Source organism: Sphingobacterium sp. UBA865 (genome assembly GCF_002295765.1).
Classification (GTDB): Bacteria; Bacteroidota; Bacteroidia; order Sphingobacteriales; family Sphingobacteriaceae; genus Sphingobacterium; species Sphingobacterium multivorum.
Genome location: NZ_DBGB01000042.1, coordinates 115344 through 173014, shown reverse-complemented (window position 1 = coordinate 173014; position 57671 = coordinate 115344). Strand labels below are relative to the sequence as shown.

36 protein-coding genes (2 of these 36 cut by a window edge) are annotated in these 57671 nt (G+C 42.2%); 23 read left to right on the top strand and 13 right to left on the bottom strand.

Annotated elements, in window-relative coordinates:
* Window positions 1–375 carry the 5' portion of a TetR/AcrR family transcriptional regulator gene (locus B2O97_RS23785; protein WP_070569491.1) on the bottom strand. Its footprint begins 219 nt before the window's first position, so 375 of the gene's 594 nt are visible here — the first part of the coding sequence; it begins with the start codon at window positions 373–375; its stop codon lies off the left edge, out of view.
* A gap of 84 nt (window positions 376–459) precedes the next feature.
* Window positions 460–1086, bottom strand: a complete 627-nt coding sequence (locus B2O97_RS23780; RefSeq protein WP_204990747.1) for a helix-turn-helix transcriptional regulator — start codon at window positions 1084–1086, stop codon at window positions 460–462.
* A 189-nt stretch (window positions 1087–1275) separates the two neighbouring features.
* On the opposite strand from B2O97_RS23780, the gene B2O97_RS23775 reads away from it, so the two are divergent.
* The 5 genes from B2O97_RS23775 (at window position 1276) to B2O97_RS23755 (ending at window position 5916) form a co-directional block, all read left to right on the top strand.
* Entirely contained in the window at window positions 1276–1902 is a 627-nt protein-coding gene (locus B2O97_RS23775; RefSeq protein ID WP_070569497.1) for a superoxide dismutase, read from the top strand.
* A 1-nt stretch (window position 1903) separates the two neighbouring features.
* A complete protein-coding gene (locus B2O97_RS23770) occupies window positions 1904–2386 on the top strand; it encodes a DUF2480 family protein (RefSeq protein WP_286768278.1) in 483 nt (160 codons plus the stop codon).
* A 15-nt stretch (window positions 2387–2401) separates the two neighbouring features.
* Complete coding sequence (locus B2O97_RS23765; protein WP_070569503.1) at window positions 2402–2956, top strand: NADPH-dependent FMN reductase; 555 nt, start codon at window positions 2402–2404, stop codon at window positions 2954–2956.
* A 365-nt stretch (window positions 2957–3321) separates the two neighbouring features.
* Entirely contained in the window at window positions 3322–5277 is a 1956-nt protein-coding gene (locus tag B2O97_RS23760) for a sensor histidine kinase (protein WP_172462337.1), read from the top strand.
* Window positions 5278–5289: 12 nt separating this feature from the next.
* Entirely contained in the window at window positions 5290–5916 is a 627-nt protein-coding gene (locus tag B2O97_RS23755; protein ID WP_070569509.1) for a LuxR C-terminal-related transcriptional regulator, read from the top strand.
* A 9-nt stretch (window positions 5917–5925) separates the two neighbouring features.
* Here B2O97_RS23755 and cydB read toward each other — a convergent pair whose 3' ends face one another.
* Window positions 5926–7002, bottom strand: coding sequence for a cytochrome d ubiquinol oxidase subunit II (gene cydB, locus B2O97_RS23750; RefSeq protein WP_070569513.1), 1077 nt, complete (start codon window positions 7000–7002; stop codon window positions 5926–5928).
* 6 nt (window positions 7003–7008) lie between these two features.
* Window positions 7009–8346 (bottom strand): cytochrome ubiquinol oxidase subunit I, encoded by a 1338-nt coding sequence (locus B2O97_RS23745; RefSeq protein WP_286768277.1) that lies wholly within the window; start codon window positions 8344–8346, stop codon window positions 7009–7011.
* Window positions 8347–8572: 226 nt separating this feature from the next.
* Here B2O97_RS23745 and B2O97_RS23740 point away from each other — a divergent pair, with 226 nt between their 5' ends.
* From B2O97_RS23740 to B2O97_RS23725, 4 genes are all read left to right on the top strand, one after another.
* A complete protein-coding gene (locus B2O97_RS23740) occupies window positions 8573–9559 on the top strand; it encodes a hypothetical protein (RefSeq protein WP_070569519.1) in 987 nt (328 codons plus the stop codon).
* Between the two features lie 439 nt (window positions 9560–9998).
* On the top strand, window positions 9999–13094 hold the full coding sequence (locus tag B2O97_RS23735) for a SusC/RagA family TonB-linked outer membrane protein (protein ID WP_112374157.1): 3096 nt from the start codon (window positions 9999–10001) through the stop codon (window positions 13092–13094).
* Between the two features lie 32 nt (window positions 13095–13126).
* Entirely contained in the window at window positions 13127–14737 is a 1611-nt protein-coding gene (locus B2O97_RS23730) for a RagB/SusD family nutrient uptake outer membrane protein (protein ID WP_112374158.1), read from the top strand.
* Between the two features lie 73 nt (window positions 14738–14810).
* Entirely contained in the window at window positions 14811–16145 is a 1335-nt protein-coding gene (locus B2O97_RS23725) for a sulfatase-like hydrolase/transferase (RefSeq protein ID WP_236560160.1), read from the top strand.
* A gap of 100 nt (window positions 16146–16245) precedes the next feature.
* On the opposite strand, the gene bglX is transcribed toward B2O97_RS23725, so the two are convergent.
* The 5 genes from bglX to B2O97_RS23700 form a co-directional block, all read right to left on the bottom strand.
* Window positions 16246–18522 (bottom strand): beta-glucosidase BglX, encoded by a 2277-nt coding sequence (bglX, locus tag B2O97_RS23720; RefSeq protein ID WP_286768276.1) that lies wholly within the window; start codon window positions 18520–18522, stop codon window positions 16246–16248.
* Window positions 18523–18686: 164 nt separating this feature from the next.
* Window positions 18687–20072, bottom strand: coding sequence for a glucoamylase family protein (locus tag B2O97_RS23715; RefSeq protein ID WP_115047987.1), 1386 nt, complete (start codon window positions 20070–20072; stop codon window positions 18687–18689).
* Between the two features lie 76 nt (window positions 20073–20148).
* Window positions 20149–21579 (bottom strand): RagB/SusD family nutrient uptake outer membrane protein, encoded by a 1431-nt coding sequence (locus B2O97_RS23710; RefSeq protein WP_115047989.1) that lies wholly within the window; start codon window positions 21577–21579, stop codon window positions 20149–20151.
* 20 nt (window positions 21580–21599) lie between these two features.
* A complete protein-coding gene (locus tag B2O97_RS23705; protein ID WP_115047991.1) occupies window positions 21600–24701 on the bottom strand; it encodes a SusC/RagA family TonB-linked outer membrane protein in 3102 nt (1033 codons plus the stop codon).
* Window positions 24702–24966: 265 nt separating this feature from the next.
* Window positions 24967–27804 carry a helix-turn-helix and ligand-binding sensor domain-containing protein gene (locus B2O97_RS23700; RefSeq protein WP_286768275.1) on the bottom strand — a complete coding sequence of 946 codons (2838 nt, stop codon included), beginning with the start codon at window positions 27802–27804 and terminating at the stop codon, window positions 24967–24969.
* 365 nt (window positions 27805–28169) lie between these two features.
* Between B2O97_RS23700 and B2O97_RS23695 the strand changes: the two genes are divergently transcribed.
* The 8 genes from B2O97_RS23695 (at window position 28170) to B2O97_RS23660 (ending at window position 47622) form a co-directional block, all read left to right on the top strand.
* Window positions 28170–31259 carry a SusC/RagA family TonB-linked outer membrane protein gene (locus tag B2O97_RS23695; protein ID WP_286768274.1) on the top strand — a complete coding sequence of 1030 codons (3090 nt, stop codon included), beginning with the start codon at window positions 28170–28172 and terminating at the stop codon, window positions 31257–31259.
* A 28-nt stretch (window positions 31260–31287) separates the two neighbouring features.
* Window positions 31288–32856 (top strand): RagB/SusD family nutrient uptake outer membrane protein, encoded by a 1569-nt coding sequence (locus B2O97_RS23690; RefSeq protein ID WP_147282019.1) that lies wholly within the window; start codon window positions 31288–31290, stop codon window positions 32854–32856.
* A gap of 24 nt (window positions 32857–32880) precedes the next feature.
* Window positions 32881–34326, top strand: a complete 1446-nt coding sequence (locus B2O97_RS23685) for an alpha-L-fucosidase (RefSeq protein ID WP_115049501.1) — start codon at window positions 32881–32883, stop codon at window positions 34324–34326.
* Between the two features lie 37 nt (window positions 34327–34363).
* Entirely contained in the window at window positions 34364–36835 is a 2472-nt protein-coding gene (locus B2O97_RS23680; protein ID WP_115047997.1) for a glycoside hydrolase family 2 TIM barrel-domain containing protein, read from the top strand.
* A 6-nt stretch (window positions 36836–36841) separates the two neighbouring features.
* Window positions 36842–39412, top strand: a complete 2571-nt coding sequence (locus B2O97_RS23675; protein ID WP_286768273.1) for a glycoside hydrolase family 95 protein — start codon at window positions 36842–36844, stop codon at window positions 39410–39412.
* Between the two features lie 17 nt (window positions 39413–39429).
* Window positions 39430–40617: an alginate lyase family protein gene (locus B2O97_RS23670; protein ID WP_115047999.1), complete on the top strand. Its 1188-nt coding sequence runs from the start codon at window positions 39430–39432 to the stop codon at window positions 40615–40617.
* Window positions 40618–40675: 58 nt separating this feature from the next.
* Entirely contained in the window at window positions 40676–43375 is a 2700-nt protein-coding gene (locus B2O97_RS25160; protein WP_312439931.1) for a glycoside hydrolase family 88 protein, read from the top strand.
* 62 nt (window positions 43376–43437) lie between these two features.
* Entirely contained in the window at window positions 43438–47622 is a 4185-nt protein-coding gene (locus B2O97_RS23660; RefSeq protein WP_286768272.1) for a hybrid sensor histidine kinase/response regulator transcription factor, read from the top strand.
* Window positions 47623–47871: 249 nt separating this feature from the next.
* Here the strand turns inward: B2O97_RS23660 and B2O97_RS23655 are convergent, their stop codons facing one another.
* Window positions 47872–49065 carry an MFS transporter gene (locus B2O97_RS23655; RefSeq protein ID WP_115048005.1) on the bottom strand — a complete coding sequence of 398 codons (1194 nt, stop codon included), beginning with the start codon at window positions 49063–49065 and terminating at the stop codon, window positions 47872–47874.
* A 225-nt stretch (window positions 49066–49290) separates the two neighbouring features.
* Between B2O97_RS23655 and B2O97_RS23650 the strand changes: the two genes are divergently transcribed.
* The 3 genes from B2O97_RS23650 to B2O97_RS23640 are packed head-to-tail and all read left to right on the top strand — an operon-like array spanning window position 49291 to window position 51944.
* A complete protein-coding gene (locus B2O97_RS23650) occupies window positions 49291–49728 on the top strand; it encodes a sodium:solute symporter family transporter (protein ID WP_070569570.1) in 438 nt (145 codons plus the stop codon).
* A gap of 40 nt (window positions 49729–49768) precedes the next feature.
* On the top strand, window positions 49769–50980 hold the full coding sequence (locus B2O97_RS23645; protein ID WP_070569572.1) for a M20 metallopeptidase family protein: 1212 nt from the start codon (window positions 49769–49771) through the stop codon (window positions 50978–50980).
* Window positions 50973–51944, top strand: coding sequence for a Gfo/Idh/MocA family protein (locus B2O97_RS23640; RefSeq protein WP_236560163.1), 972 nt, complete (start codon window positions 50973–50975; stop codon window positions 51942–51944). The genes B2O97_RS23645 and B2O97_RS23640 overlap by 8 nt, the downstream gene beginning before the upstream one ends.
* A gap of 18 nt (window positions 51945–51962) precedes the next feature.
* On the opposite strand, the gene B2O97_RS23635 is transcribed toward B2O97_RS23640, so the two are convergent.
* The 3 genes from B2O97_RS23635 to B2O97_RS23625 are packed head-to-tail and all read right to left on the bottom strand — an operon-like array spanning window position 51963 to window position 54106.
* Window positions 51963–52640: a YiiX family permuted papain-like enzyme gene (locus B2O97_RS23635; protein WP_070569578.1), complete on the bottom strand. Its 678-nt coding sequence runs from the start codon at window positions 52638–52640 to the stop codon at window positions 51963–51965.
* A 15-nt stretch (window positions 52641–52655) separates the two neighbouring features.
* A complete protein-coding gene (locus B2O97_RS23630; RefSeq protein ID WP_286768271.1) occupies window positions 52656–53561 on the bottom strand; it encodes a hypothetical protein in 906 nt (301 codons plus the stop codon).
* Window positions 53562–53614: 53 nt separating this feature from the next.
* A complete protein-coding gene (locus tag B2O97_RS23625) occupies window positions 53615–54106 on the bottom strand; it encodes a hypothetical protein (RefSeq protein ID WP_112374175.1) in 492 nt (163 codons plus the stop codon).
* A gap of 689 nt (window positions 54107–54795) precedes the next feature.
* On the opposite strand from B2O97_RS23625, the gene B2O97_RS23620 reads away from it, so the two are divergent.
* The 3 genes in view from B2O97_RS23620 to nadE are tightly spaced (at most 4 nt apart) and all read left to right on the top strand, a layout consistent with a single transcriptional unit that may run on beyond the window.
* Window positions 54796–55608: a ribose-phosphate pyrophosphokinase gene (locus tag B2O97_RS23620; protein ID WP_115048038.1), complete on the top strand. Its 813-nt coding sequence runs from the start codon at window positions 54796–54798 to the stop codon at window positions 55606–55608.
* 4 nt (window positions 55609–55612) lie between these two features.
* Window positions 55613–57109, top strand: a complete 1497-nt coding sequence (locus B2O97_RS23615) for a nicotinate phosphoribosyltransferase (protein WP_286768270.1) — start codon at window positions 55613–55615, stop codon at window positions 57107–57109.
* A protein-coding gene (nadE, locus tag B2O97_RS23610; protein WP_070569592.1) for an NAD(+) synthase crosses the window boundary here: on the top strand, window positions 57099–57671 show its 5' portion. 210 nt of this gene lie beyond the right edge of the window; the window shows 573 of its 783 coding nt (coding positions 1–573); its start codon is at window positions 57099–57101; the stop codon falls past the right edge of the window. Before B2O97_RS23615 ends, nadE begins: the two co-directional genes overlap by 11 nt.

Below are 57671 nucleotides of genomic sequence, written 5' to 3'. Positions count from 1 at the left end.
GCGTTTGACTTTAGGTGTTAGAAAAGACAGCGAGTCATCGGCCTCTACAGCCGCGTTCATCATAGGACAGCCTCCTGAAGCTGCGATATTTTTGAAATTTTCCTTGTAGAAATCTAGAAAAGACAAGAGTTTTTTTAACGCTGTTTTTTGCTGTATAATCTGCTGATTAACGGCTTCGGCGATTTTTTTGCTCTGATAGGTATACACATGAGTAGCCAGGTCATCTTTGTCCTTGAAATTACCATAGATACTTCCTTTTGTTAATCCTGTCGCTGTCGTGATGTCCGAGAGCGAAGTCGCAAAATAGCCTTTCTTATTAAAAATGGGCGCAGTTTTTTCAATGATATATTGCCGTGTCTGTTCTGCTTTTGACATGTTATTCCTGTTCTTTTAATGCAAATATAAAAAATACTTTTTGGTATATTAGTAATTTGTGCAGGAATGTCTTAGAAATTGGTTTTACTTCGCCTTTGAAATGCGATAGGTACAGCGAGGCGCGTTTTCGATGATGTATTCTGTTCTACAGATGCGAAAGGCCGGACCGATGAGTTGCTGGAAATTATTCAGTTCTGACCGGCAAAATCCCTGACATTCGGTCGCTGCGGCACATATGGGGCAGTGATTTTCAATGAGAAGATAATCGTCGGCTTCTTTCCTCCATTCAGCCATATAGCCTTCCTCTGTTCTTTTTGCGGCTATAATTTCAAGTTTTTTTTCGATGGATTCAATACCTGATAGCGCTTCAGTATATTTCTGATATACCTTAGACTCCCGGTCACTAATCAGTAGATCCAACGCATTCTCGCCAAGCACCTGTTTAATCGACTGCAACAATTGTACTGTAATGTCGGCATGACTATCTGGGAATCTTGCCATACCCTGTGGCGACAGACTGTAATAAGTCGAGGGGCGGCCTATACCTTCGCTACGGGCATTGGATACGATCAGGTTTTGATTCGCGAGGTTCAATAAATGTTTACGGGCGCCTTCTTTTGTTATCGCCAACGCTGTTGCAATCACAGCTGCTGTGGCTTCTCGGCGCATTTTTAATAACATCAATATTCGATCAGCTGGACTTTTCTGCATTTGACAATAAAAAAGTTGTTTTATGTACTACCAACAAAGATAGCATTTTTATTTTTTGTTCTAAAAAGTGTTTCAGATACAGGTTTAGTCTTTTCGAATTTAGTTTTATGACTTTAATAAAACAACTGTTTAGTTGTTTTATTAAAATTGATTCTCTAGTTTTGACTTATCATAAAAAACAATAAAACTATGCACAAATTTCAATTACCCCAGTTATCATATGCCTATGCGGCGCTTGAACCTTATTTTGATCGCGAGACCATGACGATTCATCATCAAAAGCATCATCAAGCTTATGTCGACAACCTAAATAAGGCATTGGAAGGATCGGAAAGCGAAGCTGACACGCTATTGGATATACTCACAAACATAAGTACATATAGCCCAGCAGTCCGCAATAATGGCGGCGGTCACTTTAACCATACGTTATTTTGGGAAATCTTATCGCCCAATCCAAAAACGGTACCTACAGGGAAGTTAGCAGATGAGATAAATGCAGCCTTTGGTTCTTTAGAAGAGCTCAAAGCCAATATCAAAAATGCGGGGCTTGGGCAGTTCGGTTCGGGTTGGTCCTGGCTTTATGTTAAGCATTCCGGTGCCTTAGCTGTCGTCGCAACCGCCAATCAGGATAATCCCCTGATGGATACACAATCGATCGGCAGGGGTTTTCCTATTTTGGGTGTCGATGTTTGGGAGCATGCCTATTATTTGAAATATCAGAATAAAAGGGCCGATTATTTAGATGCATTTTGGTCGCTTTTGGATTGGTCTGTTGTTGAACAAAAATACGATGCCGTGATTGCAGGCTTGGTTTGATATGTTTATAAATAAAGTTGAAAACACTGGTATATTGGCTTTAGATCTGATTGATTTTAAGTCCAATCTCGCCATCCAAAGTTTTGACATCAAAACATTGTTGTATCGGGAAGCAATCGTGAAAGAAAAGGAATTCCGAGAAGCGTTGACCGCGGTGGACTGGTCTGCTTTCCGAAATCAGGCGGTTGCTATCAACTGTTCTGTCGACGCAATTATCCCGCCTTGGGTCTATATGACCCTGGCGGAAAAACTTCATCCTGTTGCAGCGTATTACGATTTTAAGACGGTAGAGGCTTTGGAAATAGATTTGTGGATACAGGCTTTGCAAGCAATGGATCTATCGCATTTTCAGCAGCAAAAGGTTGTCATACGGGCCCGTCCGAATATCCCGGCGTCACTTTATATGTTGGCGACGGAACGTTTGATTCCTATTGTGCAGACCTTGATGTATGGTGAGGTTGGTATGCCAAAAGTTATTTTTTAAAAAAGGGAAAGTATAATGAAAGCATTAATATTCAATGGCGCCTTGGAAAGAAGGCAAGAATCTACTTCGGGAAAATTGTCACACTATTTTTCCGACCAACTAAACCAACGAGGTGTTGAAAATACGATTTTTAACCTGGCTGATAGCGGAATACCCTTATTTGATTTGAGCCTCAATCGGGTACCCAATGCCGTCAAGATTATGAATAACCAGTTTCTGGAAGCGGATGTACATTTTTGGTTGTCTCCACTTTATCATGGTAGTGTTCCCGGTGTCATGAAAAATTGTTTGGATTGGCTTGAGGTCAGTGCTAAAAATAAACCGGCTTACCTGACGGATAAACATATCGGACTGGTTTGTTGGGCCGATGGTGTACACGCACTACAGGGCATTAATGCAATGGATGCTATCGCGAAGTCGCTCCGCGCCTGGACATTGCCTTTTAGTGTGCCTATGATGAAATCTATGCTTTTTGAGCCGGATAATCCACATGTGGTATCTTCGGCTTACCAATGTAAGCTTGACTTGCTGATCGATATTGCTACCAAAAAGAGCAGCGAATATCATTGATAAAAAGCCTCTCGATCGCTCGAGAGGCTTTTTTATCAACGGAAGATGTTTTAGCCTATATTTAAATAGACTGGCCAAATCCTGTATGGAAAATTAATTTCAAAAAAGTAGAAGAATATCTTTAGCAATTCATCGCGGAGATATATCTTTGTTTTTTGGATCCGCTAATTGCCTTTGCGGTTTTCCGACCTACGTTTTCTACTGTCGACTTTGACGAAGCCGGATCGACCGCAAATTTAGACGTAGGGAGAAGTCTTGAACCACCATCAGACTTTCTTGTTGCATATTATGAAACCATTGGCTGAAAAGGCCCCATTTAGTTTAATTGTTTAAATGATTAAGAAATTGGATTAATAATGTTTCAGTTGAAAGAGTTAACGAAGATAATTGCCTTTTTTATAGTATACTTTACTGTGCATCTTGTAACTGCACAGAGTTTTCTGCCATTGGATGAGAATAAATATCGATCTGATGCGGAAAGGTTATTGCTGTCGAGTTCGGATGACAGTGTGAAGGCGATGCAGTATTTTTATTTGGCAGATTACTATCGATTTAGGGATACGACCAAATTTTGGGATCATATGCGGGCGGGGGAGCGTTTCGCCAAACCATTCCGGAGTTTACAGGCGATGGGGGCACTCTACAAAAGCTTTTATTATGGACAATTTCTGGATAGTAAAAATGCCGGAATTGAAGCCCAACGATGTGTAGACCTCCTTGGAAATGCGCAAAAACCTTTTCAGCAGGGCCTTTTGGCCAAAGCTTGGTATAATCTGGGCTTGATTCGATTTCCTAAAAAAGGATTTGCTGATTTTCTGGATATCCTAAACGGGAAGTGCCTGCCTTATGCCAAAGCACATGACCCCATCATGGAAGGTAGTATAAATACGATGATCGGCATGACCTTTATGTCGTCCAATCAGCTTGCAAAAGCTGATGAATATCATCAATTGGCCATCAAGCAACTCGAGCAGCAACCGCCGAGTACAGCACTTGTGGTGGCTTATCTCAATACAGTCAGCAATTATTGCTATCAGGTGAAATCTAAAGAAGCAAGAGTGCTACTGGATAAAGTCAAACAGCTCTTGAAAGATTATCCAAATTCTTCGCAATTACCCAATTACTATTACAATGAGGCGCTTTATTTTACCACAAAGCAACAGACTGATGAAGCCCTTCGTCTGCTGGATATCGGGTTGGATTGGTCGGTGAAAATGAACAATTGGAAATTATTCCAGATGATGCGGTTCAGAAAGTTTAATGTGTATCTCCTGCAGAAAAAGTATGCTGATGCTAAACTACAGTTGGAGGAAATCGTAAAAAATGGATTATTAACGCGAGATCTTTACAACAGTAAAATTGTGTACAGTCAACTGGCGGCTGTAAATGAGCTGATGGGTAATTATCAGGATGCGCTGAAAATGTCCAATAAGGCAAATCAGCTATCCGACAGTATTCAGAAGGTCCAATTGTTGGAGAAAATGAATGAGATGGAAGCAAAATATAAAACCGTAGAAAAAGAAAAAGAGATTCTGAATCTGCGCGCAGAAAAGGAACGCAACCAATTTCGGATTTTCCTCGTTTTGGGTATTGCCGTTTTGCTTTTCTTTATTGTGCTATTTGTTACTTTTTCCTATCGAAAACAAAGGAAGCTTAATACACAGATACAGCTCAATCACGAAATCGCATTGGACAAAATGGAAAAGGAAAAGCAGTTGCAAATTTCGGAATCGATGCTAAAAGGAGAGGAGCAGGAGCGTCAGCGTATTGCCCAAGATCTGCACGATAGCATAGGTGGCATGTTGACAGGTTTAAAATTTAAGATTGCCGGCGATGTGGCAAAGAGTACGCTCTTGACAGATGAAGTGCCGCAGAAGTTGAACGATATTTTAGGTGAAGTAAGACGGATATCCCATAACCTGATGCCCGAATCGCTGCGTCAGTTTGGATTGATAGCAGCATTGGAGCAATTGTGTATGGCGATGAAAAATAGTAACGTTTCGATCCAGTTTGAGAACTACGAGCCTGAATTGAATGTGGACTTTCAAAAGGGGTTGGCCCTGTATCGAATTGTTCAAGAAGCTATTTCAAATGCACTAAAGTATGCAAATGCAGATTCAATTATCGTTCAGGTAAGTAAATCTGAGGAAGTACTCCATATCCTCGTTGAGGATAATGGCAAAGGCTTTGATTCTGCTGTGTTAAATTATGGATTGGGTTTAAATAATATGGTCAACAGGGTGAAATGGATCAATGGATCAATTGATATTCAGAGTAAGCTTGGATCTGGAACGCAGATCGAAATTGGTGTAACGGTTTAAATAAGCGGAGTCATGAAGATAATTGCAGTGTTAGACGATCATCCCTTATTGTTGGAAGGTGTCGCTTCTTTTCTCAATAATCAGGATGGGTATCTCGTATACCCCTTTTTGGAAGAGATTGCGTTAATTGAATTTTTAAAGATCACGGGGGCCGATCTCATCCTGATGGATATGCAGCTGTTAAAGACAAATGGGGTGGATGTCTGTACACAGGTGAGGAAACTGTTTCCGATGATTCCCATTGTTGCATTGAGCAATTTAGCCGATGGAAACCTTATTTTTCAGTTTATGCAGGCTGGTGGAAATGGCTATATCTTAAAGGATGTTACCAACGAAGAATTCCTGCGCTGCGTAGAGCTCGGGCTCGATGGGAAAGAGGCCGTTTGTGATCGGGCAAAAGAACTTTATCGTGGTGCAATTTCGACGATCAGCGGTCTACCTCGGCTTACACAGCGTGAAAAAGAGATTTTGACGTTGATCTCCAAGGGACTTACGACCAACCAAATTGCTGAACAGTTGTTTTTAAGTCCAGTTACGGTTGAAACGCATCGACGCAATCTCCTGACTAAATTCAAAGTTAAAAATATGATTGAGCTCGTACAGCTGGCAATGAAACATAAGTTGTTGGGACTCGAATAGAGACCGCTCTTAATGTTCGCCGTAACCCACGTCATCCAGCTTACCTTTGAAGACCCTAAATTGGATGATAAAATAGGCAATCACCAGAATTGCGGCAAACATAAACCAGCCTAAACCTACGGAAAGACCATATTCATGCGCCGCCGCATTTTGAATCGTCAAGGAGGGGTTTACGTCATTCGTTGAAGGCAATACTATCGGGAACATGGAAGCAACGGTCGTCGCAAAGCTCCCTAGGATGAACAGCGATGAAAATAGGAAGCCAATACCATCTTTTTTAAAGGTTTTGATCCAAAATTGTCCAAGTAATCCAACGGCAGCTATCACAGGGAATATCCATAGCCAATAATGATTTTGAAGATTGTTAAGGGAGATGGGTTTCACATAATGCCATACATAGGCCGATAGTATGACGAGAATAAGCAAGACAAAGTTGAGCTTAAAAACAATGTTCTTTAGTCTCGTGTTCAATGTACTGGATGTTTTCAGAATGACCCAGCCTGCGCCGTGGATGGTTAATGTAACGACGGCAACTAAACCTAATATGATAGTGAACCAGTCTATGATGCCTTGATGTTGGGCTAATGGGTCAAATGTCGGGTTCCAAAGTGCCAAGAAGAAATAGTGCGGCTCTTGGGTAGATACACCATTCTCTACCATACCCAGGTTTACTCCGCGAACGACATTGCCCAGCGCGGCGCCAAAGAAAAGTGCCAGCAACAGGCTTGCGAGGCCGAAAGCCTTATCCCATAAAGCTTCCCAAAGACGATGATGAACCTGACCTCTGAGTTCAAGACTTATTGCTCTAAAAATAAGTAACCAAAGTACAAGCATTAGGGGAAGGTAGAAACCACTGAAGGAGGAGGCGTAGAGTGTGGGGAAAGCAAAAAATAGGACACCACCAGAGGCGATGAGCCAGACTTCATTGGCATCCCAAAACGGCCCAATTGAGTTGGTAACAGCTTTTTTCTCCTGTTCGGTCTTAGCAAAGAATAAATGGATAATTCCCGCTCCAAAATCGTACCCATCGAGTACGATATAAATTCCCAGCATAAAAGTTAATACGATAAACCAGAATATTTCCATAGCTAATTAGGTTAATGCAACTGTCGTTTCAGGACCTTTTCTAATGATCTTCAAGACTAACATCAGAAATAACAAGCCCAAAAAAATGTACAAACCGACGAAGCCGAGAAAGGTAAATAATGTATTTCCGGAAGATACGGTAGGGGATACACCGTCTACCATTCGCATGAGATTATAAACAAGCCAAGGTTGCCGTCCCAGTTCAGCTGTATACCAACCTGCAGTATTCGCGATGTATGGAAAAGGAATCATAAACATGATGATCCACAATAACCATTTCGTTTGATACAATTTGTTCCGCCAAAGCAGTAGCGCTCCCAGGACCATAATGCCGATGAATATGGTACCCAGCCCTACCATGATGTGATAACTGTAATACAGTCCGGGTACGTTGGTTGGATGTAAGGACTGGTCAAATTCATTTAATCCTTTGATTTCTGCATCCCAGCGCTGGTAGGTGAGGAAGCTCAAGACATTCGGCACCGCTATTTTATTGTCCAGCTTTTTGTTTTCCATGTCGGGTTGGCCGACCAGGATAATCTCGGATCCGCCTTGCTCCGTTTTGAAAATGCCCTCCATGCCGGCAAAGGCTGCGGGCTGATATTTGACTACGTTTTTGGCGGCAAGGTCTCCCGTAGGAAATGCCAAAATAACCGATGAAATGGCGCCGAAGATGACGCCACTTTTAACGAATATCTTTCCAAACTTACTATGCCGGTCACTTAGGAGATAGAAAGCTCCAATAGAGGCCACAAAAAAGGAACTGGTCACCAACGAAGCGGCTTGATTATGTAAATAAGATGGCCATAACCATGGATTATTGAATAATGCACTAAAATTGTTCAGCACAAATTTGCCATTTTCAAGAATCTCATACCCAACAGGGTGCTGCATCCAGGAATGTGTGGCGATAATCAGGAAACCACTAGCCCAAGATCCAATAAAGACCATGAGTCCGGATAAAAAATGGAGCTTATGCCCCAGCAACTTCTCTCCAAAAAGAAACATCCCCAGAAATGATGACTCCAGGAAAAAGGAAAACATACCTTCCATGGCTAAGGTCTGTCCGATAATACCACCCGTAAGTTCAGAAAATTTAGCCCAGTTGGTACCAAATTGAAACTCCATGGGGATACCTGTTACAACGCCCATGGTGAAGTTAAGCGCAAAGATTTTCATCCAAAATTTGGATGCATGGTTGTAATCTTCGTTTTGTGTCCGTAGAAATTTCCATTTGAAATAGACGATCATGAGGGATAAACCCATGGTCAATTGAGGGAATAAATAATGGAATGTAATCGTAAATGCGAACTGAAGTCGATTATAGAGAATCATATCTTCCATGTAGCCGAAGTTTTGGTTAAAAGACAGCTAAATATAACCTTTTATTCGCGTATATAGCCATGAAACCGTTTTATTTTTTGATAAAATAACGGGACTTTTATTGTTTTCTGTACGCATTGTAAAATCTGAACCTCAATAGCAGATATCAATCAGCGTAATCTCTTTTTTATCTTATCTTCGCCCGAATTTAAAACGGACTTGAACGGTAGAAAAGAGCATTAGTGAAATGAAGAAAGTGCTGATTTTGATGGGTATTCTATTGATACCTATATTTTTTATTGTATTGAATAATACGGGGCGGGGTACAATCGCTAAAGATAATATTGTGTTTCGAGATAAATTATCTGATTACAATTTATTCAAAGGCAAAATTGCTGATCTTGTTCCAAACGACCAGGGAATTTCCTATGAATTAGCCTCCACCTTATTTACAGACTATACCGATAAAAAGCGCGTCATCTTTCTTCCCAGGGGAAAAAAAATGATCGCCTCAGATGATGGTTTGCCCAGCTTCCCCGATGGTACCCTAATTGCCAAAACATTTTTTTATCCGCAAAAAGATGCGGCCGGAGATGTACGACAGCAATTGCTTGAAACACGGCTGTTGATTTATAAAGACGGACAGTGGAATGCAGCAACCTATCAATGGAATGCAGCCCAAGATGAAGCTTTGTTGTTGATGGACAGTGCTTCCGTGCATGTTTCGTTTTTGGACAGCAAAGGTGACGAGCGACAAACAAATTATATTATTCCTTCACGAAACGATTGTATGGCATGCCATCGACAAGGAAATCAGCTGTTTCCGATATGTCCAAAGATCAGAAATCTGAACCGGATAATCGGTCACGATGGTGACAGCATTCAGCAACTGGTGCAGTTGACCAAACAGGGGGCTCTCGATCTGAAGTCCTTCAAAAGCTTCACGAATTTACCGAGTTATGATGACCTTGCCCAATCAACTGCAAGTCGTGCGCGAGCTTATTTGGAAATCAACTGTGCCCATTGTCACAATCCGAAAGGGACAGCCTACATGACCATGCTGGATCTTCGTTATGAAAGCCCCATGCATGAAACTGGAATTTGGTTGAAACAAGCGAAGATTATTGGACGGATGTCTACGCTTGGAGAGATGCATATGCCTCAAAAGGGAACCACCGTACTGCATGATGAAGGAATACTGCTGATTAAAACCTATCTAAAAACTTTAAAATAAGCATTCATTGCTTAACCTTAATCGGTAACCTTTTACGGCTACCAGTCTGCTTATATAGTCCCTCTGCAGGTCTCGTATATTTATTTTAAGAAAATCTATAGAATTAGTAGATTATATTAAATTTACTCCTATATTTGTGAAAAGATAACAGATCGCTGTTGAAAATATGCATTACTTTTCAGCGTGGCGTATTAACACATTATTATGGAACATATCAATATTAGTAAAAGCACATTTTTCGTAAGTATTACTGCAAAGTCTCTGAAGGCTAAATCCCCTGATGTAAGAAAGATGCGAATGTGTCATATAGGATAATTTCCCTTATCTTTTCTCAAACTGACAGCAGGGGAGGCGCTCGCTTCCCCTCATGTCTTCAAAATAAAAACAAGTTTTCGATTGGCGTTGGCACTTGTTCGTATTCACCATTAATACTTTATCTATGAAAAATCTTAGGGTACTCCGGTATTCTACCTTGTCGCTATGTTTATTGTTATCTGGCGTTGGGCATCAGGTATATGCGCAAACAGATGTTAAACCGATTGTCAATGCTTCCTTATCAGGCTATGTATATGATAGTCAACGTAAGCAGCCTATTGAAGGCGTAACCATTCAACTCGAAGCTGTAACGCATGTTGTTACAACAGATCAAAAAGGTTTTTTTCAAATTGTAACGGGACAGAAATTACCATTTTCCATTACACTCTCGCGCATTGGCTATAAGAAAAAGACCTTGTTAGTTTCCGAATCTCCCACAAAAATTGAATTAGAGCCAGTTACACAGGACCTGGATGAGGTGGTGGTTGTTGGCTATGGAACTCAGAAAAAAATCTCGTTGACCAATTCAATCGCCAGTATTGATGGTGATAAATTGACGAAAAGACCAGTTTCTAATACGCAGCAGGCTTTGCAGGGCTTATTACCGGGGGTGACTGTTCAAGACCTTGGTGGAAAACCAGGGCAATCGGCTGCCAATATTCGAATTAGAGGATTGACGACATTTAATACCAATTCGAGCAGCACCAGTGGATATGATCTCAGCAAGAATAATGCTTTGGTCATTGTGGACGGAATTGAACAACCCTGGTCCAAGTTAAACCCCAATGATATCGCTTCAATTTCAGTCCTGAAGGATGCGGCTTCCACGGCGATATATGGATCACGTGCGACCAACGGTGTAATTATTGTAACTACCAAAAGTGCAAAATCTGGACATGTTGTGATTGATTATAATGGCTACTACGCCTTACAAAAATCAATCAACACCCCAAAGCAGATGGACGCCGTATCCTACCTCCAATTGCAACAGGACGCCTACCGTAACGCGGGGCTGGCTGTGCCGGCGCGATTTACTGACGAATCAATAACGGCTTATCGGACTGCGACCGATCGCGAAAAATATCCTTTACCGAATACATGGTTTGATACACTGTTGAAAACAGCTCCTCAACAAGACCATGCCTTGTCATTCGCAGGTGGAAATGACATTCTACGTTCTAGATTGGCGGTTCGTTATAATAAACAGGATGGTATTATTGATCATTATGGCGCTGAACTGGCGGATATTAGGCTAAACAACGATTATAAAGCAAGCTCTTGGCTTAATTTTACAGGAAGTATAAACTACCGATATAGCAAAGCCGCTGAGCCTGGACGTGATCCGATCAACAACTTTCTCCATGGCTCGATGTGGGTGGTGCCTAAATATGATGATGGTACCTATGGATTGAGTACTCAAGGCAATAACCCCTTGATGCTGATTGAGAAAAGTGGTTTTAAAAAGGTTAATGAAAACTACTTAAGCTCCATCGTTAAAACCGACATTCAATTGTGGAGAAATTTGTTATTTACGTCCCAATTTGGTGTAAGAGTGAACCTAAATAATACCAAAACCTTTTTGAACGCTTTTGAAAATAAGGACCGAAATACAGGTATTGTAAAAAGTTTTCCGATCAATTCATTAAACGAAATTCGTGATAATAGCAGCGAGTATACATGGAACAATCTGTTGACCTATCAATTGGCGGTTGGGCCAAATCATATTAAGGCACTTGTTGGCTATTCACAGATTCACAATTACCAAAATTACTTGACGGCTTATCGTGAAAGATTCTACAATAATGATATCACCTCCATCGGACAGGGAGCCGATGATGCGACCAAAAACAATAATGGATATGATGTGCAGTATGGCTTGCGTTCGTTTTTTGGTCGGGTAAATTACGATTGGGATGGCAAGTATCTGCTCGAAGTGAATGGGCGTTACGATGGTTCATCCCGTTTTGCGGGCGACAAGCAATATGGTTTTTTCCCTTCGGCATCAGCAGGATGGCTCTTATCCAAGGAAAACTTTTGGGAACCTATTCGAAATTCGTTGAACGAATTCAAAGTGCGTGCTTCCTGGGGCAAGACAGGAAACCAATCGGTAGATTTGTATAGTTATTATTCTGCCCTCATTGCGGCAGGATATGATTTTGGGGGTAAATCTGTACAGGGGTATCGACTGGACAGTTATGCCAATCAGCAATTGGGCTGGGAGTCTACGATGCAGTATGATTTGGGCTTGGATGCCGCTTTCCTAAACAATCGCTTGACTTTTACCCTGGATTACTATAAAAAGGTAACTGACGATATTCTACTAAATCTGGATATTCCTGCCGTTTTGGGATTAAAGCCTTCACCCCAAAATGCGGGAACAGTACTGAATCGCGGTTGGGAATTCAGCGCAAATTATCAGAAAAGACCAAGTGCGCCTGGGGCTTTTGCTTACCAGCTGAATGGAAATTTAAGTATCAACCATAATGAAGTAACCGATCTAAAAGGTACTGGACCCTACATTGCCGGATCGGATATTGACCCAAGGTATATTATTGCTAAAGGACTTCCGATCAACACACTTTGGGGATATAAGACCGATGGTCTCTTTCAGTCTGCGGAGGAAATTCAAGCTTATGGCGCTATGTATGCTACAAATACGAAGCCCGGAGATGTGAAATATGTGGATTTGAACGGCGACGGGGTGATCAATGCAAATGACATGGCCGCTATTGGCAACTCTTTCCCCAAATATACCTTCGGAATAAATGGGAGTTTCACCTTTAAGAATTTTGATCTTGATCTGCTCTTTCAAGGTGCAGCAAAAGTCGATACCCGATTGTCAGGAGCATTGGCTGAGATGGGAAATCAGGAAGGCTTTACACACGAAATATTTACAAACAATTATTGGACACCAACACATACGGATGCACGCTTTCCGCGCGTGGTCAAATATGATTTGCGTAATGTCGCAACCTCGGACCGTTTAGTGGTTAACGGTTCTTACCTGCGGTTGAAAAACATACAGGTTGGATATACAGTGCCACTACATGCTATCGGAAAGACAGCAATCAACAAACTTCGGGTATACCTATCCGCGACGAATTTATGGACAATTTCAAAATTGAATGAATGGAACCTGGAGCCTGAAGCGGAATCTGGACGAGCGGTATATTATCCGCAAACCGGCCTTTATACACTGGGCGTCAATTTGACGCTGTAGTGTGATTGTTAATAATATATAATTGAAAACGAATGAAATTTTACAACTATCTATATCAAAAAAGAAACCTGATTTTCAGTTTCGGACTGTTTTCGCTTATGCTGATTAGCTGTGATAAGAATCTGTTAGATGCTGTACCTACCGACCGCCAGTCGGAAAATATATTTTGGAAGAGCCAAGCCGATGCGGAGCTAGCTGTAAATGCGCTCTACAACGACCTGGATGGAGCAGAAATCTTCTATTCCGATGCATTGACGGATATAGCCCATGTCAATCAGCCTTTCGCTGTGGATGCCTATATTGAATTGGGTACCTATGATGCTTCAAGTTCTCGGTTGTACAACACCTGGAGCAGTGCCTATAAAGGAATCGGTGCAGCCAATTACTTTTTGGCGAATGTTGGTAAAATCGAGGGCAGCAAAGATGAAACATTGATTGCTCGATATATCGGCGAAGCGCGCGTGTTAAGAGCCTATCAATATATCAAATTGGCCTATTTATTCGGTGCAGTTCCTCTGGTAAAGGCACCATTGACACTACAGGAAGGAAGAGAAGTACAACAAGCGACGCTATCTGAAATCTATGATTTTATCGACAGCGAATTGGAACTGGCTGCGGCAAGTTTGCCTGAAAGCTACTCCAGTAACGATATCGGACGCATAACCCGTTGGGCCGCATTGGGCCTGAAAGCCCGGTCGGATTTATATGCAGGACGTTTTGCAGCAGCAGCAAAGGCAGCAAAAACGATTATCGATGGCAAACGATTCGAGCTTTACCCTTCGTACGCAAATCTGTTTACGTATGCAGCTGAAAATAACAAAGAGGTATTGTTGGATAAGCAATTTCTGGAGAATATATACACGCAAAGTGTCTTTAACCTCTTAGCCTCCTATAGCCAACAAAATGGGCAGAGTACCTATGTGCCTACCAAAGCCTTGGTCGATAGCTATACCACATCCAAAGGCGATTTAATTACGGATGCCAATAGTGGTTATGATCCCAAAAATCCCTATAAAAATCGTGACCCGAGGCTTGCTTTTTCAATTTTTTTGGATGGCGATCCACTTCCAAATGGAGCAATTTTTCATCCAGCACCAAATAGTGGGACTGCCGATGCTGTGGGGAGCACCTATATTGCTTCTACAACAGGTTTCAATATAAAGAAGTATATCGATAAAAAGGATTTGGCAAACCCTTCTAAAAGTGGCTTGAATATTATACTATTACGTTATGCTGAGATATTATTGACCTATGCGGAAGCAAAAATTGAGCTCGGCGAAATTGATGGCAGTGTTTACGATGCCATCAACCAAATTAGAAATTCACGAACGGATGTAAAACTTCCAATAACAAGTAATCAAGCAAATCAGGAGCAACTTCGCCAGTTGGTTCGTCGCGAGCGTACGGTGGAACTGGCATTTGAGGGGTTGCATCTCGCGGATATAAGACGATGGAAAACTGCTGAAAAGGTTGTTCCTGGTAAAGTGTATGGCATCACCTATCAAAATAATAACGGAGAGGCAGTTGTCGTTGAAGCAGCCTCTGAAAGCCGTGTTTTTGATGCGAAAAAGCATTATCTCTGGCCCATTCCACAACGGGAAATTAACCTCAATCCGAATTTAAAACAGAATCCAAATTGGTAAAAATTGTTATCTTGTGGTACGAATCCAATTAACTCATACAACTATGATGCGATACACTAAATTTATGACCGCTATGGCTTTATTTTTACTGGTGGCTTTTGCCAATGCCCAGCAAAAAAAGCCTAATATTATCTTAATTTTGACCGATGATCTCGGATATAGCGACATTGGCTGTTATGGAAGTCCGAATATTTCAACCCCCTTTTTGGATTCGATCGCCAGTAAGGGCGTGAGAGCAACAAACTTTATGGTTTCTACGCCCTCGTGTACACCTTCAAGAGCTTCTTTATTAACCGGGAGATATGCTTCACGTTATAATCTTCCAGCACCAATCGGTCCAGGCTCAGATTTAGGCTTGCCTGATGAGGAGGAAACGATTGCCGAATTATTAAAAAAGGTAGGCTATCGGACAGCATTGGTCGGAAAATGGCATTTAGGAGATAAACAAACTTACCATCATCCTAATCAGCAAGGCTTCGATTCTTTTTATGGCATGCTGTATAGCCACGATTACCGCGATCCTTATGTAAAGACCGACTCTGTTATTAAGATCTTCCGGAATCGGAAACCTGAAGTCGTGGCACCCGACGATTCGGATCTGAGCGCACTTTATCACAAAGAAACAGTGAAGTTTATTGAAAATCAAGATAAAGATCATCCATTCTTTTTATACTATGCGCATAATTTTCCACATCTTCCTTTGGCATTTGCCAACAAAAAGAACCGATTTGCAGATCAGCAAAATGCAGGCCCTCTGGGTGCGGTGATGCAGGAGCTGGATCATAATTTTTCGGAGCTCTGGAAAACGGTTGAGCGAAAAGGCCTCGCCGATAACACCATTTTAATTTTTTCAAGTGATAATGGTCCCTGGATAGCTTATCCATCGCGAATGTCTGACGATCACGCTACAAAGAACTGGCATGTGGGTACTGCAGGTGTCTTCAAAGGTTCTAAAGCCGAAACAACAGAAGGTGGCGTCCGTGTACCGTTCATTGTTTATGGAAAGGGCTATGCCCAAGAAGGGAAAGTTCTTCGACAGGCAATTAGCAACTTGGATGTGTTGCCGACCATCGCCAAATGGACCGGTGCATCATTGCCGAAGAAATCTATCGATGGTCAAGCGATCGATTCTTTATTGAACGGCAAATCGGAAGATTTAAAAACAGCACATAGACCAATATTTTTAGTGAATTATGGACATGTTGAGGCGGTTCGGTCAGGTGACTGGAAGTATCGTCGGATAGCAGGCGGAGTGAATCAGATTTCGGGTAAACCCTATGATGCTATTGAAGAACTACATAACATTGCCTGGGATCCGAGTGAAAGAACGAATGTTTTAACGGAATATCCAGAAAAAGCGGCGGAATTGCGTTTATTGTTTGAAAGCTTTGATGGGAATATGGAGTAGCTAGAAATAGCAATGACTAAACATAGACATCGTTAAACATAGACAAGGCGGCACTTATTTTCGAAGTGTCGCCTTGTTTTTTTATAGAGATGCAATAGATTTAAAGCAATTCAAACTCTTTTTCTTTGACATCACGGCTGTTGGGACCAATGTAGACTTTGAAAGTTCCTGGTTCGGCAACGTAATTCAGATTGTTGTCAAAAAATTTGAGATCATTTACTTTGATGTTAAAGTTTACCGTTTTTTGCTCTCCTTTTTTGAGGAATATTTTTTGAAAGCCTTTTAATTCTTTTACAGGACGCGTGACAGAACCAACAACATCCTGGATATAGAGCTGCACGGTTTCTTCCGCATCATAGTTTCCTGTATTGCAGATGTCGATACTTGCTAGCAGCGTACCTTTATCGTCAATTGTGTTGCGGTCAAGACGAATTTCACCATAGGTAAACGTCGTATAACTTAATCCATAACCAAAAGGGTAGAGTGGGGAATTGCTTACATCGAGATAATTTGATTTGAATTTTTCAAAATCGCCCGAGTTTCCGTAGGGTCTACCGGTGTTTTTATGCGCATAATAGATCGGAATCTGACCAACATTGCGTGGGAAGGTGGCGGTAATCTTACCTGAAGGAACGACGTCCCCAAATAAGACATCGGCTACTGCTTTTCCTGTTTCCGTTCCGCCAAACCACACATTTAATATGGCTGGTACGTGAGCATCTTCCCAGGTAAGCGTAAGTGGTCTACCCGTAAATAACACCAATACAACTGGTTTTCCTGTTGCCAGTAATGCTTTTAACAGGTTCTGTTGATTTTTCGGAATGTCCAATTCGGAGCGACTGGAGCTTTCACCCGACATTTCTGATGATTCACCAAGGGCAGCCACGACCACATCCGATTGTTGAGCAACTTTTACAGCGTCTGCGATGATCTCCTCTTCTTTTCGGGAATCGCGTGTTATGGTACGGCCAAACATGGTTGCATGCTTTTGGTAAATTGGATCTTCCAACAGATTGCTGCCCAGGTGTGTGAGGATATTGACTTGATTACCCAACACGGCTTTCATTCCCTCCACTAAAGAGGCTGTTTTGTCCAATTCAGCACTGACACTCCACGTTCCGGGCATATTTGGACCTGAATTGGCTAATGGACCAATGACAGCAATTGTACCTGTTTTTTTTAATGGAAGTGCTTGGTTTTCATTTTTCAGCAAGACAAAAGATTTTGCTGCAATTTCCCGGGCTTTTGCATGATTGGCAGCCGATCCGATTACAGTTTTTGCCCGTTTTTCGTCACAATAGCGGTAGGGATCGTCAAATAAGCCTAATTTATACTTGGCTTTCAAAACAAACCGGCAGGCCCTATCGATGTCTGCTATTTTGACCTTGCCCGCATCTAAAGATTTTTTTAGTGTCGTCAGAAACCCTTCACCAACCATATCCATATCAACGCCAGCATTCAGGCTTAAGGCCGAGACCTGTTGGAGGTCACCGAGGCCATGTGCTGTTAATTCGTTTACAGCAGTGTAATCAGTTACGACCAATCCTTTAAAGCCCCATTGCTTACGTAACACATCCGTCATTAACCATTTATTTGCCGAGGCAGGGACACCATTGATATCGTTAAAAGAAGTCATGATACTTCCTGCTCCCGCATCTATCGCTGCTTTATAAGGAGGTAGATATTCGTTGTACATGCGGTGAAGGCTCATATCCGTGCTATTGTAATCACGACCACCTTCGGCTGCACCATATAAGGCGAAATGTTTGACACAGGCCATCATGGTGTTATGTGCTGCCAGGTTATCCCCTTGGAAGCCATGGACGATGGCTTCTGCAACTCGCGAGCTTAGATAGGTATCTTCACCCGCACCTTCGGAAATACGGCCCCAGCGTGGATCGCGCGAGATATCGACCATGGGCGAAAATGCCCAATTAATTCCATCAGCGGTAGCTTCTTCGGCGGCAATACGTGCCGATTGTTGAATCAAGTTCATATCCCAGGTAGCAGCAAGACCTAAGGGAATTGGGAATACCGTACGATAACCGTGAATGACATCCATTCCAAAAATGATGGGTATTTTTAAGCGGGATTGCTTGACGGCTATTTCTTGCGTTTTGCGAATTTTCGCTGGTGTGCTCATGCTGAAAATACCACCGATTTGGCCGTTTCTAATTTTGGTATCCACATCGGTGGATACAGTGGTTCCAGTTGTCGCTTCGCCACCGGTTACCAAATTAAGTTGTCCAATCTTTTCTTCGACAGTCATCTTAGCCATTAGCTGATCAATGAATGTGTCCATTTTCGGATTAAATTGCGCTGGACTTGTATGCCAGGCGAGCAATGCAAGAAGGAAAGTACCTACTACTTTTTTCATCGTATTATTTTTTTGTGCGCGTGGATTTTGCTTTCCGCGCAATAGGGTAAGTTTATGTCAAGTGCTCAAGATGATCCCTGAGTTTTCTTGATCAGATGTCCTGTTATTTTCGTGGAAGGAACCATTTTCAACGTGTGACGGATTGAAAATGATTCCATAGGCCACTACTTTAAATAAGGACTGGTAAAACCGAGTTTCTTTAGTCCTTGTTGAATTTCTGGAGCCTGCATAAATAGGTCCCAGATTTTTCCGGTTCTGTAGTTTTCGATCATGACAATAATAGGCCCCTGATCGATGGCTAAATAACGTTGTGGATACCAATTTGCCGTTTCACTGTAGGCATCATAGTAGCCATATTTACCCCAGATTTTATTGCCGAGCTGATTGTTTAAATACTGTGCAAATTGCATGCTTTCATGTGGGGTGTAGGGCATAGACGATAAAGCCGCTGTAGGGGAGATCACACCTGGATCGTTGTCTGGATGATGTGCATCGTATCCGTTGATGGAATAGCTGGCCGTCCAGCCCCAACCTTTCGTTGAACCATAACCTTTGTAACCTTTTGGGTTCAGATCTGCGTATGCCAAATTGATCTTAACATGATTGCTTGTCGCTTCCCAATAATCTGCGTATTGGTCTTTTAATCCTTTGGGGCTCAATCCTAGATAGGAGTAATGTTCCCAGAAGAGCGGGCCCACTTCACCTTCTTTGGCATTGTGCTTTAGCACGAGTGGAATGTCATATTTTTTAGCGGAGCTTTTAATTGCACCAGATCTTGCCCATCCCTCGTGATACACCTGGGGTGCAATCGGATAAGTAGGGGAAGAGGCTGCCAAAATGTAGGTAATAAGACACTCGTCATATCCTCTGACGGGATGATTTTGCTGGAAGTTAAATTTAGGGCTCCAATGCCAATAAATAACATTTTGTCCGTTTGTATAGTGATTCCAATTGATTTCTTTCCATAGCTTATCTGCTTTTTGAGCGATTAGTTGGGCGGAATCACCTTTATCTTTTAGATACTCCCGAATTGCGATTAATCCCTGCGCTAAGAAAGCCGTTTCAACAATGTCGCCACCGTTATCTTTTTCACTGAACGGTTTCGCTGTACCCAGTTCTCCATCGTACCAGTGTGCCCAAGCTCCTTTAAACCGTTCGATTTTGCCTAGATAATCCATTATGTGATTCAACTTTTGAATGCCTTGTTCCTGGCTGATAAAACCACGTTCCATCGCGACGATCATACCCATGAGTCCGAAGCCACTACCACCTATGGTCACGACATTACGATCATTTTGGGTGTATACACCATCCATATGGATGCGTTCTCTAGCGAGACCAGAAGTTGGTTCGGCGCCCTCCCAAAAATATTGAAATGTATGTTGCTGAATAGTGGTCAATAGCGAATCTTCATTGATCTTGCTTCCGCTAGTTGAATCAATTTTTGAGGGACTGTCTGGACTGCTATTAGCAGTGTTTTGGCACGAACTGCTGAGAATAAGCGCCAAAGCTATACCGCTAAGTGCTGGATATGCTATTCGTTTTCTCATGGATATGTTGTTTAATTCTTGAAAAAATGTTCAAACGACCTATGGTCGTTTGAACTGCGTTATTTTGTGTAAATGATTACCAACCGGTATTTTGAGGCATTTCTGGTGTCTGGATACGTTGATTCTCTGGAATTGGAAAAAGCAACATTTTATCTTGGAAAGTTTTTCCATTGGCAGCCATGGCTGTTTTTGCCTGTTTTGTACGCACCAAATCAAACCAACGGTCGTGTTCAAATGCCAATTCAAGACGTCTTTCTTTCCAGATCAATTGACGGAGCTGCGCTTGGTCGGTTGTCGTTACGTTGGCTAATTTTACACGTGTGCGCACGGTATTCAATGCATTCAGCGCTTCACTGCTATTGCCAACCTCATTTGCGGCTTCGGCCAGGATAAGATAAATTTCACCCAGACGGAGGTAACGTACGTTTTTATCACCGTCAGCGGCACCTCCATTTGCTGAGGAATACGCTTTTTCATTATACATTGGATTTTCTACACCATTGTCAATCAGACGGCCATCATAGAGGGTTTCACCTCTGAAAATAATTGTAGCATCCCGGCGAATATTATCTTTTTCGGCATTGAATGCATCCAATAGATTTTGACTTGGGATATTAAAACCCCAGCCTAAATTGACTGCTCCACCACGAGGCGCTTGCACTTGACTATATTGTTGGATGCCATGGGCAATTGAACTACCTCGGGCCTGCCATTCAAAGAGCGATTCAGGACCATTTTCACCTTCTAATCGCCAGATTTTCGCATAATCAGTCTCTAAGCTATAGCCACCGGAATTGATAACAGCTTTTGCCATATCAGCAGCTTGTTGCCACTTCCTTTCGTATAAATACACCTTCGATAGCAGCCCTTGTGCAGCACCTTTGGTTGCTCGGCCCAAATCTTTTGCAGCATAGGCAGATTTGACGGGCAAGTTATCAATAGCAAATTGTAGGTCTGCTTCAATGTAGGCGTATACTTCAGCTGCGGGTTCTCTCTTTATCAAATCACGGTCTTGGATAGGCACATCACCCCATCCACGTACAAGGTAGAAATAATTTAACGCCCTTAGAAAGCGCGCCTCACCAATTAATCTATTTTTATAAGCAGCATCAGTCAGTCCGGCTTTTTCAATAAATTCAATTGCTTGAGAAGCACGACCGATTGATTTGTACCATCTAACCCAAAGGGCTTGGAACGAACCAGCTGTTGAGGTATAAGTCAGGTTATCCAAAAGCAACTTATCACCTCCCGCATCAGTGGATGAACTGCCTTTGTCAGCGTTATCCGATATGATTTCAGTAATTCCTAAGAAAGAGAAGCTGTAATCCCACTCCGTAAACATACCGTAGATACCATTTACGAATTGCTCTGGGGTATAAGGAGTTTCGCTATCATCGGCTTCAACCCTTTCTCTAGAAGGAACATCCAAAAAATTATTGTCTTTGCAACCCTGTAGTGCGATCCCCGCACTAAGTAGAATTGCTATATAAAGTTTATTGATTTTCATTACGTTGATTTTTAAAAGGATTAAAACTGCATGTTAAGTCCGAATAGGAAATTACGCGTTGTAGGATAGGCTGATAGCTCTATGCCAGAAGTTAGATTTGGACTACCATCTCCCGCAATTTCAGGAGAGAAACCACTGTAATTGGTGAAGATAAACGGATTTTGTGCAGTCACATACAAACGTAGCTTTGATTTAGAACTATAAAGATTATTAAAAGTATAGCCCAATGTGATGTTATTTATACGAAAATAACTGCCTGATTCTAGATAATAATTGGAAGGTAGAAAATCTCTTTCTGCTCCGGGATGTGAGTTCGTAGAACCTTCTTTTGTCCAGCGGTTTTCAAAAGTACTTAAAGCGATGTTTTCTCCGCCATTGATGCGTGTACTTTTCATCCCGTTGTAGATTTTATTGCCCGCTACCCCATATCCTGAAGCGTTAAAATCGATCGCTTTGTAATTAATTCCTAAATTAATACCGTAAGTAGAACTAGGTAGAAACGATCCGAAAAATTTACGATCTCTGGAGTCAATAACGCCATCAGCGTTTTCATCTGTATAACGCAAATATCCTGGTTTTGGAGATCCTTGTCGCGCATTTGAATTTATTTCATCTTGATTTTGCCAAACACCGTTCATTTCATACATCCACCATCCGTATATTGGCTGTCCAACACGAAGCTGTTTTGTAAGCTCACCATTGTTAAGACTTCCGCCTTGGTCCCCATCGTAAGCCGCTTTAACCTCCTTAACCGTGTTTTTGTTGTAAGAATAATTTACACCGACGGAATAGCTAAATTCTGGAGAAATGGATTTGTTCCAATTTAAGGCGACTTCCACACCTTGATTTAGGATTTTTGCGCCATGATCATAAAACTTATCTTCATAGGCAGAGGTGTATGTCGGTGTGACCAACAAGATCGCATTGGTATTCATCTTATGATAATAGTCTATGGAACCTGAAAGTTGGTTGTTTAGAAATGCGAAATCCAATCCGGCGCCAGTTTCTTCCGTCACCTCCCAGCTTAAGTTTTTTGCCGGTGTGCCGTACGCACTTCCAAATACCATATTTTGCTCAGGACCAAATACATAGTTGTAAGAAGAACTTGTAGGGCTCGTTAATATGGTTGAAACATTTAATGGGATATCTTGATTACCTAATTTACCCCAGTTTCCGCGAACTTTCAACAAATTAATCCATGTAGCATCCTTCATGAAGCCTTCATTTGTTACTGTCCATCCTAAACCAATGGATGGAAATGTACCCCAATATTTTCCGGTGTTACGGAATACGCTTGAACCGTCACGACGTAAAGTAGCTGTTAAATAGTATTTACTGTCGTAATTATATTGAACGCGACCGAAGTAAGATGCCAAGGCACGCGGGGTATAATAGATTTGTCTGCTTTCCACTTTATATGCGCCCGAACCATGATCTATACTCCAGTATTGTGGTTTTTGAGGGACATCATAACCTTTGTCGCTCATCATGCTGTTGATGTCATACTTTTCACGCGACATACCTAAGACAGCTTCGACACTATGTTTGTCAAATTTCTTGTTAAATGTTAAGAAATTCTCCCAAGACCAACGGAACTGTTCCAGAGTCTCATAACTCAAACTATTATTAGCATACTCTAAGGATTCGGTGTTTTTCGCTTTAAACTCTTCAAATTGTTGCGCTGTACGAAGTGGATCACCATTGAGCCATGCATCCTTTATATCCGAAAAAACTCTATTTCTCGAGTAGAATTTATTTCCACCAATACGGGAGTTTACTTTTAAATAATCTGTAATTTTAAACTCACCTTCGAAACTACCTTGTAGTCTTAATGTATTGATTTTCTCATTGTTTCTAAGTACTTCGTAGACCGGATTTCCAATAGAGTTTATATTACCAACGATCTCACCGGGATTTCTTTCATAGCCAACAACACCGGTAGTTTGATTTACAATACCCTTTCCATAACGCCCGTTATCATACATTACAGGAACCAATGGGGATTGTTTGTAGGCTGTTGTGAAAGCTCCATTGGGTTTTGGTGTAGCATTTGTAACGGTGAGATTCAAGTTTTGGGTAAACTTAAGTCTATTATCCAAAAACTTGTAGATGTTGTTGTTTCGGATCGTATTTCTAACATATTTTGAGCCATCTAGAATACCGTTTTCGGTAAAGTTGTTTGCTGAAACAAAGTAATCTACTTTTTCAGTTCCTCCCGATATATTGACGGCATTATTAAAGACAGTTCCCGTCTTTATTAATTCATCATACCAATCGGTATCATTATGCTGATTTTCTGACAGTAACCATCTTTTATCTTGATCCTGATATTTTTGACTTTCATTAAAGAAAGTCCGGAATTGTTCTCCATTAGCCATCTTAACCCGGTTAAGAATCTTCTTCATCCCAGCATAACTTTCATAATTAATACTAAGAGTCCCAGTTTTACCTTTCTTCGTGGTCACGAGGATCACACCGTTTGCGGCCCGAAGACCATAAATTGAAGCCGAAGATGCATCTTTCAAAACATCCATGGATTCGATATCGGACGGATTGATATTATTGATGTCCGTCTGTGCGATACCGTCAACGATATAGAGTGGATTTCTTCCGCCTAGAGCTGTTCCCAGACCTCTTACAATAACGTTGGGTGATGACCCCGGAGCTTCATTTGCAATAATATTGATACCTGCAGCTTTACCTTGGATGGATTGCATGGCCGACATGGCAGGTTGCTTCGTGATATCGGATGATTTCAAGGAGCTGATCGATCCGGTCAGATCTGCTTTCTTTTGTGTACCATAACCGATAACAACAACCTCTTCCAATGCTTGATTTTGATTTTCTAAGAATACATTGAGTTGCGTTTGATTACCAATGTATACCGTTTGTGTGCGATAACCCAGAAAGTTAAAGACCAGTGAGTCGGTAGGAGAGGCATTGATTTGAAATTTCCCCGTTGCGTCGGTTTTTGTAGATACTGCTTTCCCTTTGATACTAATGGTGACGCCAGGCATGGATATCATGCTTGTGCCATCTTTGACCACTCCTTGTACCGAAGTTTGTCCATAGGCAACCGATACGACCATGGATGTCAAAAATAATGCGGATAGATTCCTCATATCGTTAATTTTTGGTGTTTGTTTAAAATACGTTGGTTATTTCCCTGAAGCAAATATGTTGATGTAGTACAACTTTGCCAAAATTTAACATATTCACATCACTACTACATGAAATTTCGGCTTGCTCAGGCTACCTTTTGTTGTATTTTATATTTTTGATAATCAGTATTTTGTGTTGTTGTTTTTACTGAAATAACACGAGCTTTAGTGTGTTTTATACACTAAAGCTCGTGTGTGGTAATGATGTAGTGTCTGTGATGAAAATTTAACGTTCCATCAGGAATTCAGAAAGGTTTTTGTCTGTTGGAATGCCCAACTTTTTGCGTAGTCGATAGCGTCTAATCTCGACACCGCGTGTACTAATGTTGAGTAATGAGGCAATTTCCTTACTCGACATATTGAGCCTTAAATAGGCACATAGTTTCAGATCATTGGGGACGAGATCAGGAAACTCTTGTTTCAATTTCTTGAAAAAATTCTCATGTGATTCGTTAAAGCTTCTTTCAAAAATATGCCAGTCACGATCGTCGTTATGGGCATCATCGATAAGCTTGTTTATCTTTTTCAATTCATCCGAACTCAGCTTGTTGCCATCAGCATCTTTAAGCTGTTTGAGCTCGGCGTGTAAATTGTTCAACATCTCATTTTTGTAAACGATATTGAGTGCCGCATTGGCAAGTTCTTTATTTTTTGATTGAAGCTGATCTTCTAATTGCTGGTTTTTAAGTTTAATCCAGTCCTTTTCTTTTTGCTCTGTTTCGCGTTCCAAGGCAATCTTTTTCTCTTCTAGCCATTTTCGCCGTATTTGAAACTGACGCTTGCGCTCCCGTTGAAGATTAAACCTGTAAGCTAAATAGATGAGCGTTATCAGGACGAGTGTATAAAATAACTTCGCCCACCAAGAAAGAAACCATGGATGCCGAATGGTAAATGAAAATGTCTGGACTTCCGAAACTGACCCCATATTGTCCTTCGCCCTGATTTTAATTTGAAACTCTCCATAAGGTAGATTTGTGAAATCTTGATAGGCAGTTTCACTCCATTCGGACCAATTGTCTGAGTAACCTTCGAGATAATATTGGTATTGAAGTGGCGAAGTCGAATAATATGGACTTGAAAAGCTAATTCTAAGATTATTGTCCGATGATGATAGTTTAAACGCTGAATCTGGGATAATAGCCTGGCCTGTTGTCAAGTTGACAAGTTGTGCTATTTGCGGAAGTGGCAACCTGTATTTTTGTGATTTATCGGCATGACGGTAGATCGCAAATCCATCATCTAAACCAATGAGATAGTATTGGTTTTCAATCGGGAGAATGTTTTCATAGTTATTCATCATTCGATCCTGTAAGGGACTGAGCAGATTGGAGTCAATATGTAGTTCGCCCTTACTGTCAAAATCTACTTTAGCAATTTTAGTCTTCTGAATAAACCAGTAGCTGTTTGTATTGATCGGTATGACCTTATTTGAATTTTTATAGCTGCCTAACGCTGTGTTTAATTCATTGGCATAGCTGAATTTTTTCACAATATTGTCGAATTGGAGAAATCCGCTGTCTGTAGCAAATACAAGATTATTTTCTAAGGTATAAATCCCCGTAAATTGCCTCTTTGAAGCGATACTATCCTGTTTGGAGGAAAATAAAATTTTTGCCTGCTGGAAATTCGCATCAAGTCCGAGTAGTTGTATCTGTCCCCAATCGCCAATCCAAAAGGCATGGTTATCTTTTTGCGCCAAGAATCGAACCGGTTCTTTAACGCCTGTGAACTGCTGAACGAACGCTAGGTGTATACCATCGAACGTGAATTTCGATAAGCCTGTATAGTTCCCCTGAAGAATATTTTTTGTTCCAAAAATAGGTTTGAAAACCCATCCTCCGGTAATCTGCGAGATCTTTTCAAGCTTCCCGTTATCTAATTTGAAGGTTCCGTCATTATGTCCACAGATCAACTCATCACCAAATTGTGCTAATGTCCAAACCTGACCATTTGAATTTGGAATCTGAGAGAAATTTAATGAATTGTAATTGGTCAATCCCTTCCATTCACTTGAAAATAAGCCCTTATTAGTTCCAAGATAGATTTTTCCCTGATAGATGATCGATGTATAAACGGTACCTATTTTTCCGACAAAATCAGTGTAAAATGATAATGGGGAATTGATTTCAATGCGGTCAATGCCATTATCAAGTCCCACCCAGATATTCTTCTGATTGTCCTTGACAATGCTGAGTACAGTATTGTTTTGGAGACCATTGTTTTTATTGATATGTTGAATGACCTGCCCATTTTTATTGATGATAATAACACCGTTTTGGATGGTGCCAAAAGCATATTGTCCATCGTAGAGGTATAAGCCATTGTTTATTTGTGACTGGCTTAAGAGCTGATTTGCCGGAGCAGCCCAGGGTAGGATTGTTCCATCGGCTTTCATCAGGTAGAGGCCGTTTCGCGAGGTCGCAATAAGCGAACTCGTTGCGTCGTAAGGTAAGATGGCAAGTACATTTTTGTCTTTCAAGACATCTTTTCCTTTTACAGGAATTAATTTATCCTGTTTAAATTCATGCAGACCACTTGGTAGTTGTTCAAAAAATAATTTATTGTTGAGCTGATGTGGAAATAAAAAAGGCTCACCTTTAGCCGTTAATTGCCGTATACGATTGTTTTCCCAGATATAGGATTTCGAAAATGTATGAAAAAATACCCGTTGGTCTTCAACAATGATTTTCCAGATTTCTTCGTTTGGAAAGTAGGTTTTGTCCTGTACCAGCTTAGAGAGACTTTGATAAGTCAAGTTTCCAAAGGGTTTGTAAGTCCAATAGCCAAATTCACCTCTTCCACCGGTGTAAATCTTGCCATCTTTACCGATTGCGACACTTCGTACCGTGGAATGATTAGGAAGCGGAAAGATGCGCCAATATTGTCCGTCAAACTGCAATAGACCTTCGGTATTGGCACTATAAATACGACCATCTTTGTCGACTGCCAAAGACCAGTTTTGATTTCCAGCCTTGTATTGGTCTTTTTTGTATTGTTTGACAAAAGGCGTACCTGTGGGTATGATTGTTTGACAGTAACCCTCGGGCAGTAAAAAAAATAACATGCTGCAAAACCAAAAGATATAGATGTTCCTATATTTTTTTGTTGTCATCGACTCCCTCACTTTGAATTGATTTGGGGGCAATATATCGATTTTATTGCAAAATTGATAATCTCTAGCGGTGTAGTATGCTCTGGCAGATCGCTAGCTTATTTTGAAGATCAACCGATCGATTGTTGGAAGAAAAATTAGCAGCTGCCAAGGGGTTTATTTTTCTTTTTTTTAAAAAACCATTTAATTGTGTTGAAAATCAGGAATGAAGCCATTTATTCCACTAATTTGAACAAAAAATACTCCTTTTGCTGTAAACGATTTTTGATATTTGAGTTCATTTACTTCGTTAAATAACCAAATAAACCAAAACAACTATGATAACACCGATGACCAAAACGGTAGGTAAGGGGTTGCTTTTATTTTCGTTGATGAGCATGTCTGCACCGGCGGTGCTTGCCCAGTCGCAAATAAAGATATCCGGAAAAGTAAGCTCCTCAACAGGCGAGCCTCTTGCGGGGGTTACCGTACAGATAAAGGGGGTGAAAAACGGCACTGTAACCGATGGGGCCGGCAATTATCAGATTCTTGCGCGAGATATTGATGTCCTGATATTTTCGCTGGTAGGCAAAGAGAAAACCGAAGTCCAGGTCGATAAGAAAGATCACATTAATCTTGTACTGCAGGAGTCCAGTAGCCTGATTGACGAAGTGGTTGTAGTAGGCTATGGTACCCAGAAAAAAAGTAATCTAACGGGTGCTGTTGCTGCTGTCGATGGAAAGGTGCTTAACAAACGTATCGCTACAAATCCAACGCAGTTACTTCAAGGTCGCATGCCCGGACTTCGTGTTACCCAAGGATCGGGAGAAGCGGGGAATGAAAATGTGAATCTCCAGGTACGGGGATTGGGTTCCTACGGCGCCTCTTCTGCTCCACTGGTTATCGTAGATGGTATCCCCGGTAGTTTGGAAAATTTGAATCCCCAAGCAATCGAGAATATCACCGTATTGAAAGATGCCGCTTCAGCTGCTATCTATGGGGCAAGAGCAGCAAATGGAGTCATTCTTGTGACGACAAAACAGGGTAAAGCTGGAAAAACACAACTGAGCTACGATTATAATGTCGGAATTACCAAGGCCTCAGCTCTTCCAGACCTCGTATATAATTCCGTTGATTACATGACCTTGTATAATCAGGCAAATAAAAACTCGGGTGTCACAAATCCAAATGCTTCCTTTAGCCAGGAGATGATTGATGCCTACAAAAATGCAACAGATAAAAGATTATATCCCGATTTTAACTGGTTAGATGCTGTCTTTAGAACTGTCCCGGTGCAAACGCACAATTTAAGCTTAAGCGGTGGTGCCGGAGGAACAAATTACAACGTTATATTGGGCTACGTCAATCAGCCTGATATTATGATCGGGACTTCTTTTAAAAAGTATAATCTACAGCTTAACCTAGGCTCTAAAATAAATGATCGGATAAGTTTTGGTTCAAGTATCACCTTGAATTATGGGGATCGGAAATATCCTAGAAACGGTAGTGAAGATCAGTTTTTGTCTACCATTAGTCAATCACCACTTTATGGACCTGTATTACCAGATGGTAGTGGTCGTTATTCGTCTAGGGCATATCCTTTTCAATCCCCAAATAAAAACCCTGTTGCAGTTGCCGAAAATGCATTTACAAGACTGAACAATTATTTTATGCAAGGCAATATTTTTTTAAATGTGAAAATATTGGATGGACTGGATTGGAAGACGAGCGGCGGGTTGACGTATGGCTTTACAAAAAACTATACCAACAAACCTGTGATTAATCAATACATGTGGTTCGCCAAACCGGATGACCTACCCGCCAGACAACTTGATGTAGGTGGTCAGGGCTTAGAAGTAACGGACGACAACAATGTATATCCAGTCGGGTATACGCAATTGACTTACGATAAGTCTTTTGGAAATCATAACATGAAAGTACTGGCAGGAACCCAGGCAGAATATAATAAAACACAAAAATTGTTCGGAAGTAGGTTGCAATTTCCCAACAATGACCTGCTTGAGCTCGATGGTGGCGGAGCTGGACAACAATCAAATAATGGTGTCACCAATGAGTGGTCATTGAGGTCTTATTATGGTCGGTTAAACTATGACTATAAAGGCAAGTATCTACTCGAAGGGAATGCACGTTATGACGCCTCTTCACGTTTCCCTGAAAATAGAAAATGGGCGTTTTTCCCTTCATTATCTGGTGGTTGGAAAGTCTCGGATGAGAACTTTTTTGGTCCGAAATTGAAAGAAGTTGTTAATGAACTAAAGTTAAGAGCCTCCATTGGAACATTGGGTAATCAAAATATTGGTAACTACCCATATCAGATTGTTTACAATTCCTCTTTTGCTTATCCTTTTGATGAAACGCTCCAACAGGGAGCTCGTCAGGTAGCCATGGCCAATGACCGGATCAAATGGGAAAGTACCAAAGTCTTGGATTTCGGTGTAGATATCGGTTTATGGAACAACAAATTGACCGCTTCTTTCGATTGGTATAACAAAGTAACATCCGATATTTTATCTGCATCTACAGCTTTCCCTTCTTATATTGGATTGACTGCACCGACCGTAAATTATGGTGAATTGCGTAACAGAGGTATAGAGCTCGGCCTTCAATACCGTGATAAAATTGGAGCGGTATCCTTGACCCTCAATGGAAATATTCAGGCCAATCGCAACAAGGTGATTAAATATGGGGCCGAACGTATCTCGGGCAATACCATTATCCGGGAAGGTTTACCTTATGGTAGTTTTTTCCTTTTGGAGAACACGGGCATATTCCGTTCGAAGGAAGAGGTGGCAGCTTCTCCAGTGCAACAGATTCCAGCACAACCGGGCTATCTGAAATTTGCTGACGTTAATGGAGATAAAGTTGTGGACAATAATGATCGAATTGTCGTGCCCGGAGCGTATCCAGATTTCGATTACTCCTTTAATGCAACGGCTGTTTGGAAGAACTTTGATTTTACAGCCTTTTTCTTTGGTTCCCAGGGACAAAAAATATTTGTGAGTGAGTGGGGAATCGTGCCCTTTAGGCAAGGCGGAACGTTCACTCGCGACTGGATGAACGCTTGGACTCCAGAGAATCCGAATGCATCGCTTCCAATAGTGGGTGCTGAAAATACCCCTGCGGCAAATAATGTACGGACTGCATCGACTTTCTTTTTAAAAGATGGATCCTTCTTGCGCCTTAAAAATATTCAGGTAGGCTATGCTATTCCACAGAGCACCTTGTCCAAAGCTGGTATTTCTGGCCTTCGCATTTATTTTGCGGCGGATAACCTGCTCACATTCTCCAAGTTCCCTGGTTTAGATCCCGAACGTGGTGTTTCATCAAGCGGTGGTGCAACATCAGGACGTTATGTGACTCATCCGCAGAATAAAGTATTCGCATTTGGGGCGAGCATCACATTCTAATCGAGTGGTAACTAAAAAAAAATTACAGATGAAAAAGAGCGTAAAAAAAACATATCTATATTTAAGCTTAGCAGCCTTAGCTGCATTGGGTAGCTGTACAAAAGATTTTTTAAATAAAAATCCAACAGATAAAATTTCGGAGTCAACCTTCTGGAAAACGCAGACTGATGCTGATTTGGCACTGTCGGGCTGTTATGAATTTCTGTGCCGAGGATACAATTCGACGTCTTCATCCAATGCACGTGGTGGCTGGGGTGGAGCAAGTATGTTTTGGGATGGGCTTTCAGACGATGCCTTTGTATCCAGTACCTCCAATAACTTCAATATTATTTCGCGGTCCGGAATCTCCTCGACAACCGGCGGAATGCAATCTGAGGGGTATGAGATTTCGTATCAGGCCATTGCAGCATGCAATAAATTGATTGCCAATATTGACCGTATTGCAAGCATGAGCCAGCAGGACCGTGACCGATATAAAGCAGAGGCTCGTTTTATCCGCGCCCATTACTACTTTTTGTTGACCAATCTGTACGGTGATGTGCCATTGACTTTAGAACCTCTGGGTATGGATGATGCGAGTATCCGGCTGGGTAGAACACCTAAAACCAACATTATCGAAGCGATTTTGGCAGATTTAGATTATGCGAGTGAAAAACTGCCAAATACAGGGTATAAAGGACATGCTGTGCGGGGATCTGCACTGGGGTACAAAACAAAGGTGTTGTTGACGGTGAAAAAATGGGCTGAGGCAGCTGCAACAGCGAAGATTGTTATGGATGAAAACAAGTTTTCGATCTATCAGGGTGGATACCGCGATCTGTTTAGAAAACCTGGACAAAATAATAATCCCGAAATCATGTTCTCCGCTCGATTTTTACCACCCAATATGTATAGCCCGGCAGATATGATGTATTCTTATCTGAAGACCATACAACCGCTGGGTTATCTGGTGGATTCTTATTATGCCATCGATGGAAAAGATATTAAAGAATCGACAGTTTATGATGCTAAAAACCCTTACGAAAATAGAGATCCACGGTTGAAGTCGACAATCATGTACCGTGGTGTATGGCGCGGTACCACAGCATCTTCTGCTTTTGATCCCGTTGCTGAAGGCGTTTTGGGTGGTTTTTTACCGCGAAAGTATATCAACGAATCGAAATGGCCAACAAGCTACGCGACACAAAGCGATCAGGATTGGGTATTCTTGCGCTATGCCGATATTTTATTGATGTATGCAGAAGCGAAGAATGAAAGTGCAGGGCCTGATCAGACTGCTGTCGATGCATTGAATAAAGTACGATCTAGGGCTGATGTGAAAATGCCGCTCGTACAGTTTAGCGGTTCCTTGACAAAAAATGAATTCCGCGATATTATCCGTCATGAACGGCGGATTGAACTGGCTTTGGAAGGTCAACGTTATTTTGACTTGAAACGCTGGGGGATAATAAAAGAGGTGATGGATAAAACCAAGGATCCAGATGGCGCTTCACGGTTATTTATGGCAAGAGATACCTTATGGCCAGTCCCGCAATCTGAGGTAGATATGGCCAAAAGTTTAGGTAATGACAATTTTAAACAAACACCAGGTTTCTAAATGAAGAACTGTGAAAATTTAGGTATGAAAGCTATATATAAAATGTTGCTGGCACTTATCCTCATCGTGGGAATGAGCACGGGATTATTGTATGCGCAAGTAAATCGCTTACCAGATAGTGTACGCATGAAATGGTGGGAGGAAGCCCGGTTTGGTATGTTTATCCATTGGGGAGTATATGCACAGTTCGGCGGTGTTTATAAGGGACACGAACAGGCACGTGGTGGAGCAGAATGGATTATGAACCGATCAAAAATTCCAGTTGATGAATATCAGGCCATGGCGAAACAATTTAATCCCATCGCCTATAATCCAGACGAATGGGTACGCATGGCGAAAGATGCGGGCATGAAATATTTGATTATCACAGCCAAACACCACGATGGTTTTGCACTCTTTGAAACAAAAGCGAGTAAGTGGAATATGGTGGACGCTACGCCCTATGGCAAAGACGTCTTGAAACCTTTGGCCGATGCCTGCCGAAAATATGGACTGAAGCTTGGCTTTTATTACTCACAGGCGCAGGATTGGAATAACCCTGGTGGGTCGGCTGCTCGTAAGTTAATGCGAGAAGGCTGGCCTAATCCAGATTCAACCCGTATCGATGACTACACGCTAGCACATCATGGCCATTGGGACCCCAGACAAGAAACAGCGAGTTTTAGTGACTATATCAAAAACGTATCCGTACCTCAGGTCAAAGAATTGTTGAGTAACTATGGCGATATTGCTGTACTATGGTGGGATACGCCAACCAATATGACCGACGAAGCTGCAAATATGCTTCAGGACCAATTGGCATTACAACCCAATATTATTACGAATGATCGATTGAAACGGCCTAATTTCCCCGGCGATACCAAAACGCCGGAGCAAAAAATTCCAGATTGGAGTGAACTCGAAGGCAAACATTGGGAAACCTGTATGACCATGAACGGTACTTGGGGCTACCGCACATCGGATCATAAATGGAAGTCTGCCGAAACCTTGATCCGCAATCTCGTTGATATTGCTTCCAAAGGTGGAAATTACCTGTTGAACGTTGGCCCAAAACCCGACGGATCCTTCCCCCAGGAGAGTATAGAACGTTTGGCTGTAATTGGCAAATGGATGAAAGTCAATAGTGAAGCGATCTACGCAACCAAGAGTAGTCCTTTACAGCCATTTGAATGGGGGCGGTGTACCCTAAAGGAAGATGGAAAGCGGACTTATTTGTATGTCTCTGTATTTGACTGGCCAAAAAATGGAATAGTTGAACTTCCGATTGAAAATAAAGTTGTAAAAGCGAGCCTTTTAGCCAATAATCAAGTGTTAAAGGTAAAATCGAATGCCAATGGTATTCAGATTGCCGTGCCTGAGCAGGCCATTGATTCTGTTGCTACGGTGATTAAGATCGAAGTGGCTGGCAAATTTAAGCGCGAAAAAGGGCCCGGAGCAAAGAACATGAAAACTGGAGCTTTGGACGAGTAAGGCCGATAAGATGGAAAGCAGATACTAAAATAGCATAATGAAGAAAAGTAGATTGAATAAAATAGTTGCGTTGTTGTTGACTTTTGGAGTTTCTCAGCTCCACGCTCAGGAAGTTAAGCGGATTGATCATGGCTGGGATTTCTTAAAGAGCGATCTGGGTGGAATCTGGGAAGCTGTAAGGCCGGTGGGAGCCGGTAATCCCGAATCTGTTCCATTGTGGCAGCAGGTAGATCTACCGCATTGTTATAATGCGCTGGACGCTGTTGATCCAGCTATCAATTATTATCAGGGACCCAGTTGGTATAGAAAATCGCTGGAGATCGACAACCCCTATTTAAATGGTCACACCCTCCTTCATTTTGAAGGAGCCGGGCAAAAGACAGCTGTTTATATCCATACCGTTAAAGTTGGGGAGCACGTTGGTGGATACGACGAATGGACGGTGGACATCACGGATGCGGTTGAAAAGTTTAAAAAAACAGATGCTTTTAAAAAACAATTTAAGAGTAAAATACCACTTTCAATTCGTGTGGACAATTCGCGTGATCTAGAAATGATTCCCTCCAATCTGTCTGATTTTAATGTCTATGGTGGTATTTACAGACACCTAAACCTAAAATATGTTCCGCAGACAGCCTTGGAACGTGTATTTGTTGAAGCGTCAGTAGGGGCCGATGGAAAGCAGGGGGTAGTCAACGTCCGTGGACGACTGATGCCATTTTCGGCTCAGACAAATTTTGAAGTCGAAATGCAGCTCTATGACCCTGCTGGAAAAATCGTGCAAACCCAGCAACCACAGGTTAATAAGGGCGCATTAAATCTTGAATTTGGGAAGTTCATGGTCAAGAAGCCACAGCTTTGGAGCCCTGATCAACCGGCTTTATACCGTTTAGTTACGACAATCAAAAGCAATGGACAAGTATTTAAGGAAGAGAGTGTCTTTGGCTTTAGACATGTAGCGTTTAAAGAAAAAGGTCCTTTTCTGCTGAACGGGAAAAGACTTTTGCTTCGCGGTACCCATCGTCATGAAGACCATGCCGGAGTTGCTGCAGCAATGACTGACGATCAGATCTTACAGGAGATGACCCTGATGAAAGAGATGGGTGTAAACTTTATACGCTTGGGACATTATCAGCAGAGTCGTAAAGTGCTTGAGGCCTGCGATAGTCTGGGTATTTTGGTTTGGGAAGAGATTCCATGGTGCAGAGGTGGATTGGGTGGTGAGGTCTATCAGCTTCAGGGAAAACGGATGTTAACCAATATGATTGAACAGCATTATAATCATCCGTCGGTCATTATTTGGGGCCTCGGCAACGAAAATGATTGGCCCGGTGATTTTACGGAGTTTGATCAGGCGAAGATAAGGGCTTATATGAGTGAACTGAATACCTTATCCCATCAATTGGATCCGAGCCGTAAAACAGCGATACGGCGCTGTGATTTCTGTAAAGATATTGTTGATGTTTATTCTCCGTCCATTTGGGCGGGTTGGTATAGAGGCGTTTATACCGACTATAAAGCAGCCTCCGAAGAAGAAATGAAAAAGGTAAAGCATTTCCTTCATGTGGAGTGGGGCGGGGATAGTCATGCAAGACGACATGCAGAGGACCCTGACCGTGCTCTAGCTAAAATCAAAGGTGATGGTACAACAGATGAACGGGCAGGCGATGCGTCGCTCATTGGTGGAGCAGCACGCGTTTCTAAAGATGGCGATTGGAGTGAAAGCTACATCTGTAATCTCATCGATTGGCACTTAAAGGAACAGGAAACCATGCCTTGGCTCACGGGAACAGCCTACTGGCCATTTAAAGATTTTTCAACTCCGGTCCGGCCAGACAATCCTGTGCCTTATGTCAATCAGAAGGGTGTTGTTGAACGGGATTTTACCAAAAAAGAATCGTACTACGTATTCCAGTCGTATTGGACCGAGAAGCCAATGTTGCATATTTATGGCCATAGCTGGCCGGTCCGTTGGGGTGAAAAAGACGAGTCGAAAATGATCAAGGTGTATTCCAATGCCAAGGAGGTTGAGCTTTTTGTCAATGGCAAAAGTCAAGGACTAAAGAAAAGAAATAGCCAAGATTTTCCAGCGGCAGGTTTGCGCTGGATGGTGAAACTGAACGAAGGAAGCAATCAGATTAAAGCTGTCGCGAAAAACGGCCGGGAAATTCTCGTGGATGAAATTGAACAGCAGTATCAGACAAAAAAGTGGGGTAAACCGGCAAAACTTCTTGTGGAAAAGATTGCCACGGAAGGCGATATGATCACTGTGCAAGCTCAAATTGTGGATAAGACCAATACCCCCTGTCTCGATGCAAAGGATTGGATCTATTTTGGTTCGACCGGCGATGGTCAGTTGATCGTCGACCAAGGCACTTCTACGGGGTCGAAAAAAGTGCAGGCCTACAATGGTCGTGCATTGATTAAGCTTCGACTGCCTTCGGGAAGCGCTGTGGTATCAGGCCGGATGGAAGGATCAAAAAGTACCTTGTTAACGATAGAAAAATAACACAAGATGTTAAAAGCAACGAATCATTTGAACTTCTTTTTACTGCTCGGTCTCATGGGGTCGCTTGCGCCATGCCGTGCACAAGGCAATTCGCAGCAGCTCAAGCTTTGGTATGATCAACCGGCCGCGCTCTGGGAGGAGGCACTACCGCTAGGCAATGGCACTACAGGAGCGATGGTCTTTGGTGGGCTAAGTAAAGATAGGTTTCAAATTAATGATAATACCCTGTGGTCGGGTGAACCCGATGCGGGCAATAATCCCAATGGCCCGCAAATTCTACCCAAGGTACGCCAAGCCATCTTTGCTGGAAAATATGAAGAGGCAGCAGTCCTTTGGAAGAAAATGCAAGGACCTTATTCTGCTCGATATCTACCGATGGGCGATTTATGGTTGGATTTTCATCAGGACGAAAAAAAGGTAAAAGATTACAAACGGGAGCTGGATATGGAGCGAGCGATCAATCGGGTCAGCTATTCCTATCAAGGCGTTCAATACCAAAGGGAAAGTTTTATCAGTTTTCCGGATAAAGCATTGGTCGTTCGGTTGAAGGCAAATAAGAAAAAATCAATTACATTCGACCTTTCCTTAACCAGTAAGCTAAAATACAGTGTTTCAGCGCAAGGGAATAATCAGCTGACCTTGCAGGGTAAAGCACCAAGTTTTGTCGCCAATAGGGATTATGAACCCCAACAAGTCGTGTACGACAGTATTGGCGGAAAAGGGATGGCTTTTGCGATGCAGGTAAGCGTAAAGAATATCGGTGGTGTGGTAAAAAAAGAGGGGGATAAGCTTAAGATCATAGGCGCCGATGAGGTGATTTTATTTTTGACGGAAGCGACAAGCTTTAACGGTTTTGATAAGTCGCCGAGTCAGGAAGGTAAAGATGCCACGCTGCTCGCAAAAAACCGCATGCATACTGTCTCCAAAAAGAATTTTCAGACCATACTCTCCGATCATCAAAAAGATTATCAAGCACTATTCAATCGAGTAGCCTTTGAGTTGGCTGGTACCTCTGCGCATGATAAATTGCCTACAGATCAACGTATCATACAGTTTTCCAAAGGACCGGCCGATTTGGGGCTGCTGACACTGTATTATCATTTTGGACGGTACTTGTTGATTGCCAGTTCCAGACAAGGAGGGAGACCAGCTAATTTACAGGGGATCTGGAATGATCATGTGCAGCCGCCCTGGGGAAGTAATTACACGACCAATATCAATACAGAAATGAATTATTGGCTCGCGGAAAATACCAATCTTGCAGAATGTCATCAACCGTTGTTTGATTTTATGGATGAGCTGGCTATCAATGGGGCCAAAACAGCATCGATAAATTACAATATCGATAAGGGCTGGGTTGTTCATCATAATTCCGATCTATGGGCCAAAACTTCCCCTCCGGGCGGATACGATTGGGATCCCAAAGGAATGCCGCGCTGGTCGGCATGGCCTATGGCAGGAGCCTGGTTGAGCACACATCTATGGGAACACTACCGTTTTACGGGTGACAAAACGTTCTTGAAGGAGAAGGCCTACCCCTTGATGAAAGGGGCAGCCCAATTTATGTTGCAATGGCTGATTGCGGATCTCGGAAATAAATATCTCGTCACCAATCCGTCCACTTCACCTGAAAATACAATTAAAATAGCAGGTAAAGAATATCAATTGACCATGGCCTCTACCATGGACATGGCGATCATTCGGGAGCTTTTCACAGCTGTTATTCACTCCTGTGCTATACTGAACGTTGATCCTGAATTTAAATCAGCACTAGAACAAGCGAAGGAAAAGCTTTATCCCTATCAGGTGGGCCAATATGGACAATTGCAGGAATGGTTTAAAGATTGGGATGATCCAAAGGATCAGCATCGGCATATTTCCCATTTATTTGGATTATACCCGGGCAATCAGATCAGTTTTGCCGAAAACAAGGCTTTGGCCGCGGCATCCAAGCGTTCATTGCTTTTAAGGGGCGATGTGAGTACCGGCTGGTCGATGGCCTGGAAGACAAATTGGTGGGCGAGGCTTCAGGATGGAAATCATGCCTATAAAATCCTCAAGGATGCCTTAAATTTTATTGATCCCAAATTGGACCGTGCGCAGATGAGCGGTGGCGGAGCCTATCCGAATCTATTTGATGCACATCCACCTTTTCAAATAGATGGGAATTTTGGTGCTACGGCGGGAATGACTGAAATGTTGCTGCAGAGTCATGATGGAGCCGTCCACTTGTTACCGGCCCTACCTGATGAATGGTCTGCTGGTACGATAAAAGGAATTAAGGCCAGGGGAAACTTTACCGTAGATATTGCCTGGAAAAATAACGTATTGACCGAAGCAATGATCGTGTCCAATATTGGTGGTGTTTGTCGTTTGCGTACACCTTTACCCGTTAAAGTTGTCGGTGTCGAATCAAATCAGGCAGCTGTCACAGACAATGCGCTATTATATAAACCGGAACAACTTCCGTATACGGTAGCGGATTCTTCCAAACTGCCCCTTTTAGCTGGTCCAAAAACGTTTGAAGTTCAATTTGAGACCATAAAAGGTAAACGGTACCGTATTGTTCCAATGTAATTCAAAATCCAGGAAAAATGAAATTTACATCAATTGTTCGCGTCATTGGCTGTCTCCTTGGGATCGCAATTTTCCCTTTATTCTTGAGGGCAAAAATGAAGGAAGGTATTTTTGAGCAGGAGATCATCCAGACGCTGCGCCCTGTTATCCTAAAGCAGTCCAAGTGGGCGATGAAGCAGAAACCATTGACTGTGACAGCTTATAAGGCAGTTCGGAGTACCGGGGGTATTCATGATTTTTATTCTGAAGGCGATTATTGGTGGCCCGATCCCAAAGATCCCGCTGCGCCCTATATTCAACGGGATGGGATGACTAATCCAGCCAATTTCGTTGAACATCGTAAAGCGATGATCCGCTTCAGCCGAATCGTGGGGGCACTGGCCTCAGCCTATCGTTTGAATCCAGATAAAAAATACGTACAGCAGGCCCTTCGCCATTTAAAGGCTTGGTTCGTGGATGCAGAGACGATGATGAATCCGAATCTTCTTTATGCTCAGGCTATACAAGGGCGTTTTACAGGGCGAGGAATAGGCATTATTGATACCATTCATCTGATGGAAGTTGCACAGGGCGTAAAGATATTTGAAGACGACCCCAATTTTCCACAGGCTGCTAAGGATGCCATACATCGCTGGTTTGCAATCTATTTACGCTGGCTTACAACGCATCAATATGGGATCGATGAAATGAATGCTGCCAATAACCATGGTACCTGTTGGGTGATGCAGGTCGCTGCATTTTCGAGTTTGGTGCAAGACACGGTATTACTCAACAGATGTGCAGATCGCTATGCGCACGTGTTATTGCCGAATCAAATGGAGTCTAATGGCAGTTTTCCGAGAGAATTGCAGCGGACAAAACCTTATGGATACGCGTTGTTTAATCTGGATGCGATGACCATGATCTGCCAGATTTTGTCCAAGACCAACACCTCCCTTTGGCAGTATACATTGTCAGATGGGCGGACAATAAAAACGGGTGTTGATTTTATGGTCCCTTATATTGCAGATAAAGAAAAATGGCCGTATCCGAAAGATGTCATGTATTGGGATCAGTGGCCAATTGCGCATCCGGCACTCGTATTTTCGGCAGAAGCTTACCAGAATAAAGACTATCTGCAGCTTTGGAAAAAGCTTGATCATGCACCTGAACAAGAAGAGGTTGTTCGAAATTTACCCATTCGCAACCCGATTATATGGCTTTGATTTTCCTGGCTCTTTATAAAATAACTTAACCATTTCACCTTAAAAACCTACAGATAACATGAATGTTAATGCGACGTCTTTGCGAAGATATACCCTCTTTTTGCGCTTTCGAAATTTAAAAAGGCCATCCATTGCCAAAGCACTATTTTTGACGGGAATTCTGTGCGCTTTTCAACACGTTGAGGCACAGAGTACCAGGCAGCTGCAAAAAGCGTGGGGCCTTGCAGATCAACAAGCTCAACTACTTTATAAAGAATTGCAGCTCTTGAAAAAAAGGGATTCATCCTTGGTTTCGCCACGTACGCTTTCCACAGATAACGAACTGGTTGCTGTGAAAAGGGGGGACTGGACCAGTGGTTTTTTTCCTGGCGTCCTATGGTTTCTCTACGAAAAGTCGGGAAAACAACAATGGAAGGATCTCGCTTCGGAAACAACAAGGTCGATCGAGGCGGAGCAATTTAATGGTAAGACCCATGATATGGGCTTTAAGATCTATTGTAGCGTTGGAAATGGCTATCGCTTAACCGCAAATCCACAGTACCGGGAGGTGCTTGTACAGGCAGCCAAAACGCTGGCAACCCGTTTCAATCCAACAGTCGGCTGTATACGTTCGTGGGACCACAATAGCCACCGCTGGGACTTTCCGGTTATCATTGATAACATGCTCAATCTAGAATTGCTGTTTGAAGCAACCAAACTCACTGGAGACTCTACTTATTATCAGATCGCGGTGAGCCACGCCAACACAACGCTAAAAAATCATTTTAGACCGGATTACAGTACCTATCATGTGATAGACTACAACCCGAAAACAGGAGCAGTGCAGCATAAAAACACCCATCAGGGCTTAAGTGACGAATCTACCTGGTCGCGGGGTGAAGCCTGGGCACTGTATGGCTATACGATGTGTTACAGAGAAACCGGCGATCCGAAATATTTGCAGCAAGCCGAAAAAGTTGCACATTGGCTGTTTACACATCCTAATATGCCGAAAGACTTGATCCCTTATTGGGATTTCGATGCACCTCATATACCAAATGAACCACGGGATGTGTCGGCAGCGACAGTCATCGCATCGGGGCTGTTGGAATTAAGCACGTATAGCAACCAAGGAAAAGATTATCGTGCAAAAGCACAGACCATATTGGCTAACCTGATAGACCATTACATGTCGCCAACAAATAAAAATCGCGGTTTTATATTATTACACAGTACGGGATCGAAACCTTCCAATACCGAAGTGGATAAACCTTTGAGTTATGCCGATTATTATTTCTTGGAAGCACTACATCGACAAGAAGAGCTGCAGTCCGGAAAAGTGCAATCGGATCTGGTCCGGAAAAATCCAGCGGGACAATTGATCTATTTTCCGGATGCACAGGGAAACGTCATCCCCGACTTTAGCCATGTGGGCTATCATCAAGGTGATCAAAAGCTGCCCAATGTTCCTGTCGTGGTTACGGTAAAACCCAGCATAAATGGCGATGATCAGCAAATTATACAGCAGGCTATCGATGCCGTAGCAGCAAAACCACCTGATAAAAACGGTTATAGAGGTGCTGTTTTGTTAAAAAAAGGCCTGTACACTATACCTGGGAGTTTGGAAATTCATGCCAGCGGTGTGGTGTTGAGAGGTGAGGGGGATGCCGAAGGACAAACCCTGCTTAAAGCAGCAGGCCAGCACCAACGGAGCTTATTGAAAGTTTCCGGTACGGGTAATTATACAGTGGATCAGGCTAGACAACAGTTTGTTAAGCCTGGCTATGGACCTGTAGGGGCTAACTATGTTCTGGTCGATCGTCCGAAGGAATTGAGAGTGGGCGAGCAGGTCCTCCTCTCGTATGAAATGAACGATGCCTGGATTGAAGCGCTTCGAATGAACCAGATTGAAAAAAGAGAAGGGACGAAACAGTGGACAGCGCGGGAATACAAGCTAAATTTTGAACGTACTATTTTAGCCATTCGAGGTGACTCTGTATTTTTTGATAATCCCCTGGTGATGGCGATTGATCCGAGGTACGCAAAAGTGGCCGTCATTCCCTACACCTTCGACGGGCGTATAAGTGAAGTTGGGATCGAAAATATACGGTTCGAGTCTGATTTTGTAAGTGATACGGACGAAAATCACGGCTGGATTGCAATTGATATGGATAAAATAACGAATGGTTGGGTGCGCAATATCACCGCGCGTTATTTTGGCTATGCGGCGGTGAGTCTTGGTGCTTTTGCCAAACAGATTACAGTAATGAAGTCGCGGTGTCTGGATGGAAAATCTCAAATTACAGGCGGGCGGAGGTATTCGTTCAATAATGACGGTCAGCTTAATTTATTGAAAGAACTTTATACGACGGAAGGTCGTCATGATTACGTAACAGGGGCCAGGACCCTCGGTCCGAACGTTTTTAGCCTTTCTAGCGCGGAACGAACACATGCGGATATTGGTCCACATCATCGATGGGCTGTTGGAACCTTATACGATCAAATCGTAACGGATGGTGAAATTAATGTGCAGGATCGGGGTAATTGGGGGAGTGGACACGGTTGGGCTGGGGTGACACAAGTCTTATGGAATTGTACGGTCAAAAGTGCTGCAGTACAACAGCCCTGGACTTCTGGGCAAAATTTTGCCATAGGCGTAAAGGGAGAGAAAGTAGCTGGAAGATTGAAAAATAGAAACGCTGGTTATTGGGAAAATCAAAACCGGATAATGTCGATCGGCTCGCTTTATGAGCAACAATTAAAAGATCGATTAAAGTGATTCTTGTTCGTGTTTATTCAATGGAATGATTATTTTTATCATCCATTTCAATTATATACCTTATGATGCCACTACGTGTTTTTGTGCGCTGTTTTTGCTGTGCTTTAGCGTTAATTTCTGTTTTGCATGCGCAGGAAAAAAACTATCGTTTTTTACACTTGGATGTCAATGAAGGTTTGTCTCAGGGCAGCGTTTTCGCTATTGCTCAAGATTATTTGGGTTTTATGTGGATCGGTACCCGTGATGGCTTAAATAAGTACGACGCCAGAAAGTTTACGATTTACCGCAGCAATCCACAAGATAGCCTTTCCTTAGAGCACAACTTTATTCAAGCGATTACGGAAGATAACAAAAGGCGGCTTTGGATAGGGACAATGACAGGACTGAATTTATACAATCGTGCGTCAGACAATTTCATCCGTATACCCTTACCTACCGTTGAGAGTAGCAGTGGAAAAATGGATGTCAACGTTCATCAGATCTTTCAGGATTCCAAGGGCAAGATTTGGATTGCGACAAATATAGGCTTGTATAAGATTAAAGAGGGCCGGCATCTCGAAGCGGAATTGGTCTTCAATGAGATTACCGTTGAAAGAAGCCAGGGAAAAGAATACTATCGTAATTTTCGAACCGTGTATGAGGATCGCAGAAAGCGATTGTGGTTTTGTACTGATGATGCCATTGTACTCATGCAGGCCGCATCGAAAGATGGAAATAGTTTAAAGGTTCTACGGACTTACTTCAAAGAGAAATCAGTAGATAATAAAGTTAATCAACGGTTTCAGGCCGTATTGGAGGTTAGTCCAGGTATATTCTGGGTAGGCACGAAATATAATGGGATTCGGATTATCAATGAGCATACAGGCGAAATATCCTCGTTAACTGAAGCGGGCAATCATACAGGTTTGGCCAGTCAAGATGTACGGTCCTTAAAAAAAACAGTTGATGGAAAGATTTGGATCGGAACATTCAATGGCCTATATGTTTATCAAAATGGAAAACTGCTTTTTATTCAGGCAGACGATGGAAATCCCAATAGCTTAAGCAATAATTCCATTCGTCCTATATTTCAAGATAAGAGGGGATCTATTTGGATCGGAACCTATTTTGGAGGGGTCAATATCTATGACAAGGATATTCCCAATTTTCAGAATTTTACCCATCAAGCTAAACGCAATAGCTTAAGTTACAATGTGGTGAGCGCTTTTGTTGAAAATGGAATGGGAGAACTTGTAATTGGAACTGAGGGTGGAGGATTGAATTATTTTAATCGGCGTACGAATTCGTTTTTTAGTGAACGTCACGATAAAAATAACCTGAATGGCCTAAGTCATAACAATGTGAAGTCCATCTGTCTAGATAAGGGAGGGAACTTATGGGTAGGTACCTATGACGGTGGATTGAATTTAAGACGAAAGGGGCAACAAGGCTATGAACATTTTCGTTTCGATCCCAATGTAAGTAATGGCCTGGCAAACAATAATGTCTATGCAATCTTAGAGGATCGCAATGGCGATATTTGGATTGGCACGTTCGGTGGCGGACTACAGGTGCATCGTAAAAACCAGAAAGTGGGATCTTTCCAGACATTTGATGTGGCAGGAAAGCAATTGAGCTCCAATATGGTGCGCGCTTTGCTAGAGGATTCAAAAGGTAATCTATGGATCGGTACTTCCAATGGGTTAAATCTAAAACTAGCCGGTACCGATAAATTTGTTTCCTTTCTAAATGACAAGAAAGATTCTCTTTCAATTAGCGGAAATGATATTGTGAGTATCCATGAAGATCGAAAAGGACAGATTTGGATCGGTACCTATATGGGCGGGCTCAATCGCTATCTTCCGGAGAAGAAAGCGTTCAAAAGGTTCAATGAACGAAATGGATTGCCGATCAACAATGTTTTTGCGATGTTGAGCGATCTGAAAAACAAATTGTGGTTGAGTACAAATACAGGGATTTCTTGTTTCGACCCCCTATCGGGTCATGTACGCACCTATACGAAGACCGATGGTCTTCCTGGCAACGAATATATTCAAAATGCAGCAGCAATGTTGCGGGACGGAAAACTTGCCTTTGGAAGTTTCTCCGGCTTCACCCTATTTAATCCGGATAGTTTAAGTGTCAATAATTATATTCCCCCCATTCAGTTTACAGAGCTGAAATTATTCAATAAAACAGTTCTCCCAGGTATTGATGCTGTTATTCCCAAAGATATAGCCATGATGGATGAATTGATACTTGATCATAATCAAAATGTTTTTAGTCTCGAATTCAGTGTGTTGAATTATGTCCATCCGGAGAAAAATCAATACGCGTATTATCTGAAAGGTTTTGATCAAGACTGGAATTATGTGAGCAATCCCGTGGCTACGTATACCAATTTAGACCCTGGTACCTACGAGCTTTGGGTAAAGGGGGCTAACAACGATGGGGTATGGAACGAAAAGGCAACGGTTTTGAAGATTAAAGTGCTGCCAGCACCCTGGAAGACATGGTGGGCCTATAGCGGCTATTTTCTTCTTTTTGCTGCGGCCGGTTTTTTGGTTATCCGATTTTTCCACGGCCGGAATAAATTGAAACAGGACCTTTTGATTCGGCAAATAGATTCGGAAAAACAGGAGGAGCTCCATGAAGCAAAACTGAATTTCTTTACCAATATCTCCCATGAATTCCGTACGCCATTGTCATTAATTATCGGGCCGTTAAATCAATTAAAAGGCGACCGATCGCTTTCAGCGTATGCACAGGAGCACCTTGGTTATGCGACGAGAAATGCCGATCGGTTGATGAATCTGGTCAATCAGCTGCTTGATTTCAGAAAACATGAAGGCGGAAAGATGAAATTGTTTTGCCAAAAGGTTCATCTTGCTACGTATTTGGAAAACATTCGCCAGAATTTTCACTTTATTGCCGAAAAAAATAATATTCAGTTTTTTCTGGATAATAAGGTAAGTCCTAATTACGTTGCAGGTTTCGATCCGGAACAATTTGAAAAAGTCCTTGTCAATTTGATTTATAATGCGTTTAAATTTACGGATAAGGGAGGTAAAATAAAGATACAGGTTGAGCTAGAAGTGGAAGGTGAGTTGGAGAAATTGCTTGTTTCCGTTTGGGATTCCGGGCGTGGAATCCCACCCAAAGATATTCCTTTTGTATTTGAACAATTTTATCAGGCCAATACAAAAGGCTTGTCGGCTACCAACGGTGGAATAGGTTTGGCACTTTGCCGTTCCATTGTCCAGTTGCACGGCGGGAAACTCACTGTTGAAAGCAATATGGCACAGGAAACGACAGACTACAATACGGTATTTCGGATCAGCCTGCCCCAGAGCGCTGTCGTCATCGAAGAGCTACCGGTCTTAACGGATACTCCAGGGATGATATGCGCTGACCCAGCAGATGCCGGTATGCCCTATGTGCATACTACAAAAACAGCAATTGAGCGTCCTGCGGCGGAGGAAGATAAACCCATCATACTTGTTGCCGAGGACAATGTGGAGCTACGTTGTTTTATATGTGAAAATTTACGAAAAAAATATATTGTTTTGGAAGCCAACGATGGTATTGAGGCCCTGGAATTGGTGCAAACAAAACAGCCCGATATTATCATTTCGGATGTAACGATGCCCAACTGTGACGGAATCACACTTTTGCAGCAGATTAAAAATGATAGCAGTTCAAATCATATTCCGGTGATTCTTTTGACAGCCCGCACAGCTGATCCTTATATCACAGAGGCATTTGAAATCGGTACAGATGATTACATTACCAAGCCCTTCAGTATGCCGCACCTCATTCAGAAAATTTCTAACATCTTACAGACGCGGAAAAGGTTGGAGGAAAAATTTGTACAGCATTATCTTCTTGGAGCGCAGGGAACAGATCTGCCCGAAAGAACTCGTTTCTTGGATCAGGTGTTGAAGATTGTTGAAGAAAATCTGGGCTGCGAAGATTTTGGCGTGCTTGATCTTACAAAAGCCATCGGTGTGAGCCGCTCTGTTTTGTACCGCAAGATTAAGCAGCAAACGGGACTGAATCTGGTTGAATTTATTAATATGGTCCGTCTCAAGAAAGCAGCCTATATTTTGGTGAACGATACAGGTTTGAGTATCAGCGAGGTGGCTTATCAGGTCGGGTTCAATGATCCAAAGTATTTTAGCAAATCATTTAAGAAATTCTATAAGGAGAGTCCACGTACCTATGTTGAAAAATTCGGTGTAAAGGAAAGTAGCAATTTAGAAAAATAAGCAAGGGTTTTCGTGATTTGGTCAGCAGCAGCGAGGACAGCAGACTGAATTTTTTTTCGGTCAAAAAAAAAGGTTTTCAAACGGGGAGAATGAAAACCTTCAATAACCAATTATAAACCTAAATTATGATGCAACAAATATAGTTGTTTTTAATACTATTTTAAAAATAATTCAACTTTTAAGTATAGTTTTGTAGCTGTCCAGCTACAGGTTAATATTGCCCTGTCGCTGAAAGAACCTGCCCATAGCTTATACGCTTTTGACCAATTTATGAATAACGTATAAAGTGGTCAATCCCAACAGCGCAAATATGCCATAACCTAATCCAATCTGAAACTGCGAAGAAGGGTTTACCAAGCTTACCGTGATGTAACTGAGTGAAGAGGTCAGCAGGTAGGTAATTCCGCCAACCAATCCGCCGGCGATACCTGCCGACAATGGAAACCTCCCTAAACAGTAGCTGAAATAATTGTTAAAAATAAATCCTGCTGTACAATGTACAGCAAATGCGAAAAATGTCAATGTATAGAGATTTGACAGGTAAGGTGAAACCAAGAGCATACATACAATCAGGCTGATCTGAATGAAGTTGGCGATTCTCAACTTCGGAACCAAGGCTCTTTTAATAAGGGCTTTACCAATAAAACCACCACACATCCAAGCTAAGCCCATAATTAGCGAGGTATAACCGGTTGTGATTGCGCTATAGCCCAGCTGGTGTTCAATAAAAAAGGGACCGCTGAGGTTGTAGAACATGACAAGACCGTAGGATATACCGCACATGACTATACCGAAGGTAAAATCATTGCTTTTAAGCATCATTTTAAATTCGCCAATCAGGTAGTTGATATGGAGAGGTTTCTTCTGTTTGATTGTTTCGCCAGAAAAGATCAGTTCAAGGATGAAAAGTACAGCACTGTAAACGGCCAGAACCATAAAGTTAGAACGCCAACCAAATTGTGTCTGAAGGTAGCCGCCAATAAAAGGAGCAACAATCGGACCGATCGACCAGACGATGGTCATAATGCTGAGGTAGTGCTTGCGCTGTTCACCTTCGTAGACATCCACAAAATAGGCTCTTTTTGAGATGACCACAAATGCCGATAAGATGCCCTGTAGAATACGCATCAGGTAAATAACCCAAATATCTTGCGTGCTTGCTGTAATCCAGAAACTGACAATGAAAAGGAAAAGTGATATCAGGTTGATGCGATATCTTCCCCAAGCGTCAACCAACGCTCCTGTAAAGAACTGAGCAACACCATAGCTGATTAGAAAAAGCGAAAGGGTTAGCTGGATTTTGCTTTCATTCAAGCCAAGCTCCTGAGCCATTTGTGGCATCGACGGAAGATAAATATCGGTCGCAAGTCCCGTAATTGGAACAAGTGCAAATGCTAGTATCGTCGGGATAAAAGATTGCTGTGGTTTAGTGTTTTTTTCCATCCTTTAATTTTTTAAATTTCGCGTCTCTATGGACGTTCATGCAGCCAGCCACTTTTTTCTCTTTGACCTGCTAAATATGATGTGGACAAAAGTAGCTTCATTGCCTGTTTCGAAAGATATAGAATTCAAACAAATTATTGTGAAAATCAAACAGGCTTATTGCGGTAGGCTAAAGGTGGTATACCCGCATGTTTTTTGAAATAATTACTGAAGTTTGCGGGTTCCATGAGTGCGGTTGTACTGATCAGTTATTCGGATAAGCCGGTTTTCCTTTATTTGATGAATCTGTATGGTCTTTTCACGCCAGGCATCGCAACAATGTTTTTAATGGGGGTATTTTGGAAAAGAACCACATCTCAGGGTGCTTTAACAGCAGGTTTACTGACAATTCCCCTTTCTTTACTTTTGGAATACACCTTACCTGAAATGCCGTTTTTTAATAGAACAGGCATTGTATTCTGGACTTGTATGCTTGCTTGTGCTGTGGTCAGTTTGTTGACACCAGCGGTCGCCGAAGCAAGATTAAAAAATCTGGTGTTGACGGGCGATTCTTTTCAGGTACCGGATCAGGATAAAGCCGCTTACCGTGGTTTTCGAAATCCGACCTTATGGTGGATTATTATAACGGTGTTGGTGCTTTATTTTTATGTACGTTATTTTTAGCTTAACTTGTTGACCTGTTATACTCTTAAAACTTATCCAGATGATCGACCCAATATTGAAAGAATTAAATGCCAAGATAGCGACTGTTTTTCCAAAAATCGTTGCAATGCGCCGACATATCCATCAGCATCCTGAATTGTCTTTTCAAGAATACGAGACAAGTGCCTATATTCAGCAACAACTTCGCGAACTGGGTATACCATTCGAGCTTGTCGCTCAGACAGGTGTTGTGGCTGTACTGACCGGACAAAAATCGGCGAGCGATGATATTGTGGTATTACGGGCTGATATTGATGCTTTGCCGATACATGAGCAAAATGATGTGGACTATAAATCGAGGAATAGCGGTGTCATGCATGCTTGTGGCCATGATTTTCATACGGCTAATCTCTTGGGGGCGGCGTCCATATTAAATGATTATAAAACGGAGTTTTCTGGTAAAATTATACTACTATTTCAGCCTGCTGAGGAAAAGATTCCGGGCGGAGCGATTCAGGTTTTGGAATCCGGGATTCTGGAATCTTTTGGTGGAACGATTAAAGCTGTGCTGGGGTTACATGTAAGTCCCCGTGTTTCTGTAGGAAAAGTCGGTTTACGTTCGGGACGATTTATGGCCTCGAGCGACGAGTTCTATTTCACCATTAAGGGACGTGGTGGCCACGCTGCGGAGCCACATCGGGCTGTTGATCCCATTATGATCGGCGCGCAGTTACTCACCACCTTACAGCAAGTTGTCAGCCGGAAAGCCAACCCCGATGTGCCGTCTGTATTGACCTTTGGTCGTTTCATTGGGGATGGTGCTGCCAATGTTATTCCCGAGGAAGTCAAATTAGCCGGAACATTTCGTACCATGGATGAGGTATGGCGCAAGGAGGCGCTGGAAATGGTTGCTGAAATAGCGGCAACGCTTCCCGTATCGCTGGGTGCAAAGGTGGAAGTTGAAGTACGGCATGGTTACCCCGCACTTTATAACGATCCCGCATTAACGCAAAAAGTCAAAACAATTATTGCGGAAACGATGGGGAATAGTGTGCCACAAGATCTCGAAATCTGGATGGCGGCCGAGGATTTTGCTTATTATTCTTATCGTTATCCGGCGTTGTTCATGTTGATTGGGACAAATAACGACGATTCCACCACGCAATATGGTCTTCACAATCCACAGTTCAATCTGGATGAAAAGGCTTTCGAAACATCCATGGCTGTTTTGGTCAATGCAGCTATTTCTCTTTTGAATGAATCAAATGAATAGAAAGAAATTCTTGATGTCCTCTTTTGCATTTGGACTATCCTATGCCGTTAATGCGAATAACAAGCTGTCCTCGAGGCAAGAGAAGGTAAAAAAAATAGGGATCATTGGACTGGATATTACGCACGCTGTTGCTTTTACAAGAGCGATTAATACGGCTGCCAGCAATCATCCCTATGGAAAATTCAGGGTTACTGCGGCTTACCCCTATGGAAGCAAAACGATCCCTTTAAGTATCGAGCGTATTCCGAAAATTACAGCGGAAGTGCAACAGCTCGGGGTTTCGATCGTATCAAGTATTGCCGAACTATTGAAGAAAGTAGATTATGTACTTTTGGAGACAAATGATGGAAATCTCCATTTGGAACAGGCACTTCAAGTGATTAAAGCAAAGAAACCTTTATTTATTGACAAACCAATAGCGAATTCCTATGCGGACGCTTTCAAAATTTTTGAAGCTGCAAGAAAGTATGGTTGCCCTATTTTTTCGTCAAGCTCCTTGCGTTATATTACCGGTCTTCAGGAAGTGGATAGGACTAAGGTTATCGGAGCAGATGTCTATTGTCCGGCAGTAACGGAACCTTCACATAAGGATTTATATTGGTACGGCATTCATGGCGTTGAAATGTTATTTGCGTTGATGGGATCGGGGTGTCTTTCGGTAAAGACTGTTCAGGAACAGGGTACCTCGTTTTATGTTGGGAACTGGGCGGATGGAAGAATTGCCTCACTTCGGGGCATTCGTGAGGGGAAGGATGATTTTGGTGGAACGGTTTTTTTGAAAGATCAGATTGTCCATTTGGGGCAATTTATGGGATACGGTCCCTTGTTGGATAAGATCCTTCCATTTTTCGAAACGGGTGTAAGTCCGGTTGACGAAAAGGAAACCCTGGCAATATGCGCATTTATAGACGCCGCCGAAGAAAGTAAATTAAACGGCGGCAAGACGGTTCTGCTTCAAAAATAAAAAACTATGTAGGTATGCTTAATACGTATTCGCAATCGTGATCAATAACGCACTATTAAAAATCGAAGCTGGTGATATGACCGTTTCATTTAGCGGGACGCTGTTGCCGTAACGCTCTTTCAATTTGGTTTTTACTTCGGGGCTGCTTAGGTCAAAATCTTTCAGCTTTTCCAGCTTCCCAACTTCGATGCCTGCTCCACGTTGGTATATTTTCCAGATCAATTCCGAACAATATATTTTATCGTCCGACCATTCGAATGTAGCATCGTAATTTTTTCCGAGAAAATTTTTGCCGATTGATTTCATTTTGGCCAGCGTCGAATTGGTCAGTACCTGATCTGCATTTTTGAGGCGCTTGACCGCGTAATGCTGCTTTTCCCCTCGCGCAATCCAGTGTTCTAACTTAGTTACAGTTACGGGCTGTACGGCTTCCAGTACATAAGGATTACCGTTCTCATAAAAAATAATCCCACAATGGGAATACGGAGAACGCGTCGCTAATTGGATCGCTTTACATTGCGGTGAAATGGAAGACTGAAAGATCATATCACCATCTTTGAGTGGGGGCAATTTCGCATTATCTTTTGCGTGTTTGGGGGCCACTTTTTTTGGTTGAGCATGTATTGGCTCAGCAAAGATCAGTGTGACTAACATCAAGCTAATCAGCGATAGCAGGTATATAAATGTCTTTTTCATTGTTTTATTGATGACTTATTGAAATAGTTTCATGATTTTCTTTGACTTGGTCCTTTCGGCAAGTTGAAAAGCAGATAATACGTCGGATTCATATTGGTATACTTTCTCCGTGTTTGCACCGTTCTGCAAAAGATAATCTACGATTATTTTGTTTTTTATTAAGATAGCTTTTCCAAGTAATGTGCATTGTGTAAAGCTATAATCAGCTTTAATTTCATCAATACCCAGTCGGTTCAGGCTATTTAAACAAGTTTTACGGATAAAATCCATGTCGTTTTTTTCTATTGCTATCTTCAGGATTTCGAAATCATTGAATTGTCTGTTTTTAGCTAGAAATAAATGGTGAAACTGTTTGGCGATAGCGTACTGTCCCTTTTCTAAAATCCGATGAATGGCATTGCTGCTAAATTCCTCTACTGTGGAAAATCCATGCAGCTGACTAAAAAATAAAAGTATATTTTCAAAAGGGAGCTTGGCTACCTCCAGTTGCATGAGGCCGCTCAGATCGCTCGTGTCGAATAAATTCTCCATGTATCTGAGGCTGTCCAAAGCGATAAATTGAAATTCGGGTTGATAGTCCGCGAGCCAATTGGAGGATTTGGCTATTACAAAGGTGTTGTTAGCAATCCTATAGTTGATAGAGATAGCTGGTTCAGCATAGTTGATTATTGTTATTGTACTGTCTGATAATTCATAATGTTTTGAACGAAGATGCGCTGTCGTTGCGGTGGGAAAGAGCCTGTTGAGATTGATCTGTATGGCGTATACGCCCAACTTGTCTGCATGCAAATTATAACAAAGTGTTCCTTGCTCTGTGATGTAAAAGGGTATTCTGCTCCCCGGCTGCTGCTGTGACTGAAAAACGATCTTGTTTTGGTAGGCAAATAACGATGTTGCCAGACCGGCTAGTAAGCAAAGCATGCAAAGACCTATTTTTAACCCTAAGCGATTCATGGTATAAAATGATCGCATGACTAATCGTGGTATAGCTCTAAAAACTGATTGATCTGATTGGTTAACCCAAACGATTCGGATTCCAATAAATTGATTTCAGCTTGTATCTCCATTGTAGTCGGCGACAAGGTAAGCTTTCGATAGACCTGAATATCTAGTTCCAAAACGGCTAATTGTAGTGCGAGCAGCTGTTTGCCTTCTGTAGTATGGAGTTGTAGTTCATTAAAGGCATGTTTTAATCGTTCCAATTCAGCGATTGATTTTTGGACGTCATTTTCATCGGCCTTGCCAAAGTTCGGATAGGCCTCTCCCAACGTGCGAAAAGCATCGAGGTATTCTTCCTCGGACATTTCATAAATATTCGAATAGAGCATATTGTACGCATCAATGGCGTCATAGGTTTCCGAATCCATTAAGTCTTCGCGATAGTCCTCGACCAACTGTTTGATGTCTTGAGATTCAATCTGTAAGATTGACTCAATATCCTGTTTGATAAGATTGGCTATTTCCATGCTTTATGCTTAAAGTAATCTAAAGTCCCCCGCCGGCTCACAAATTTGCTGACAAAGAATTTTTTGACTTTGGTATAGACAAAGATCTTGTTTTATCGCAAAATTTCAATCCCTATAATCAGCTAATTTTTATGGAGACTGTCGCTCAGCAGTTTTTTATCACCTGAGCATCTCCTATAGGACCTGTGCAGTCCATATTTCCATCGCATTTTTCTGTCTTGTCGCACGTATTTTTCTTTCTGCCCGTCAATCAAACGGAGAGCGGGATGCCGTGTAGCCAAACGGGGATGAGCGAGCTATCAAATTCTACCTTTTAACATTGTTTGTTCAGTGCTTGTTCAGTGATTGTTCAGTGCTCGTTCAGTGATGACTCAGTGTGGACTGTATAATTAATGAATGATCACTGTCTAAATAGTGACTAAAAATTGTTATGAGATACGACTTGGTATAGGTATGCTTGGTTTAATATAGGTGAATCAGGAGATCAGCTTTAGGACCAATAGTTAGAAATGGGGGATGAATTTTAAGTAAACTAACTTTCTCTAAATTATTTGATTGATTGATAGTGTTTTATGGTGTTTTTGTGATTTTATGAGTAAAAAGTACTCAATATATTTTGCGCGCTTAAATTTAATCCTCATATTTGTTGAGTAAAAAATACTCAATAGTACAAAGTAAAATTAAAAGCTATGATCGTATTAAATAAGCAACAGGTAGTCACAGAACAATTTCCAAACGGGGAAACAAAAGTGAAAGATTTTGATCAGTTGATCTTAAAAGACAACCTTGTCGAATTTACATATCAAGAAGATGGAGACTTAATCCGCTTGCTTTTTGTCAAGAAGCGGTTGGATGAAACCGAAGCTGAAACTTGTCGGTTATTGATCCATTATATGCCCTATAGCCGTATGGATCGCAAAATAGAAGGTGATTTATTCACATTGAACTATGTGGCGGAGTTTATCAACAGTTTGCAATTTGATCAGGTGTTTGTGGTCGAACCGCATTCCCACGTTACCCTAGAACTTTTAGTGAACAGTGTTGGGGTTTATCCGGCATTGGACTGGTTGCCACAGTTGATGGAAAAGCTTGATTTTTCGGACAATGATCGGATTGTTTTCCCGGATAAAGGAGCGGCGGCACGTTACATCAACAGCGGCTATGAAAATAGCTGTGTTTTTGAGAAAAAGCGAAATCCACAAACAGGCCGGATCGAAGGGATGGAACTTAAGGCTGGAGATATTCCGCTCGGCGCAAAATGTATTATTGTCGATGACCTCTGTTCTGCAGGTGGCACATTTCTTTGGGCCGGGAAAATATTGAAAGAAATGGGAGCCAGTGCAGTTTATCTTTTGGTCACACATTGTGAAGCCCGAATTTTTAAAGGGACCCTGTTGGATGATGATTCACCAATAACCAGTGTCTTTACCACCAATTCCATGATGGATACCGAGCACCCAAAAATAAATTATATCAACTTAACGACTGAAAGTTATGTTTAAATCAATGAGCAAGAATCCAATACTTTGGACAGATGGTTATAAATTGTGTCATAAGGATCAATATCCAACACATACGGAATGGGTTTATGAGACTTGGACGCCACGCATGTCTCGCATAGAAGGTATTAGTCATGTTGTATTTTTTGGATTACAGGGAGCCTTGGCCGAAATCACCAATTCATTTGATGCAAACTTTTTTGCTCAACCGGAAGAAGAGGTCGTGGCGGCTTACGAAGAGGCAATTGCAACTGTTTTTGAAAATACAAACGCGAAGTTTGCGGCGACGCATGATTCGAAACATATTCGCGACTTACATCGGCTGGGGTATCTTCCAATCAAGGTAAATGCGTTGCAGGAAGGAAGCTTGGTTCCTGTCGGCGTACCAATATTTACGATTGAAAATACACATCCCGATTTTTTCTGGCTTCCGGGTTACCTGGAAACACAATTATCGGCTTTTATCTGGTCACCGATGACTGCAGCGACAATCGCAGATCGCTATAAAAGGTTATTGACGGGGTTTGCCGAGAGAACGGGCGACGTCAATAAAGTCTTTACGCAGGCCGGAGATTTTTCCATGCGTGGTATGGGTTCTCCTGAAACGGCTTATCGTACGGCTGGGGGACATCTGTTGAGCTTCGGTGTCTCTGCTACATTGTCTGTTCGGGAGTATCTGAAATCCTACTATCATGCAAAAAGTGATGTAATGATGTACACCCCATCGACGGAGCACAGTGTAATGTGTTCGTACGGAGAGGACGAGGTAGAAGCATTTCGACATTTAATCACAACGGTGTATCCAAGTGGAAATATCTCCATCGTATCGGATACCTACGACCTCTGGAATGTAGTTGACAATGTATTGCCGCAATTGAAAGATCTTATTATGGCTAGGGAGGGGAAGGTTGTTATTCGTCCCGATAGTGGCGATCCTGTGAAGATTATCTGTGGCGATGCTGCATCTGATCGCAGTACTGTGCAGAAAGGTATCGTCGAACGTTTGTTTGAACTTTTTGGTGGTACGACCAACAGCAAAGGCTTTAAGGAGCTGGATCCCCATATTGGCGTAGTGTACGGTGATTCCATTACAGTCGATCGAGCGGATAAGATCTGTCAAGGTTTGCTGGATAAGGGTTTTGCCTCGACGAATACCATATTGGGCATAGGTTCGTATACCTATCAGTATGTGACACGGGATACCTTTGGCTTTGCGTTAAAAGGGACGGCTGAGATTGTCAATGGTGAGTTTAAAGCGATACAGAAACGTCCCGCTACAGATACTGGCAACTTTAAAAAGTCGCAAAAGGGGATGGTCGCTGTGGTCTTTGAAAATGACGATTTTCGTTTGATAGACGATCTTACACCGCAAACGGTCGCCGATCTGGGTGAACGAAATCTGCTGGAAACATGTTATCTGAATGGCGAATTTATACGCACAACGCGTTTTGAAGAAATAAGGAATAGATTAAGAACTGAAACAATTCGAGTATATGGAAAATAGCGTAAACAAACCGTTTTTCATCCAGGATGAAAACGTTGCACAGTATGCACAATTGATGGCATCCTGGATTGCCCAACAGGTGAAATCGGCCGACCGCAAAGGACTTGTATTGGGTATGAGTGGTGGAATAGACTGCAGTGTTGTCGCTTGCCTATGCCGGCTGGCACAGGTGGATGTCCACTTGGTGTTGATGCCGTATGGCAGTGATATGAACAAAAGTAAAAGCCATCAACATGCCATGGAGCTTATTCAGAAATTTGATTTTCCATTTCATGTATTTGACATTCAACCCGCGGTGGATGCGTTGGCCATTCATCAAGAAAAGTTTATCGCAGAAGCTACCGCCACTAACCGCGCTTTGAGCCTTGCTAATATTCGTCCACGTGTTCGTATGACGTATTTGTATCAATTAGCACAATTGGGTAGTAGATTTGTTATTGGTACGGGGAATATGGCCGAAGCTACTGTAGGTTATTTTACGAAGTGGGGCGATGGTGCCTATGATCTGAACCCGCTGGCAATGGTTACCAAACAGGAAGTATATACCTTAGCCAAATATTTG

What these genes read in the sequence shown, in the direction of transcription:
- B2O97_RS23650 (WP_070569570.1), top strand. Translation starts at nt 49,291, where the DNA reads ATGAGTGCGGTTGTACTGATCAGTTATTCGGATAAGCCGGTTTTCCTT.
- B2O97_RS23630 (WP_286768271.1), bottom strand. Translation starts at nt 53,561, where the DNA reads ATGCTTTGCTTACTAGCCGGTCTGGCAACATCGTTATTTGCCTACCAA.
- bglX (WP_286768276.1), bottom strand. Translation starts at nt 18,522, where the DNA reads ATGAAAAAAGTAGTAGGTACTTTCCTTCTTGCATTGCTCGCCTGGCAT.
- B2O97_RS23705 (WP_115047991.1), bottom strand. Translation starts at nt 24,701, where the DNA reads ATGAGGAATCTATCCGCATTATTTTTGACATCCATGGTCGTATCGGTT.
- B2O97_RS23775 (WP_070569497.1), top strand. Translation starts at nt 1,276, where the DNA reads ATGCACAAATTTCAATTACCCCAGTTATCATATGCCTATGCGGCGCTT.
- B2O97_RS23640 (WP_236560163.1), top strand. Translation starts at nt 50,973, where the DNA reads ATGAATAGAAAGAAATTCTTGATGTCCTCTTTTGCATTTGGACTATCC.
- B2O97_RS23745 (WP_286768277.1), bottom strand. Translation starts at nt 8,346, where the DNA reads ATGGAAGATATGATTCTCTATAATCGACTTCAGTTCGCATTTACGATT.
- B2O97_RS23710 (WP_115047989.1), bottom strand. Translation starts at nt 21,579, where the DNA reads ATGAAAATCAATAAACTTTATATAGCAATTCTACTTAGTGCGGGGATC.
- B2O97_RS23700 (WP_286768275.1), bottom strand. Translation starts at nt 27,804, where the DNA reads ATGTTATTTTTTTTACTGCCCGAGGGTTACTGTCAAACAATCATACCC.
- B2O97_RS23755 (WP_070569509.1), top strand. Translation starts at nt 5,290, where the DNA reads ATGAAGATAATTGCAGTGTTAGACGATCATCCCTTATTGTTGGAAGGT.
- B2O97_RS23770 (WP_286768278.1), top strand. Translation starts at nt 1,904, where the DNA reads ATGTTTATAAATAAAGTTGAAAACACTGGTATATTGGCTTTAGATCTG.
- B2O97_RS23615 (WP_286768270.1), top strand. Translation starts at nt 55,613, where the DNA reads ATGAGCAAGAATCCAATACTTTGGACAGATGGTTATAAATTGTGTCAT.
- cydB (WP_070569513.1), bottom strand. Translation starts at nt 7,002, where the DNA reads ATGGAAATATTCTGGTTTATCGTATTAACTTTTATGCTGGGAATTTAT.
- B2O97_RS23690 (WP_147282019.1), top strand. Translation starts at nt 31,288, where the DNA reads ATGAAAAAGAGCGTAAAAAAAACATATCTATATTTAAGCTTAGCAGCC.
- B2O97_RS25160 (WP_312439931.1), top strand. Translation starts at nt 40,676, where the DNA reads ATGAATGTTAATGCGACGTCTTTGCGAAGATATACCCTCTTTTTGCGC.
- B2O97_RS23670 (WP_115047999.1), top strand. Translation starts at nt 39,430, where the DNA reads ATGAAATTTACATCAATTGTTCGCGTCATTGGCTGTCTCCTTGGGATC.
- B2O97_RS23740 (WP_070569519.1), top strand. Translation starts at nt 8,573, where the DNA reads ATGAAGAAAGTGCTGATTTTGATGGGTATTCTATTGATACCTATATTT.
- B2O97_RS23765 (WP_070569503.1), top strand. Translation starts at nt 2,402, where the DNA reads ATGAAAGCATTAATATTCAATGGCGCCTTGGAAAGAAGGCAAGAATCT.
- B2O97_RS23620 (WP_115048038.1), top strand. Translation starts at nt 54,796, where the DNA reads ATGATCGTATTAAATAAGCAACAGGTAGTCACAGAACAATTTCCAAAC.
- B2O97_RS23685 (WP_115049501.1), top strand. Translation starts at nt 32,881, where the DNA reads ATGAAAGCTATATATAAAATGTTGCTGGCACTTATCCTCATCGTGGGA.
- B2O97_RS23735 (WP_112374157.1), top strand. Translation starts at nt 9,999, where the DNA reads ATGAAAAATCTTAGGGTACTCCGGTATTCTACCTTGTCGCTATGTTTA.
- B2O97_RS23645 (WP_070569572.1), top strand. Translation starts at nt 49,769, where the DNA reads ATGATCGACCCAATATTGAAAGAATTAAATGCCAAGATAGCGACTGTT.
- B2O97_RS23680 (WP_115047997.1), top strand. Translation starts at nt 34,364, where the DNA reads ATGAAGAAAAGTAGATTGAATAAAATAGTTGCGTTGTTGTTGACTTTT.
- B2O97_RS23730 (WP_112374158.1), top strand. Translation starts at nt 13,127, where the DNA reads ATGAAATTTTACAACTATCTATATCAAAAAAGAAACCTGATTTTCAGT.
- B2O97_RS23635 (WP_070569578.1), bottom strand. Translation starts at nt 52,640, where the DNA reads ATGAAAAAGACATTTATATACCTGCTATCGCTGATTAGCTTGATGTTA.
- B2O97_RS23625 (WP_112374175.1), bottom strand. Translation starts at nt 54,106, where the DNA reads ATGGAAATAGCCAATCTTATCAAACAGGATATTGAGTCAATCTTACAG.
- B2O97_RS23660 (WP_286768272.1), top strand. Translation starts at nt 43,438, where the DNA reads ATGATGCCACTACGTGTTTTTGTGCGCTGTTTTTGCTGTGCTTTAGCG.
- B2O97_RS23695 (WP_286768274.1), top strand. Translation starts at nt 28,170, where the DNA reads ATGATAACACCGATGACCAAAACGGTAGGTAAGGGGTTGCTTTTATTT.
- B2O97_RS23780 (WP_204990747.1), bottom strand. Translation starts at nt 1,086, where the DNA reads ATGCAGAAAAGTCCAGCTGATCGAATATTGATGTTATTAAAAATGCGC.
- B2O97_RS23675 (WP_286768273.1), top strand. Translation starts at nt 36,842, where the DNA reads ATGTTAAAAGCAACGAATCATTTGAACTTCTTTTTACTGCTCGGTCTC.
- B2O97_RS23655 (WP_115048005.1), bottom strand. Translation starts at nt 49,065, where the DNA reads ATGGAAAAAAACACTAAACCACAGCAATCTTTTATCCCGACGATACTA.
- B2O97_RS23715 (WP_115047987.1), bottom strand. Translation starts at nt 20,072, where the DNA reads ATGAGAAAACGAATAGCATATCCAGCACTTAGCGGTATAGCTTTGGCG.
- B2O97_RS23725 (WP_236560160.1), top strand. Translation starts at nt 14,811, where the DNA reads ATGGCTTTATTTTTACTGGTGGCTTTTGCCAATGCCCAGCAAAAAAAG.